Here is a 56,182-nt window from a genome sequence, read left to right on the forward strand (position 1 = left end):
TGCGTCCGAGGCGGTGGCCAATGGCTGGTCGGTGCGCGAGGTCGAGCATCGCGCGCAGCAGTTCGCCGAGGGCCGCATTCCCTCGCGCAAGGCCAAGCCGGGCACGAAGGCGCGGCCGCAGCAGGCGGACATCGTGGCGCTGGAGAACGAGCTGTCGGCCACCCTGGGCGCGAAGGTCGCCATCGCCCACGGCCGCGGCAACAAGGGCCGGCTGGTGATCCACTACACCGACCTCGACACGCTCGACGGGCTGCTGGAGCGGCTGCGACGGTAGGACACACCAGCCGCGATAGGGACTGGCTGGACTGCTCGTGCACGCAAGAGTTGCTCTAACTCCGCGCCGCCCGTGGCGCGCACCGGGCTCCGACGTCCGCAGGTTCGGCACGAAAAGCACGAAGAGCATGGGCGGTCCCCGCCGAGCGCCTGCAACGCCCACGCCCGTGCGTTGGGCACTTCGGTATGGGGATCGATAGCAGTTGCAGCCGATCAAGCCCTGCCCGCCCGGCGCTATTCGCGGTTGATCTTCGTCCCGACACGACGACAGGTCGGAGCCCGCCGCGGACGCAGGGGATGTCCAGAGCCGGCCATGGATGGCCGGCGGCCGGATGTGGGAGCAGGACGCGGAGATATCCGGCTGGGCATCCCCCTGTGGCCGCGGTGGGCGGACTGGACTCCCGATAGGACTCCGGAGGAATCGGACGAAAACTCCGCAAGGGCGCCTGCCGGGCATTCCGCCGAGTCGGCGCCCGATATCGCCTTGGTCGGCGAAACACCCGGCAGGCGCCTGAGGAGAGTTCGCCGATCGGAGCGGAAAGGCCGACGCGCGCCGGCGAGACGGTCGCCGTTGCTCCCTTTCCAGCCATGCGCCGCCTCCAGCGCGGGTCTGGTGCCGTCGCAACCAGGGCAAATATCGGGCGCCGACTTGCGGCGGCACCGGATTCACGCCAAAGCCGACCGTCGAACCGTGGCACCGTCTTTCGCTGAGTCGCCACCGGATGCGAACCCGCTCCGTCCAGTAATCCGAACGCCCGACGCGTCGCAGGGACGGGGCAGACATCCCACCACGACTTCCGACCCCTGCGTGGCCTGCGCGCGGATGCCATGATCGGCGGTCGTCGCATTGCCGGATCACGCCATGAAGTCGTTGTTGCTGCCTGCCCTCATCGCCACCGCCCTCGCCGTCCCGGCCGCGTACGCGGCGCCGCCGCAGGCAACCGCGTCGGACGCGCCGGCCGCCGCCAGCACGCTCCGCAGCGAGGCGGATGCCCGTTTCGAGGCGATCTACACCGCGGAGTGGGCATGGCGGCAGGCGGAGTTCGGTCGTGGCGAGGAGGAGGCCGGCAGCGAAACACGGCGCGGGCTGCCCGATGTCGGCCCCGACGCGCAGGCGGCGCGGCTGGCGCGCTGGGAGCAGGTGCTGGCCGGGCTCGACGGCATCGACGCCGATGCGCTGTCGGCGGAGAACCGCATCAACCTGGCGATCTACCGGTCGCAGGTGGAGAACCTCGCCGACAACGTGCGCCTGCGCAGCTACGAGATGCCGTTCAATTCCGACAGCTCGTTCTGGGCCAGCCTGTCGTTCATGACCCGCCGGCCGTTCCGCACCGCCGCCGACTACGAGGCCTACATCGCGCGGCTGGCCGACGTGCCGCGCTACTTCGAGCAGCAGATCGGCAACATGCGCGCCGGGCTGGCACGCGGTTTCAGCGTGCCGCGCGCGGTTCTCGACGGCCGCGACGTGTCGATCGCGGCGGTGGCGGAACTCGACGATGCCGAAAACGCGACGTTCTGGTCGCCGTTCGAGCGCATGCCGGCCGGCATGCCGGCAGCCGAACAGGAACGCCTGCGCGCGCAGGGCCGCGCGGCGATCGAATCGGCGGTGATCCCCGCGTTCGCCAACCTGCTGACCTTCTTCCGCAGCGAGTACGTGCCACAGGCGCGCACCACCCTGGCCGCCGAGGCCATGCCCGGCGGCGAGGCGTTCTACCGCCAGCAGATCCGCGAATACACCACGCTCGAGCTGTCGCCGCAGGAGATCCACGACATCGGCCTCGCCGAGGTGGCGCGGATCCGCGCGCAGATGCAGGAGATCATCGACGGGCTGGATTTCGACGGCGATTTCGACGCGTTCCTGACCTTCCTGCGCACCGATCCACGGTTCTACGCGAAGACCCCGGAGGAGCTGCTGCACCGTGCGGCGTGGATCTCCAAGCGCGTGGACGGGGTGATCGGCCAGTACTTCGACCCGCTGCCGCGCGGGCGCTTCACCATCGTGCCGGTGCCCGACGACATCGCGCCGTTCTGGACCGCCGGCCGCGGTGGCATGGGCACCTACTGGCTCAACACCTACGACCTGCCGTCGCGGCCGATGTACAACCTGCCGGCGCTGACCCTGCATGAATCCGATCCCGGTCACGCCTTCCAGGCGGCACTGGCGCGCGAACAGGGCGAGCAGCCGGCGTTCCGCCGCGACAGCTACATCTCCGCCTACGGCGAAGGCTGGGGCCTGTACGTGGAGAAGCTGGGCGAGGAAATGGGCATCTACGAGACGCCCTACGAGCACTTCGGCCGGCTGACCTACGAGATGTGGCGCGCGGCGCGGCTGGTCATCGACACCGGCGTGCACCACAAGGGCTGGAGCCGCGACCAGGCGCTGGCGTTCCTGCGCGACAACACCGCGCTGTCCGAGCACGAGGTCACCACCGAGGTCGACCGCTACATTTCCTGGCCGGCGCAGGCGCTGTCCTACAAGCTGGGCGAGATCGCGATCGTGCGCCTGCGTGGCGAGGCGGAAGCCGAACTCGGAGAGCGCTTCGACATCCGCGCCTTCCACAACGCGGTGCTGCGCGAAGGCTCGGTGCCGTTGCCGGTGCTGGAATCGCAGATCCGGGCATTCATCCGTGAGGCGAAGGCGGCGCCGGCCGCCGCGACGCAGGCCGCCGCGGCGCCCTGAACCCAAGCACCAGCCACGCGCGCCCGGGCGGACCCCGTCGCGCGGCGGCTGCTGTGGATAACTTGCCTGCGGCGGGCCAGGCCGGCATAATGCCCGGCTCGCTGTGCCCGCCTGGCCGTTCCGGCAGACAGGGTGGACGTTTCCGGAAGCGCGATTCCGGCCCACCCGGCACCGCCGCCGCCTTCATGGTGGCCTGCCCGTATCGCGCGCCGCCCGCTTCACCGCGTGGTCGGCGGGGCCGTCGCCTCCCTGGCCAAGGGGGGCATCCATGCGGAATCTCCGCGACCCACCAGAGGTGCACCATGTCCCGAGTCTGCCAAGTCACCGGCAAGCGTACGACGACCGGCAACAACGTCTCGCACGCGATGAACAAGACCCGCCGCCGTTTCATGCCGAATCTCCACGAGCGCCGTTTCTGGGTCGCGTCGGAGAACCGCTGGATCAAGCTGCGCGTGTCCGCCAAGGCGCTGCGTACCATCGACAAGAACGGCATCGATTCCGTGATCGCCGAGCTGCGCAAGCGCGGCGAAAAGATCTGAGGAGGATCTGAACCATGGCTTCCAAGCGCGACAAGATCCGCCTGATTTCGTCGGCCGGTACCGGCCACTTCTACACCACCGACAAGAACAAGAAGAACACCCCCGGCAAGATGGAGATCAAGAAGTACGATCCCGTCGTGCGCAAGCACGTGCCGTACAAGGAAGGCAAGATCAAGTGATGTGACCGCCTGCGCTGCAGGCGTACGATCACGGCCCGCACCATGCGGGCTCACCGGAACCCGCCGCAAGGCGGGTTTCGTGTGTGTGGGCGTACACTCCGGGCGGACTCGAGGTCGGCCGGGGAGGGCTGATGCTTCCAGGCTGGATGCTGCTGCTGGTGTCGGTGGGCTACGCCGCGCTGCTGTTCGCGGTGGCGTGGTGGGGCGACCGCAACCCCACCCACGTGCAGCGCCCGGCATTGCGCCCGGTGGTCTACAGCCTGGCGCTGGCGGTGTACTGCTCGTCGTGGACCTTCTACGGCGCGGTCGGCAGCGCCGCGCGGCATGGCCTGGGTTACCTGCCGATCTACCTCGGCCCATTGCTGCTGCTGGTGTTCGGCTGGCGCATCCTGGAACGGATGGCGCTGGTGGCGCAGTCGCAGAGCACGGTGTCGATCGCCGACTTCATCGCCGCGCGCTACGGCCGCTCGCAGCGGCTGGCGGCGATGGTGGCGGTCATCGCGCTGGTGGCCGCGGTGCCGTACCTGGCCTTGCAGTACAAGGCGGTGGCGCTGTCGCTGCAGGTGCTGGGCGGGCCGGAGATGGCGCAGAGCAGCTTCGGCGATCCGGCGCTGTACGTGGCGCTGCTGATGGCGCTGTTCGCGATCCTGTTCGGCACCCGCCAGGTCGATGCCACCGAACACCGCCCCGGCATGATGCTGGCGATCGCGCTGGAATCGCTGGTCAAACTGGTCGCGCTGGTGGCGGTGGGCGTGTTCGCGCTGTTCTGGTTCGGCAGCGCCCCGCGCTTCGCCGAGGCCAGCACCGCGCTGTTCTCCAACGCCGCGCCCGATGGCTTCGTGGCGCAGACGCTGCTGGCGTTCGCGGCGATCTTCTGCCTGCCCCGCCAGTTCCACGTGGCGATCGTCGAATGCGGCGACGTCTCGGAGATCCGCCGGGCGCGCTGGCTGTTCGGTGGCTACCTGGTGATCGTGAGCCTGATGGTGGTGCCCATCGCCGCCGCCGGCATCGCCCTGTTCGACGATGGCGCCGCGATCGCCGACACCTACGTGCTCGCACTGCCGCTGGCCGAACAGCGCGAGGCGCTGGCGCTGTTCGCCTATGTCGGCGGCTTCTCCGCGGCCACCGGCATGGTCATCGTGGCGAGCGTGGCGCTGGCCATCATGGTCTCCAACGACCTGGTGATGCCGCTGCTGCTGCGCCGCCCCGGCTGGGCCCAGCGCCATGGCGGCGATCTCGCCGGCACCGTGCTGTGGGTGCGACGGGTGACGATCCTGTGCTTCGCCGGGCTGGCCTACGGCTATTACCGCGCCAGCGGCTCGGACACCACGCTGGCCTCCTACGGGTTGATGGCGTTCGCCGCGGTGGCGCAGTTCGCGCCGGCGCTGATCGGCGGCCTCTACTGGCGCGGCGCCAGCCGCGAGGGCGCCGAGGCCGGCCTGCTGATCGGCTTCGCGGTGTGGATCTACACGCTGCTGCTGCCCACGCTCACCGATGCCGGCTGGTTCGACGGCGCCTGGCTCGAGGACGGCCCGTTCGGCATCGGCTGGCTGCAGCCGCGCGGGCTGTTCGGCATGCAGGGCTGGGATCCGCTCACCCACGGCACGTTCTGGGCGCTGCTGTTCAATATCGGCACGCTGCTGCTGGTCTCGCAACGCTGGCGCCCGGGCCTGGAGGAGCATCTGGCGGCGGTGCCCTACCTCAATCCGTATGCCGAGCGGCGCACGCCCGGTACCAGCGAATGGCGCAGCGGGCTACAGGTGCGCGACCTGCTGACGCTTGCGCGCCGCATCGTCGGCGCACGCCATGCGCAGCGCGCCTTCATCGAGCAGGCGCAGTCGCTGGTCCAGCCGCTGCAGCCCGCGGCACCGGCCGACCGCATCTGGGTGCAGTTCACCGAACGCCTGCTGGCGTCGGCCATCGGCGCGGCCTCGGCGCGACTGGTGCTGACCAGCTCGCTGCGCGGCACCGGCATGGACCTGGGCGAAGTGGTCGCGGTGCTCGACGAGGCCGGTCAGGAACTGCGCTTCAACCGCGAGATCCTGTCCACCACGCTGGAAAACATCGACCAGGGCGTGAGCGTGGTCGATCGCGAGATGCGCCTGGTGGCATGGAACCGCCGTTACCAGCAGCTGTTCGACTATCCCGACGGCATGCTCTACGTCGGCCGCCCGGTCGCCGACCTGATCCGCTACAACGCCGAGCGCGGCGAACTCGGCGAGCTCAACGACGCGGCCGTGGACACCGAGACCGCCAAGCGCATCGCCTATATGCGCGGCGGTTCGCCGCATGTCTCCGAACGCGTGCTCGGCAGCGGGCTGGTGATCGAGGTGCGCGGCCAGCCGCTGCCGGGTGGTGGCTACGTCACCAGCTACAGCGACGTCACCGAATACAAGCGCGTGGAACGCGCGCTGCGCGAGGTCAACGAGACGCTCGAGCAGCGCGTCACCGTGCGCACCCGCGAAGCGGAGGCCGCGCAGCAGTCGCGCACGCGTTTCCTCGCCGCGCTCAGCCATGACGTGCTGCAACCGCTCAATGCCGCGCGGCTGTTCACCTCGGCGCTGCGCGAAAGCGACGAGGCCGACGAGCAGCGCCGCCTCGCCGAGCGCGTGGACACCTCGCTGCGCGCGGCCGAGGAACTGCTCGACGGCCTGCTCGACGTCTCGCGGCTGGATGCCGGTGCGTTGCGCCCGGAATGGTCGGACTTCGACGCCGCCGAACTGATGCGCGAACTTGCCGCGCAGTACGCACCGATGGCGGCGGCGCGCGGCATCGAGGTGCGCCTGAGCGTGCGCGCGCTGCCTGTGCACAGCGACCGCCGCCTGCTGCGCCGCGTGCTGCAGAACTTCCTCGCCAACGCGCTGCGCTATACCCGCGAGGGCCGCATCGTGCTGGCGGCGCGCCCGCGCGGCGACAGCGTCGCGCTGCAGGTGTGGGACACCGGCCCGGGCATTCCCGAGCACCACATGCGGCAGATCTACGACGAGTTCCATCGCTACCAGCAGCCGTTCGACTGGGATGAGCGCGGGCTGGGCCTGGGGCTGTCGATCTGCCAGCGCATCTCCCGGCTGCTGGGCCACCGCCTCGACGCACGTTCGCGCGTGGGATACGGCAGCGTGTTCTCGATCATGGTCCCGCGCGCCGAACACGCCGTGCCGGTGCCTGCACGGGCGGCGATGGAACTCGGCGAGTCGCTGGCCGGCATGCGCGTGCTGTGCGTGGACAACGATCCCGACATCCTCGCCGGCATGCAGGCACTGCTGCAGCGCTGGCAGGTGCTGGTGCTGACCGCGACCACCGTGGATGCCGCGCTGGCCCGCATGGACGATGCGCCCGATGTGCTGGTGGTCGACTACCACCTGCATGACCGCCTCGACGGCCTCGACACACTCGATGCATTGCGGGCAATCGCGCCCGGAACGCCCGGCGTGCTGCTGACCGCCGACGGCAGCGATGCGCTCAAGCAGGCCGCACGCAGGCGTGGCTACCGGGTGCTGACCAAGCCGCTCAAGCCGGCGTCGCTGCGTGCCTTCCTGGCCGCGCAGCGGCGGCCGCCACGCGTCCACGACCGCTAGCAGCCGGCACGGCGGGCCGCGCGCACGTGCTTGCTACACTGCCCCGCCCTGCAAGGCCCTGCCGTCGGATGATCGACTCCCGTACCCGCCGCGACGCACTGGGCGACCGCCTCGAACAGATCATTGCCGACCTCGACGGCGAGCACCTCAGCCTGGGCAGCATCGTCGAGCGGATCGGCAGCGAAGGGCTGTTGCTGCTGTCGATGCTGCTGACGGTGGTGTTCCTGATCCCGGTCTCGATCCCCGGCGTGAGCACGGTATTCGGCGCGGCGCTGCTGCTGATCGGCGTCAGCCGGCTGACCGGGCGCCCGCTGTGGCTGCCCACGCGCCTGCGCGAGCGCCGGCTGCCGGCGGAGAAGCTGCGCAACGGCCTGCGCCGCGGGCTGTCCTGGGTGCGGCGGCTCGAGCGCGTCAGCCGGCCGGGCCGCCTGGCCGCGCTGGCCGAAGGCCGCGCCATCGACATCTTCAACAGCCTCGCCTTCATCTTCGCCGCGCTGCTGCTGATGGCGCCGTTCGGCTTCGTGCCCTTCAGCAACACCTTCCCGGCGGTCGCGCTGCTGTTCTATGCGATCGGCATGATCCAGCGCGATGGCGGCGCGATTCTGCTCGGCCATCTCGCCACCATCGGCACCGTCATCTATTTCGCGGTGCTGATCGGCGGCGGCGGCTATGCGCTGCATGCGCTGTGGCGGATGGTCGGCGGCAACTGATCCGTGGGAGCGCGCTCGCGCACGAGTCCCGCTCCCGTCGTGGATAAAGTCCTTCGCGACGCGTGCGGCTTCGCGCTCGCGCCATCAACCGTCAGTCGATCTCGTCGGGCGGTGCGGTAACCGCCGCCGGGTCCACCGCCAGGCGGCCGGCGATCAGCACTGCCTGGGTGCGGTTGCTGGCGCCGAGCTTGCGCAGGATCGCGCTCATGTGCGCCTTGACCGTGGCTTCGGACACGCCCAGCTCGTAGCCGATCTGCTTGTTGAGCATGCCCTCGCCCAGCATCTGCAGCACGCGGAACTGCTGCGGGGTGAGGTCGCTGATGCGCGCGGCGACATCGTGCTCGTCGGCGCTTGCCGCCGGCGCGGCGCCGGCTGCGGCCGGCACCCAGCGATCGCCATCGAGCACCCGCTGCAGCGCCTCGCCCAGTACCTGGGTATCGGCCGACTTGGGGATGAAGCCCATCGCGCCATGGTCGAGCGCGCGTCGCATCACCGTGGGTTCCTCGCGCGCGGACACGATCACGATCGGCAGCTGCGGATGCTGCGCGCGCAGGTGCACCAGCGCGCTGAAGCCCTGCGCGCCCGGCATGTTGAGGTCGAGCAGCAGCAGGTCGGCATCGGGTTCCGCATCCACCAGCCCGTAGAGGCTGTGGGTGTCGCTGGCCTCGCACAGGCGTGCATCGGGCAGCGTACGCGCGACCGCCCCGCGCAACGCTTCGCGAAACAGCGGATGGTCGTCGGCGACGAGGATGGTCCGGGACATGCTGCGGGGCCTTCGGGGTGCGGCGGCCGTCAGCCGCCGGCACCACGGCGTTGGCGCACCAGCGACTCCACCACCGACGGGTCGGCCAGGGTGGTGGTGTCACCGAGCTGGTCGGGTGCGTTCTCGGCGATCTTGCGCAGGATGCGGCGCATGATCTTGCCCGAACGCGTCTTCGGCAGGCCCGGTGCCCACTGCAGGTGGTCGGGCGTGGCGATCGGTCCGATCTCGCCGCGCACATGGGCCACCAGTTCCTTCATCAGCGCATCGGTGCCTTCCTCGCCGGCCACCAGGGTGATGTAGGCGTAGATCCCCTGGCCCTTGATGTCGTGCGGGAAACCGACTACCGCGGCCTCCGCCACCTTCGGGTGCGAGACCAGTGCGCTTTCGACCTCGGCGGTGCCGATGCGATGACCGGACACGTTGATGACGTCGTCGACGCGACCGGTGATCCAGTAGTACCCGTCGGCATCGCGCCGGCAGCCGTCACCGGTGAAGTAGCTGCCGGGATAGGCGCTGAAATAGGTGTCGATGAAACGCTGGTGGTCGCCGTACACCGTACGCATCTGCCCCGGCCACGAATCGAGGATCACCAGGTTGCCCTCGGCCTCGCCATCGAGCACGGCGCCCTGGGCATCGACGATCGCCGGCTGGACGCCGAAGAACGGCCTTGTCGCGGAACCGGGCTTGGCGTCGATGGCACCCGGCAGCGGGGCGATCAGGATGCCGCCGGTCTCGGTCTGCCACCAGGTGTCGACCACCGGGCAGCGGCCGTCGCCGACCACCTCGTGGTACCAGCGCCAGGCTTCGGGATTGATCGGCTCGCCGACGGTGCCGAGGATGCGCAGCGATGCGCGCGAGGTCGCCTTCACCGGTGCCTCGCCCTCGCGCATCAGCGCGCGGATCGCGGTGGGCGCGGTGTAGAAGATGGTGACCCTGTGGCGGTCGACCACGTTCCAGAAACGCGACACGTCCGGATAGTTCGGTACGCCCTCGAACATCAGCGAGGTCGCGCCGTTGGCGAGCGGGCCATAGACGATGTAGCTGTGACCGGTGACCCAGCCGACGTCCGCGGTGCACCAGTAGATGTCGTCCTCGCGCAGGTCAAACACCACCTCGTGGGTGTAGCTGGCGAACACCAGGTAGCCGCCGGTGGTGTGCAGCACGCCCTTGGGCTTTCCGGTGGAGCCGGAGGTGTAGAGGATGAACAGCGGATCCTCGGCGTTCATGCGCTCGGGTTCGCAGGTGTCGGGCTGCTCGTCGACCACCGCGTCGTACCAGCGGTCGCGCGGCATCTGCATGCCGACCGCGCCACCGGTGTGGCGCACCACCAGCACCGTTTCCACGCTGTTGGTACCCGGCAGCTTCAGCGCCGCATCGACGTTCGCCTTGAGCGGGATGCGGCGGCCACCCCGCAGGCCTTCGTCGGCGGTGATGATGAGCCTGGAACCGCAGTCGGCCACGCGATCGGCGATCGATGCCGGCGAGAAGCCGCCGAACACCACGGTGTGCACCGCGCCGATGCGCGCGCAGGCCAGCATGGCGACCGCCGCTTCCACGATCATCGGCAGGTAGATGGTGACGCGGTCGCCCTTGCGCACGCCGAGGCTGCGCATGGCATTGGCCAGCCTGCACACGCGCGCATGCAGCTCGCGGTAGCTCACATGCCGCGGCGGCGTCGCCGGGTCGTCGCCTTCCCACAGGATCGCGGTCTTGTCGCCGCGCGTGTCCAGATGTCGGTCGAGGCAGTTGACGCTCGCATTGAGTTCGCCGTCGTCATACCAGCGGATCCGGAAGTCATCCAGCGCGAAGTTGACGTCGCGGATCCGCGTCGGCGGCGTCATCCACTTCAGGCGCTCGGCGGCACGCGCCCAGAACGCATCGGGGTCGCGCACCGATTCGGCGTAGAGGCGTTCGTAATCCTCGCGGCCGATCGCGGCCTCGGCAGCCAGTGCCTCGGGCACGGGATAGACGGAAGGAGTCGTGGACATGGCGCGCTCCGCAAATGACCTGACCCCAGAGTGTGCCGCATCCAACCGCGCACCGGCTTAGACGTTGGTCTAGGTCCGGACCACTACGACCAATGGTGTATTGGCGCGCCGGGGGGTGGCATGCAGGCTCGCTGCGACCGGTCCGCGTGCAGGTCCGGATCCGCATCGGGGAGGGGACATGCAACCAGTCCACCGCAAGTTGCGACCGCGCCTGCTGGCCGTCGCCATGGTCGCCGCGCTTGCCGCACCCGGCATGGCATCGGCGCAGACGGCCAAGGAACGCGAGCTGGAGGCACGTATCGCCCAGCTCGAATCGCAGGTACAGGCGCTGCTGTCGCAGCAGCAGCAGACTGCAACCCAGGTGCAGGAAGTGCGCACCGCGCAGGCGGCGCAACCGGCACGCCCGGCCACGCCGGCGGGTACGCCGCCGATCCAGGCCACCACCATCACACCGCAGGCCAACCCGGGCACCACGTTCACCGTGGGCGGGATGATCCGCATGGACGCGATGGCCACGAAGACGACCGACGGCGACATCGCCAAGGGCACCGCGGGCCGCGACTTCTACGTACCCGGCGCGATCCCGGTGGGCGGCGACGGCCCGGAGACGTACTCCGACGCGCACATGAAGTTCTCGCGCCTGTGGCTGGATGCCAGCACCACGCTCGACACCGGCGACAGGCTGGGCGCGCGGCTGGAACTCGATTTCTTCGGCGGCTCGCTCGGCAACACCGCGGCCACCAACACCTACGGCGCCACCCTGCGCCACGCCTACGTGACCTGGAACAACTGGCTGGCCGGCCAGACCTGGTCGAACTTCATGGATACCGCGGCGCTCATCGATGCGGTCGACTTCGTCGGCCCCACCGATGCTGTGGTGTTCGTGCGCCAGCCGCAGCTGCGCTACACCAGTGGCCCGTGGACGGTGTCTCTGGAAAGTCCGGAAACGACGGTGCAACCGTTCGGCGGCGGCGCGCGCGCAATCGGCGGCGACAACAGCGCGATGCCCGACGTCATCGCCCGTTACACCCACAAGGCCGACTGGGGCCACTTCAGCGTGGCCGGCATGGCCCGCCAGCTGAAGTACGAACCCGTCGCCGGCGCCGACAGCACCGATACCGGCTACGGCGCCACGTTGAGCGGCCTGGTGAAGATGGGCGACACCACCGACCTGCGCTACCAGCTCACCGGCGGCGACGGCATCGGCCGCTACATCGGCCTGGCCACGATCCAGCAGGACGCGATGCTCGATGCCGATGGCGATATCGACGCGCTCGGTGGCTGGGCGGGGTATGTGGGCCTGCGCCACGTGTTCAACGGACGCGTGCGCGGCAACCTCTACCACGCTCGTTCGCAATGGGACAACGAGACCGCGTGGACCGGCCTGGGCGTCACCCGCAAGGTGCAGTCCTGGCACGCCAACCTGATCTGGACGCCGTATCCGAAGCTCGACCTCGGCGTCGAGGCGATCTGGGGCGAGCGCACGCTGGAATCCGGCGTCGATGGCGAACTGATCCGCCTGCACACGATGGCGCGCTACACGTTCTGATCCGCATGCGCGTGCCCCGGCACGCGCCGCCCTTCCAGGTCACGGAGAACCAGAGGATGCAATCAACCTGCACCCCGCCACCGCACCGGTGGCGGCATCCACAGCCCGGCCGGCACCGGCCACACCTGCAACAGGGGGACGCCACATGACACTCGACAAGACCGCCGCCAGTTACTGGAAGGCCAATCTGAAGATCATCTGGATCTGCATGTCGATCTGGGCGCTGGTGTCCTACGGCTTCGGCATCATCCTGCGCCCGCTGCTGTCGGGCATCCGCATCGGCGGCACCGATCTCGGCTTCTGGTTCGCGCAGCAGGGTTCGATCCTGACCTTCATCGCGCTGATCTTTTTCTACACCTGGTACATGAACCGGCTCGATCGCGAGTACGACGTGGACGAGCAATAAGGGGCCGCCATGGATCAGTTCACTCTCAACCTCATCTTCGTCGGCGGCTCGTTCCTGGTCTATATCGCGATTGCGATCTGGGCACGCGCGGCCTCGACGTCGGAGTTCTACGCCGCCGGGCGCAGCGTCAACCCGGTGATGAACGGCATGGCGACCGCCGCGGACTGGATGTCGGCGGCATCGTTCATCTCGATGGCCGGCCTGATCGCCTTCGTCGGCTACGGCAACTCGGCGTATCTCATGGGCTGGACCGGCGGCTACGTGCTGCTGGCGATGCTGCTGGCGCCGTACCTGCGCAAGTTCGGCCGCTTCACCGTGCCCGACTTCATCGGTGACCGCTACTACAGCCGCACCGCGCGCCTGGTGGCGGTGGCGTCGCTGTTGATGATCTCGATCACCTACGTGATCGGGCAGATGACCGGCGCAGGCGTCGCGTTCTCGCGCTTCCTCGAGGTCGACACCAACACCGGCCTGCTGATCGCGTCCGCCGTGGTGTTCGTGTACGCGGTGCTCGGCGGCATGAAGGGCATCACCTACACCCAGGTCGCGCAGTACGTCGTGCTGATCATCGCCTACACCATCCCGGCGGTGTTCATCTCGCTGCAGCTCACCGGCAACCCGGTCCCGCAGCTGGGCCTGTTCTCCACCCACACCGAATCGGGCATGCCGCTGCTGGCGCGCCTCGACCAGATCCTGGTGGACCTGGGCTTCAACGACTACACCGGGCTGCACGATTCCACGTTGAACATGACGCTGTTCACGCTGTCGCTGATGGTCGGTACCGCGGGCCTGCCGCACGTGATCATCCGCTTCTTCACCGTGCCCAAGGTGTCCGATGCCCGCAGGTCGGCCGGCTGGGCGCTGGTGTTCATCGCCCTGCTGTACACGGTGGCACCGGCGGTGGGTGCGATGGCGCGGCTGAACATCCTGACCACGATCTATCCGGAAGGCACCCGCGCGGCGGAATCGCTGAGCTACGAGGCGCGCCCGGACTGGATGCGGACCTGGGAACAGACCGGCCTGCTGGCGTTCGAGGACAAGAACGGCGACGGCATGATCCAGTCCTACAACGAGGCCAGCCCGGAGTTCGCCACGGTGGCCGCCGAGCGTGGCTGGCAGGGCAACGAGATGGTCACCTTCAACCAGGACATCCTGGTGCTGGCCAATCCGGAGATCGCGGGACTGCCCGGCTGGGTGATCGCGCTGATCGCGGCAGGCGGCCTGGCGGCGGCGCTGTCCACTGCCGCAGGCCTGTTGCTGGCGATCTCGTCGGCGGTCAGCCACGACCTGATCAAACGCACGTTCAAACCCGATATCAGCGACAAGGGGGAACTGCTGGCCGCGCGCGTGTCGATGGCGGCGGCGATCGTGGTGGCCACCTGGCTGGGCATGAATCCACCGGGGTTCGCCGCGCAGACGGTGGCGTTCGCATTCGGGCTGGCGGCAAGCTCGCTGTTCCCGGCGATCATGATGGGCATCTTCTCCACCCGCATGAACTCCGCCGGCGCGGTGGTGGGCATGCTCGCGGGCCTGATCTCCACCAGCGTGTACCTGTTCACCTACAAGGGCTGGTTCTTCATCCCGGGCACCAACATGCTCGCCGATACCCCGGAGAACTGGCTGTTCGGCATCTCGCCGCTGGGCTTCGGCGCGGTGGGCGCGGTGATCAACTTCCTCGCCGCCTACATCACGATGAAGCTGACCGCACCGGTGCCGGAGCACATCCAGCATCTGGTCGAGGACATCCGCGTGCCGCGTGGCGCGGGCGCGGCGACCGGGCACCACTGATCCACGCGGTACCCGGCACGCTGTGCTGACATCGCGGCCCGCTTCCGGCGACGGAGGCGGGCCGCTCTTCTTCCGCGGCTGCTCGTCTTCCATGCCCGGTTGCGTGCGCCGGCCGCTGACTACAATCGGGCTTCATTCCAACCGCCAACGCACGGGGAGCGTCCATGCTGCTGGAGTTCATCGCCATCATCGCCGCCGGCTTCGGCCTGGCCGGCATCGCGCTCACGCTCAACATCGCGCTGCGCAGGCGGCTTCCACCGTGGATCGTGCCGGCCGCGGCCGGCGCCGGCATGCTGCTGATGGCGATCTGGCTGGAGTACTCGTGGTTCGAGCGCACCGCCTCGACGTTCCCGGACGGTGTGGAGATCGCCTCCACCCACCAGGCGCGTTCCTGGTACCGCCCGTGGACCTATGTGGTGCCGCTGACCAACCGCCTGATCGCCGTCGATCGCCGCTTCGATCGCCGCCATGCCGACGCGCCGGGCCAGGTGCTGACGCGCGTACTCCTCGCCGGGCGCTGGGAGCCGACGCGGCAGTTCGGCGTGGTCTACGACTGCAATGCACACCGGCGCGCCGACCTGCTCGATGGCGTGGAGTTCGCCGCGGACGGCACCCTGCCCAATGCGCGCTGGATCCAGCTGGAGGCCGATGACCGCGTGTTGCGTACGGCATGCGCGCGATGAGCAGCGGCCACGGCGCCGCCTGCGTCTGTGCATGCCCGGGACCGCGCGGATAGCCCGATGGATCCGGTGCCCGGCCTCGACCTCGACCAGCCACCGTTCGACCTGCTCGACGACGCCGGGCGCGCGCGGCTGCAGGCAGGCGTCGACCTCGGTTTCCATGGCGACGGCACCACCCTGATCGAGGCCGGCCGCGCCTCGCCGCATGCCTATGTGCTGCTGAAGGGACGCGTGCACGCCTACCAGCCGCAGGCCGGCGGTGGTGAAACGCACTTCGCCGATTACGGCCCCGGCGATGTCTTCGGTGCCTGGGCGGTGATGGCCGGGCGTGCGCGGCTGACCTATCGCACCGATGGCGAATGCCTGGCCTTCCTGATTCCCGCCGAGGTGTTCCGCCGGCTGGTCGACGACAACCCGCGTTTCGCCGCCTGGTTCCATGAGGGCCTGGCGACCAAGGGCCAGCTGGCGTTCTCGGCCGGGCGGCGCTGGACGCCCGAACTGGCCACCCGCGTGGGCGATGCCGACCTGGCGCCCGCCGAGCGCGTGGCCTCGACGCTGTCGGTGGCCGCGGCCACCCGGCGCCTGCGCGAGCGCGGCGTCGACTGCCTGCTGGTGGACGACCCGGCGCATGACGGCCCGGGCATCGTCACCCGCACCGACCTGCTCGAGGCGCTGGCGCTCGACCGCCTGCCGCTGGAGGCACCGGTCGGGCCGCTGGCCAACCGTCCGCTGCTGTGCGTGGATCCCGGCGACGCGCTGTTCCAGGCGATGGCGGCGATGACCGAGCACCGGGTCGAGCGCGTGGTGGTGCGGCGTGGCGAGGGCATCGGCGGCACGCTGGGAATCGCCGAGGTGCTGTCGCACTTCGCCAGCCACTCGCATCTCATCGGCCTGCGCCTGGCGCGGGCGCGCACGCTCGACGAGATCACCCGCGCCGCCGGCGGCATGACCGCGCTGATCCGCGGGCTGTCGCGCCAGGGCGTGCGGATGCCCGACCTGATGCAGCTGGTCAGCGCGCTCAACGGCCGCGTCATGGCGCAGATCTTCGAGCTCGTCACCCCGCCGGAAGTGCGCGAGCGCGTGTGCCTGCTGGTGATGGGCAGCGAAGGGCGGCGCGAGCAGCTGCTCAAGACCGACCAGGACAACGCGCTGGTGGTGGCCGACGATCTCGACTGGCCGGAACTGGCCGCGGCGATGTCGCGCTTCAGCCAGGCGCTCGCACAGGCCGGCTACCCGCCCTGCCCGGGCCGGGTGATGGTGGACAACCCGCACTGGCGGCTGACCGCGTCGCAGTGGCGCACGCGCATCGCCCACTGGCGCCACGACCATGGCGGCGGGACCGCACTCGACCTGTCGATCGCGCTCGATGCGAGGCCTGTGGCCGGCAATGCCACGCTGTTCGCCCCGGTGAAGGATGCGCTGATGGCGCTCGGCAGCGACGGGATCCTGATGCACCACCTCGCCGGCGCGACGCTGCGCTTCGACACGCCGCTGACCTTCTTCGGCCGCGTGCGCGGCGACGCACAGGGCATCGACCTCAAGAAGGGCGGCATCTTCCCGGTCGTGCACGGGCTGCGCTGCCTGGCGCTGCGCCATGGCATCCGCGCCACCGGCAGCATCGAGCGCTGCGAAGCGCTGGTCGCCGCGGGCCACCTGCCGCACGGTCTCGGACGCGACCTGCCGCAGGTGCTCAACGTGTTCCAGCGCATGCGGCTGGAGGCGCAGCTGGCCACCCTCGACCATGGCCGGATACCCGACAACCACGTCGACACCGGCGGCCTGCGCAGGCTCGACCGCGAACTGCTGCGTGACGCCCTGCATGTGGTCAAGGAGTTCCGCGACCACGTGCGCCGCGCGTTCCACCTGCAGGACTAGCGGCGATGGATCCGCTGCATCGCTGGTGGCTGCGGCGTCGGCATGGCGACGGACCGTGGGCGGGGCTGCTGCAGCGCCCGCCCGACGACGAATGGGTCAGCCTCGACCTCGAGACCACCGGGCTCGACCCCGCACGGGACCATATCCTCAGCCTCGCCGCGGTGCCGGTGCGCGACGGGCGGGTGTGGCTGTCGGAACGGTTCGAACGCCGCATCCGCCCCGATCGCGACTTCGACATCGAATCGATCCGCCACCACCGGATCACCCCGGGCGAGGCCGGTACCGGGATGTCGGTGACCCCCGCGGTGCGCGAACTCCTGCAGTGGCTGGGCAGCCGCAGGCTGCTGGGCTATCACCTGCGCTTCGACCTCGCGATGCTCGCCCCCCACGTGCGCGCGCTCACCGGTTTCCCGCTGCCCAATCCACGGGTGGAGCTGGCCGATGCCTTCGCCACCCGCGCGCTGCGGGCACACCCCGGGGCGCCCGCGGATCTTGCCTTCCGGACCATCGCCGATGCACTCGGCGTGCCGGTGCTTGCCCGCCACAGCGCGCTGGGTGATGCCACCACCGTCGCGCTGTGCTGGCTGGCGTTGCGCGGGGGCCGGGCGCCATCGCTGCACGGGAGCCGTCCGCCGCCGCGCTGAGCGACGCATCCGGAGCCGGCGTCGCGCCCACCGCAACCACCGGGGCTTGCGCGGTGGTCGGACAGCGCCATGCGTGCCGACACGCAATGGGCATCGGCTACCCTGTGCGCGGGGAATACCATTGGAACAACGATGAGCAACGGACACTGCGCCGTACGACCTTACCTGCCCGCGCTGCTCGCCGGCGCGCTGTGCGCGGCGCTGGCCGCGTGCGACGGTGCCGCACCGGCCGGACACCCGGATGACATCGCCGCGGCATCGACCACGGCGGCCACGGAGTCGCCGCTGCCGGCTTCGGCCGCCATCGCCGCTGCAGCCGGTGCCGCGTGTTCCTACGATGGCGCGCCGGTGCAGGTCGGAAGCGATGTGCTCGGCAGCCGCGCGCCGCAGGACTGCGCGCAGATGGTCGACCACATCATGCGCTTCACCGGCCTGCCGCCGAACTTCGTGGTCGGCGAGGCGCAGGTGCCGAACGCGGTGGCGACGATCCTGCTCGACGACCGCAAGGTTCCGCAGCGGGTGATCGCCTTCAATCCGCGCTTCATCGACGCCGTCGGCCGCGCCACCAACAGCACCACGTGGGCGCCGATGAGCATCATGGCGCACGAGATCGGCCACCACCTGTCCGGCCACACCATCACCGGCACCGGAAGCCAGCCGCCGATCGAACTGGAAGCCGACAAGTTCTCCGGCTTCATCCTCTACCGCATGGGTGCACCGCTGCTGGAAGCGTCCCGCGCGATCGAGACCCTGGTCGGTCCGGACGACAGCGCCACCCACCCGGGCCGCGACCGCCGCATGGCGGCGATCCGCGAAGGCTGGATGGATGCCTGCCGTCAGCAGGGGCGCGCCGACTGCGAGACGCTGGCCACCGCGACCACCCTCCCGGCCACGCAACCCGCCGGCGCCGCGGCACCCGCGTCCACCGCCACGCCGACGGTGGCGCGCGCAGGCGTGCCGGAACGGCTGCCCAGCGCCGATCCCGGCAACCTGCCGGCCAAGCAGGGCCGCTTCGTCGTCGACGAAAGCGGGCTGCTCGGTGCCGACGAACGCGTGCGCCTGGAACAGCAGCTGTTCGAGCACGCACGCGACCATGGCGTGGAGATCGCGCTGCTGCTGGTGCGCGACCTGCAGGGCCTGTCGGCGGAGGATTTCGCCTGGGCGATGCTGCGGCAGATGCGCATCGGCAAGCTGGATGTCGGCAATGGCGCGGTGCTGGTGGTCGCTCCGGAGCAGAACGACGCCGGCGTGGCGATGGGCCCCGGCGTGGCCCTGGCGATGGAAGGCTTCGAGGGTGCGAGCCGGCTGCAGGGCTGGATCGAGCAGGCCTGGCCGATCTGCCAGCAGCCGGGCGGGTGCCGCGGCTGGACGCAGAACCTGTTCATGATGCCGGAACTGATGATGCGGCAGACCGCCGGACTCGACTGGAACATCCGCCACCGCGGACTGGCCGGGTTCCGCGCCGCGTCCGAGGGCTATTCCCGGCAACGGCTGGAACAGGGCGGGGAGTACCGGGCGTCGGACGACCCGATCTTCCGCCAGCTGGTGCGCTTCGAGGGCACTGTGCAGACCCTCGACACCCCGGTGGGCGTGGTTGGCGTGGCGGAGGAGATCCTCGCCAATGGCGCCATCGTGCGGCAGGGCAAGCGCGCGGTGCACGTGACGTCGGATGACGGCTACGACGCCATCGTCTACCTTGAACCGCGCACCGCGCCACTGATGCCCGCCGGGCTGCCGGCCGTGGGCGAGCGCTACACCTTTGTCGGTCGCGTGCAGCGGCCCGCCGCCCTGCGTGGGCATGCCGACCATCTGTTCCTGCTGAGCTGGGAACGCATGTAGGGATGCGTGCCGCCGGCTACTGCGGCGGCGCGGCCAGTTCGCGTGCGTCGAGGTAGCCGTCGCGGTTGGCGTCCTGGCGGTTGAAGCGCCCGGCCAACCGCGCGAGGTAGGCTTCGCGGGTCAGCAGCGGCGCGCGGCCGCCGGGCTGTTCCGATGGCTCGAGCCGGCCATCGCCGTTGGCATCCATGCGCTCGAAGGCGTACAGCATCCACGCCTGGTATTCGGCCAGTGACACCCGGCCGTCGCCATCGCCGTCCATCCGCGACAGATAGTCACCGGTGGCGGTGACCTGCCCGTTCGCCATGCCTGCTGTCAGCAGGCACGCTGCCAGGCACAGGCCCGCGCGCGGCCCGGGTCGACGTCGCACCCGCACCCGCACCTCAGCCGCGCGCCGGCTGCAGGGCATAGCCCTTCAGGCGCGCGGAATAGTCCTGCAGCGCGCGGATGCCGGAGGCTTCGGCCTCCTGGCACCAGGCCTGCAGCTGGCGCAACCGCTCACCCGCATCGTGGCTGCGCGCCTCGAGCACGTCGGCAAGCTTCGCCCGGTATTCGACCAGGGTGCGGATGCGCGGTCGCTGCTCGACCCACTGCTGCAGCTGTTCGCGTGCGTCCGGCTGCAGCCAGCGGCCATCGTCGGCCAGTGCCCTGCGCAGGCGGCGCGGCAGCAGCGCACGCATCCGCGCACCGGCCGCGCGGGCCTCTTCGCGCAGGGCCGGCCTGATCACGTTGCGGTGGTAGTCGGTCATCGCCTGGAAGCGGTGCGCCAGCAGCGCGCGGACGGTATCGGCATCGGGCACGTCGATGTTCGGCCGCACGTCGAGTGCAGGCGCCACGCGCAGCACCTTCGCCAGGCCTACCGACTGCAGCGCGCGGATCACCACCCAGCCGATGTCGAGTTCAAAGCGGCGCAGCGCGAACTTCGCCGAGCTCGGGAACGCGTGGTGGTTGTTGTGCAGTTCCTCGCCGCCGATCCACACGCCCCACGGGCTCAGGTTGGTGGCGGTGTCGGTGGTCTCGAAGTTGCGGTAGCCCCACCAGTGGCCCAGGCCATTGACCACGCCGGCCGCCCAGAACGGGATCCACGCCATCTGCAGCGCCCACATCGCCACGCCGGCAAAACCGAACAGCACGAACAGCACCAGCAGCAGCACCGTCGGACCCAGTGCCGAGTGCGGGGCATAGACGCGGCGCTCGATCCAGTCGTCGGGGCAGCCACGGCCGTACTGCTCGATGTCACCGCGCAGCGCGCTCGCCTCGCGGTACAGCTCCACGCCGCGCCAGAACACCGTGCCGATGCCCTTGTGCATCGGGCTGTGCGGATCCTCCTCGGTCTCGCACTTCGCATGGTGCTTGCGATGGATGGCCACCCATTCGCGGGTCACCATCCCGGTCGACAGCCAGGTCCAGGCGCGGAACACGTGCGCCACCGCCGGGTGGAAGTCCACGCCCCGATGTGCCTGGCTGCGGTGCAGGTACAGGGTGACCGAGAAGATGGTGAGCTGGGTGGTGACCAGGAACACCGCCAGCAGCGGCCAGAAGCCGGCCTGGACGAGGCCACCGGCGAGGAAGTCGAGCACGGGCATGCACCGGATCGGAGGGACCGGGCCATCTTGGGCCGGGTCCGGGGCCGATGCCATCCCTGCGCGCGCGTACGTTGCGGCCGGTACACCGTCGTGCAGGCCTTGACGCAGGCGACCGGCGCTCCCATCTGTGGGTGAACCTGCCGGCCCTGCCCATGCCCGAACTGCCCGAAGTCGAAACCACGCGTCGCGGCCTGCTGCCGCACGTGGCCGGCCGCACCATCACCGCGGTCACCCTGCGCCGCGCCGACCTGCGCTGGCCGATCCCGCCCGAGCTGTCGCAGTGGCTCGCCGGCCAGCGCGTGGAGGACGTGCGCCGCCGTGCCAAATACCTGCTGCTCGACACCGCGCCCGGCAGCGCGCTGCTGCACCTGGGCATGTCCGGCAGCCTGCGCGTGCTGCCGGCCGACACGCCGCTGCGTGCCCACGACCATGTCGACATCGGGCTCGACGACGGCCGCGTGCTGCGCTTCAACGACCCGCGCCGCTTCGGCTGCCTGCTGTGGCAGCCGGCCGGCGAGGTGCATCCGCTGCTGACCGGGCTGGGCCCGGAGCCGTTGTCCGACGCATTCGACGGCGCCTGGCTGCACCGGCTCTCGCGCGGCCGCAGGGCGCCGGTCAAGACCTTCCTGATGGACCAGGCGGTGGTGGTGGGCGTGGGCAACATCTATGCCGCCGAGGCGCTGTTCATGGCCGGGGTGTCGCCGCTGCGCGCGGCCGGCAAGGTGTCGCGCGATCGCTACGTTCTGCTGGCCGAGGCGGTGAAGGCGGTGCTCGGCCATGCCATCGAGCGTGGCGGCACCACCCTGCGCGACTTCATCAGTCCCGATGGTGCCCCGGGCTATTTCGAGCAGGAGCTCGCTGTCTACGGCCGCGGGGGCCTGCCCTGCCGACGCTGCGGGCGCCTGTTGCGGCAGGCGCTGATCGGCCAGCGCACCAGCGCGTGGTGTCCCGGCTGCCAGCGCTGAAGCCCCACGCGGCGCACCGCTGCGCGCTATAGTCGGCGCGGGCGGCATTCGGGGATGGCAATGTCGGGCACGGCGGAAATCACCCTCTGGCTGGATGCCGCGCGCGGCGGTGATCGTGCCGCGATGGACCAGGTGCTGGCGACGCTCTACCAGGAGCTGCACGCGATGGCGCGGCGCCAGCTTGCCGGGCAGCACGGCCAGACCCTCGATGCCACCGCGCTGGTGCACGAGGCCTATCTGAAACTCATCGGCGGACAGGCCGCACGCTTCGACGATCGCGCGCATTTCTTCGCCTATGCGGCTTCGGCGATGCGCAGCGTGGTGGTCGATTACGCGCGCCAGCGGCTGGCCCGCAAGCGCGGCGGCGACCTGCACCGCGTCACCGACCTGCCCGAGGACCTCGCCGGCGGCGTGCGCCTGGACGAGGACACGCTGGCACTGGATGCCGCGCTGACCGCATTGGGCCGGGTCGACGAACGACTCGCACGGGTGGTCGAACTGCGCTATTTCGCGGGCCTGTCGGAACTCGAGATCGCAGCGCTGCTGGAGCGCTCCGAGCGCAGCGTGCGCCGCGACTGGCAGAAGGCGCGGATGTACCTGCTGGCGTCGCTGCAGGATGGAACGGCGAGCTGATCGCAGCGGGGCCACGGCCCCCACCTCCGGCCCTCTTCCGCAGGCAGGAGAGGAACAGATGACTGTCGCGCTGCGCGGTTGCCCCGGCCGCCCTCACCCCGTGCCCGCTCCCACGGGCGGGACACGGGAAATGATCGTCGCGCTGCGCGCGACTGCGTAACGTCCATGGACGCCGCGCGCTGGCAGCAGGTTTCCACGCAGCTGGATGCGCTGCTCGATCTGGAGATCCCGGCGCGCAGCACGGTGCTGGCGCGCATCCGTGCGGACGACCCGCCACTGGCCGCCGAGCTCGAGCGGCTGCTCGCCCTCGAGCACACCGAAAGCCCGCTCGACACGCCGCTGGTCGCGCCGCTGCCCGGTGCGCGACCCGGCCTCGCTGTCGGACCCTATCGCCTCGAGCACCTGCTGGGCGAGGGCGGCATGGGCCAGGTGTGGCTGGCGCGCCGCGACGATGGGCTCTACCAGCGCCGGGTCGCCCTGAAGCTGCTGCGCCCGGGGCTCGCCGACCCCGGCCTGCGCCTGCGCTTCACCCGTGAGCGGCAGATCCTCGCGCGGCTCGAGCACGCGCATATCGCGCGCCTGCTCGACGCCGGCATCAGCGCCGACCAGCAACCGTACCTGGCGCTGGATTACGTCGACGGCGAACCGATCACCGACTGGTGCACGCGCCGTGAGGCCGGCATCGAGGCATGCCTGCACCTGTTCCTGCAGGTCTGCGATGCGGTCAGCCACGCGCACGCCAACCTGGTCGTGCACCGCGACCTCAAGCCGTCGAACATCCTGGTCACCCCGCTCGACGAGGTGCGGCTGCTGGACTTCGGCATCGCCAAGCTGCTCGATGCACCGGAGCCGGCGCTGGAGCGCACGCGCACCGGGCTGCGCGCCTTCACCCTGCACTACGCTGCGCCCGAGCAGATCCGCGGCGAGCCGGTCACCACGATGACCGACGTGTATTCGCTGGGCATGGTGCTCTACGAGCTGATCGCCGGCGCCAAGCCATATGCGCTCAAGCGCCCCAGCGATGCGCAATGGGAGGAAGCGATCCTCGGGGTGGACCCGCCGCGCCCTTCCGTGGTGCTGCAGCGGCGCGCGGATGAAGCTTCGTCGGCGGATGCCCCGACTTTGCGACGGCGCGCGCGGCGCAGTGCCGGCGACCTCGACAACATCGTGCTCAAGGCGCTGGCCAAGCGCCCGGAGCAGCGCTATCCATCGGTGGAGGCGTTCGCGCTCGACCTGCAGCGCTATCTCGACGGCCGGCCGGTGCTGGCCCGCCCACAAGGCCTGCTGTACCGGGCGCGCAAATACGTGCGCAGGCACCGTTGGCCGCTCGCCACCACTGCGGCCATCACCATGGTGCTGGCACTGGCACTGGCGATCCTCGGCTGGCAGCGCGCGCAGGGGCAGCGCGAAGCCGACCGCGCGCGGGCCATGCAGGCCCTGGTGGTGGGGCTGTTCGAACATGCCGGCAGCGCGCGTGCCTCGCGTCCGCTGGACGTACGCGAGCTGCTCGACGCCGGCCAGTCCCGCGGCGCGGTGGAGCTTGCCGGCCAACCGGGGCTGCATGCCGAACTGCTAGGGGTGCTGGCACGCCTGCGATTGGGCCTGGGCGATTACGCGCGCGCACTCGATCTGCTCGACCGGCAGGCGTCGCTGATCGACGGCGCCGGCGACGTGCCGGCCAGCCTGCGCCTGGAAGCGAGCGCCGACCGTGGCCGTGCATTGCGCCTGCTCGGCCGGCCCGCGGACTGTGTGGCGCGGATGGATCCGGCACGCAATGTCGCGCATGCCGCGGAAGGGCGGCTGCCGGCGCAGGCAGCCGAGTACTACGCCCAGCTCGGCCGCTGCCGCCGCCAGACCGGCGAGATGGCCGCGGCGGAAACCCTGTTCCGCCACGCGCTGGCATTGCGCCGCGCACGGGTCGCCAACGGGCCCGGCGTTTCCGAGAACCTCGCCGACCTCGCATCGCTGCATGCCGCACGCGGGCAGACCGCGGCGGCACGACGCGGCTACCAGGCGGCGCTGGAGGAACTGCGCCGCGGTGTCGGCGGACGCCACCCGCTCGCCGTCGACATGCTGCGCGCGCTGTGCGCCGTGGAACGCGACGGCGGCCACGTGACCCAGGCCGAACGCCACTGCCGCGAAGCGCTCGCGCTCGCCCAGGCGCTGCATGGCAGCCACCATCCCGACACCATCGACGCACGCCGCCTGCTGGCCGCGCTGCATGTCGACCAGGGCCGGCTGACCGAGGCCGAGACCGAGTTCCGCGAAGCGCATGCCTGGCTGCTCGCACGCCTGGGGCCGGACCACGCCGACGTCGCGCGCAACCTCAACAGCCTCGCCATCGTGGCCTGGGAACGTGGCGACACCGATGCGGCATTGCGCGACCTGCGTGCCGCCACCGCGATGCTGGCCGCGCGCGGCCCCGGCCATGCGCTGGCCGACGCGCTGTTCAACCTCGCACTGGTGCGCGCCGACGTCGGCGATGCGCAGGCCGCGCTGCCGCCGCTGGACGAGGCGCTGGCGCTGCGTGTGCAGCTGCTGGGCCGCGAGCATCCCCAGGTGGGCGTGGCCCGGCGGTTGCGCGGTGAGCTGCTGCTGCGCCTTGGTCGCGGCGACGCGGCGCTCGCCGCGCTGCGCGACGCCGCCCGCCTGACCGGCACCGGCTACGGCACCGACCACCCGCAGGCCCGGCGTGCCCGGCACGCGCTTGCACTGGCCGAATCCGCAGGCGACCCCACGCGGCTCCTGCGCCGCCTGGATCCGCTGGCCACCGCGGCATCGGCGGACCTCGAAGCCCGCAAGGCCGCCTGGCTGGCGGCTGCCGATGCCGCCGCGCTGCGCTGCGCCGGCAACGACAGCGGCCGCGGCCGGCTCGACGCCACCCGGATCACGGGCGAACTGCGCGCCGCCTTTCCCGAAGGCGGCAGCGTGCGCCGCCAGGCCACCGCACTGCTGGCCGCATGCGACCGACCGATCGAAGACGTCACGCACGTCGGAGTGCGCACGGCCGGCCGCTGACGTCCCGCAATCGTGCCGGCGTGAGCGGCCACGGGGCGTCGTTGAAGCCAGCGACGGAAAGGTGGCCGGCGCTCGCCTCACGGTCCGCCGGTCCGGGCAATCGCCTACTGCAACGGCAGCGACGCCTGCGCCGGCTCCACGCCACCCTCGCCGCGGGCGATGCGCTTGAACTCGGCGCGGCTCACCGACAGGTAGCGCTCGTTGCCGCCGATCTCCACCTGTGGCCCCGCCTGCACGGCATGCCCGCTGTCGTCCACGCGCACGGTCATCGTGGCCTTGGAGCCGCTATGGCAGATGGTCTTGATCTCGTGCATCTCGTCCGCCCAGGCCAGCAGGTACTGGCTGCCCTCGAACAGCTCGCCACGGAAGTCGGTGCGCAGCCCGTAGCACAGCACCGGGATGCGCAGCCGGTCGACCACTTCGGTGAGCTGCCACACCTGCGGCTTGCGCAGGAACTGCGCCTCGTCCACCAGCACGCAGTGCAGCCGCCCGTTGTGGTCGGCCACGTCGCGTTCCACCCGGGCCAGCAGGTCGTCCTCGGTGGTGAACGCCTCGGCAGGCGACTCCAGTCCGATCCGCGAGGCGACCCGGCCGCGCCCGGCGCGATCGTCCAGCGCCGGCGTCAGGATCAGCACGCGCATCCCGCGTTCGCGATAGTTGTGCGCGGACTGCAGCAGGGTCGTGGTCTTCCCGGCATTCATCGCCGAGTAGTAGAAATACAGCTTGGCCATGCCGTGGATTCTACGGCGTCGGCTCCTTCGGCTTGTCCACCTTTTCCGCTTCGCCGACGTCGACCCGGCCACGCACCGGGGCCGTCCACACCCGGTCCTGCACCTCCCGATAGGCCGTCGGGTCGAAGTTCTCCTTGGCGTAGAACCTGCGGCCATCGATCGCGATGGGGCGGGTACCGTCGTAGGCGGTGATCGTCGCCCCCTGGCCGGACGCATCGAGCATGCTGCCGGTGCCACGTCGGCGCTCGCGACGCAGCACGGTGGCCAGCCGTGGCCCGGTGGCTGCATCGCCGTATTCCGCGCGCAGCGCCGGGCCGCGTTCGGCCACGCGCGCGCGTTCCGCGGCGTCGAGCTGCTCCCAGTAGAGCTGCGCCCAGACCTGGAACTGGTGATAGCCGCGCTCGGCGGCGAGGAACATCCACAGATAGCCGTCCACGCGGTCCGCGGGGGCGCCCCTGCCCGACCAGTGCAGTTCGCCGAGCATGGCCTGAGACGGCTTGTCGCCGTAGTACGCGCCACGGCGGAAGTGCCGCAACGCGTCCTCCGCGCGGCCATCCAGCAGCGCGTCCATGCCCCGCTGCCGGCCGGCAAGGTCGGGGTGGGCTTCCAGCATCCCCGAGGTGATCACCGCGGGATCGAGCTCGGGGATGAAGCGCCCCGGCCCGGTATCGACGGTCATCGTCGCCGCAACGCCCTGGGGGGCCTCCTGGGCGCTGCACTCCGCGCCGGCAACGGTGAACGCCGCGAACGCGGCGATGATGAGGGCAACGTCCTGTCGCATGCCTGTGTTTCCTGTCTGGAGCCGTCACTGCGCAGCACGAGCCGCGCTGTTCATGCCGCGGTCCGTCCGCGCTGTGGGGTCAACGACGCGGCGCGTCGACCTGGCTCAAGTCCGCGCCGAACAGGCGTGCGGCCTCGAGGTCGCGCTGGCGCCAGTACTCGGCAGGACTCAGTTTCGCGTCCGCGTAATGCACGGCCGAGTCGGCCCCGGACCCGCACATCCCGAGCCCGGTGATCGCACCCTTGCCGCGCGGCATGGTCTGTTCGGTGCACACGCGCGCCGCGCCCGGTGAGCCAAGGCGGCTGCCGGCGGCCACCATGGTCCAGCGTCGGCGCTCGCGTTCCAGGCGTGGCTGGGCGACATCGTCCGCGTACTGGTCATAGACCGCCTTGCCTTCCTCGATCGCGCGCTCGCGCGACGCCGCGTCCAGCTCCGCCCAGTAGACCTCGCGCTGCGCCGCCAGCCGCGGATCGCCACGCTCGGCGGCGAGATCCATCCACGCATAGGCCAGCGCGCGGTCCCTGGGCACGCCGCGGCCTTCCCAGAGCAACTGCGCCATCAGCGCCTGTGACGCCTTGTCGGCATGGCGCGCGGCGCGCTCGAAGTGCCCGCGTGCTTCCTCCGCGCGCCCTTCCTGCAACGCGGCAATCCCGAGCATCCGGTGCTTCTGGTCGGGATGCGCGTTCCAGTAATCGGGAGTCCGGTCGGTCCAGGAGGGCGAATCCGCTGCGCGTGCCGGCAGGACCGGGGTTCCGCCCGCCATCGCCAGCCCGATCGCACCCGCCAGCAGTCCATACGACAGCCTGTTCATCGCCCGCCCTCCCTGTGGATTGCTTTCCTTACACCACGTCACCGGCAGCTGCAACGTGCAGCGCACCAGGCCGCTTCGGCGACAATGGCCGGCCCGCCGTTGCCGATTGCCGATGCAAGGTCTCAATCCCCCCCAGCGTGCCGCGGTGCTCCACTGCGAAGGGCCGCTGCTGGTGCTCGCCGGCGCCGGCAGCGGCAAGACCCGCGTGATCGTCGAGAAGATCGCCCACCTGATCGCCGCCGGGCATTACCCCGCGCGTCGCATCGCCGCGATCACCTTCACCAACAAGTCGGCCAAGGAGATGCGCGAACGCGTCGCCAAGCGCATCCGCGGCGACGCGGCCGAAGGCCTGACCATCTCCACCTTCCACGCGCTGGGCCTGAAGCTGCTGCAGATCGAACACGAACGCGCCGGCCTGCGCCGCGGCTTCTCGGTGTTCGATGCCGACGACTGCGCGGCGCAATTCAAGGACCTGTGCAGCGGCATGAAACCCGACGCGATCCAGGCGCTGCAGGGTCTGGTGTCGCGGGCCAAGAACGCCGGCCTGTCGCCGGAGGAAGCCGCTGCGCTCGCACGCAGCACCCGCGAGCTCGAGGCGGCCGAGCTCTACAGCCGCTACCAGGCGCGACTGACGAGCTTCAACGCGGTCGACTTCGACGATCTGATCCGCCTGCCGGTGCAGTTGCTGGAAGCCCACGAGGACCTGCGGCTGGGCTGGCGCGAACGTATCGGCTACCTGCTGGTCGACGAATGCCAGGACACCAACGATGCCCAGTACCGCCTGCTCAAGGCGATCGCCGGGCCCAAGGGCAACTTCACCTGCGTGGGCGACGACGACCAGTCGATCTACGCCTGGCGCGGTGCGAACCCCGAGAACCTGACCTCGCTGGGCACCGATTATCCGGACCTCGAGATCATCAAGCTCGAGCAGAACTACCGCTGTTCCAACCGCGTGCTGCGCGCGGCCAACGCGCTGATCGCCAACAACCCGCACGAACACCTGAAGACGCTGTGGAGCGCGCAGGCCGATGGCGAGCGCATCCGCATCTGGGAATGCCGCGACCACGCCCACGAGGCCGAGCGCGTGGCCGCCGAGCTGCAGTTCCTGCATGCCTCGGGCGGCATGCAGTGGAACGAGTGCTGCATCCTGTTCCGCAGCAATTTCCAGTCGCGCGCGCTGGAAAAGGCGCTGCAACTGATGCGCGTGCCGTATCACCTGTCCGGCGGCACCGCGTTCCTGGAGCGCGCCGAGGTCAAGGACGCGCTGTCGTGGCTGCGGCTGGTCGCCAACCCGGAGGACGACAGCGCATTCCTGCGTGCGGTGCAGTCGCCCAAGCGCGAAGTGGGCGCGACCACGCTGGCGCGGCTGTCGGAACTCGCGCAGCAGGCGCAGATGCCGATGTCGCGGGCGATCGAATCGATCGGGCTGCTGAAGCAGTTGCCGCCACGCGCGGCGAACGCCCTCGGCACCTTCGCCGACATCCTGCGCGGCCTGCGCCAGGACGCGAACCGCCTGCCGCCGGCGGAACTCGTGCGCAACCTGGTCGAGCGTTCGGGGATGCTTGCCGCGGTGCGCGCGCAGTGCAGGACCGAACAGCAGTTCGCGATGCGCCGAGGCAACCTCGAGGAGCTTGCCGGCTGGTTCGAGGGCGGCGCGCGTGGGGCAGGCCCCGGTGACCTCGCCGCGCAGCTGGCGCTGCTCACCCATGCCGATCGCGACGACCCCGGCAACCAGGTGCGCATGATGAGCATGCACGCGGCCAAGGGACTGGAGTTCCGCTACGTATTCATCGTCGGCGTCGAGGACGGCGTGCTGCCGCACGAGGCCAGCATCGACGAGGGGCGCATCGACGAGGAGCGGCGCCTGCTGTACGTCGGCATCACCCGCGCCAAGGAGCGCTTGTGGCTGTCGCATGCCCGCGAGGCGACCAAGTGGGGCAGCCGGATGAAGCTCAAGCCCAGCCGCTTCCTCGACGAGCTTCCCCCCGAGGAGCTGCAGCGCGACGGCGCCGACCCGGTGGCCGATGCCGAGCACAAGCGAGAACGCGCGGGGGCGGGATTCGCCGCGATCAGGGCGCTGCTCGACGCCTGAGCCGGCGCCGCCGTTGCCGGGGCTGCGGCGATGTGCCGCCTCACCGCAGGCGCGAGCGCGCGCGGCGGGCTGTCATGCGCCTCGGCTAAACTCGCACGCCCTGCAAGATCCGCGGAGATCGCGATGCGTCCCCTGCTGCTGACCCTGTCCCTGCTCGCGGTGGGCCTGACGGCCTGCCGGCCGGCACCCGAGACCACCACTGCGCAGGTGCCGCAGGCCACTCCCACCCAGCAGGCCACGCGTCCGGCCGCGACCGACGCCGACGACAACCTCAACGCGGTGCTGTGGGTGCAGCGCTCCGTCGAATACCGGGCCACGGCGCTGTCGCTGTTCCGCGCCGCGGCCGACCACCTCGACGCGGCGATCGCCGAGAAGAACTGGGACGCGCTGGTGCCGGACGAGCGCGACAACCCCGACGCGTGGGCGGAGCTGCCGCCGGCGGTGATCATGGACATCGACGAGACCGTGCTCGACAACTCGCCCTACCAGGCACGCCTGGTGCGCGACGGCGCCGAGTACGACGAGGCGACGTGGGCCGCCTGGGTGGCGGAGAAGAAGGCGGAGCCGGTGCCCGGGGTCGTCGATTTCGCACGCGCCGCCAGCGACAAGGGCGTGACCATCCTCTACCTGTCCAATCGCGCCCAGCATCTCAACGAGGCCACGCTCGCCAACCTGCGCGCGGTGGGCCTTCCGGTGAAGGACGACAGCGTGTTCCTCGGCCTCGGCACCCATGTCGACGGCTGCGAACAGCACGGCAGCGAAAAGCTCTGCCGGCGCCGACTGGCCGGCCGCGATTACCGGGTGATCATGCAGTTCGGCGACCAGCTCGGCGATTTCGTGCAGGTCATCGCCAATACCGACGAAGCGCGGAATGGCCTGCTCGAGGAATACGGCGACTGGTTCGGCGAGCGCTGGTGGATGCTGCCCAATCCCACCTACGGTGGCTGGGAGCCGGCGCTGTTCAACAACGCCTGGGAGCAGCCGCGCGAACAGCGCCGCGTGCTGAAGCGCGAGGCGCTGCGGCTGGCGCAGTAGCACGACGACGCACGGGCGTCGTATCCGCGTACCACGTGCGCGCACCCTCGGGTTCTCCCGGGGGTGCGCAGCCGACGCGTGCAGGCTAGCGTGCAGGCAACCGGCGTTGGGGGAGCCGGCACCCGGCAACCGCGCAAAGGCCCATGGTCGGTCCCCTTTCCAATCTCGCTCCCCCCTCGCCTTTCGCCGGTCCCGGCGGCGGGCGTTCGTTGATCGGCGTACTGCACAGCCTGACCAGCCCGCTGGCCCGCAGCATGGGGCTGGGGGAGGGGCGCGCGGATGCATGGACACAGGGCGCCCGCTCGCATGTGGCGGAGACGGTGCGTGGAAACGGCCTGCAACCTTCGCTGCCGGCATCGGCGCCGCCGGCGCCGCCGGGCCTTGCCCAGGCTGCGTTCGCGCGTGGGCAGGGGGTGGGAAACCCGGCAGCGGGAATGCCAGCGACCGCGGCGGGGGTGTCCACCACCACGACCACAGCGGCAGCCATGCCATCGATGATGGCGACTGCCGGCGGTGCCGGCCCCACGACACCCCTCGCTGCGGTGGTCACCGCCATCACGGCCGCGGCGAGTGCCGCAGTTGCGCGCCCGCTCGGGGATACGTCCGTCACCACCGCGCTGCCGCGTCAAGCGGCACCCGGGGGCATGCCGCCCGGGGTGATGGCGTCAACCAGTGCCGCGCCGACCATGGCCGGGATGGCCGCCGCTAACGCGACAGGCGGTCAGGCCGTGCCGGCGGCGCTGCAAGGCGCGCCCGGAATACTGGCAGCGGCCGCAACCATGGTTTCCCGCGGCGTCCCCGTAACGGCCGCCGCGCCACCTGGGGTGACGCCGACGGCGCCGATGGCCCAGCCGGGAACGCCGGCCGGGAGCGCTGCGGCCGCCATCGCGTCGAACGCATCGAACGCGTCGCCGACCACCCTGGCCGCGCAGGCGCAGGCGGCGCACCTTGCGGGCGCAAACCAGGCCCACGTCGCGGTCCGTGGTGAACTCGCGCTTCCCGGCGTGTTGCGCGCGGATGCAGCACTGGTCGCGGAACGCGCAGGGGCGATGCCGTCGAGCGCCATGCTCGCGCAGGCGCCCGGCGGTACCGCAGCGGCTGCCGGTGCCACCGTCGCCCTGGCCACGGCGCCACCGGTCCCCGCGATGCCGACGATGCCCGCCGTGGTACCACCGTCGCAGTCACCCGCCGACGTGCGTGGCAATCCACTGCTCGCAGGCGCCGAACGCGGCGTCACCCAGCCAACGGGCGCCACGGTGGCCCATGGCCATACCGTGGCATCATCCGGCGACGGGCGCCGCGACCGGCGCGACCGCCTCGGCACCCTGCTGGCCGCGGTCGGAGCGGGCTCCGAGGCCGCACGTCGCGAACTCGCCGAAATCCAGAAGGCGGAACTCGCCTATCAGTGGCTGTACTGGGTACTCACCATCGTCGCGTTCTCCAGCCTCGGCATCCTGCTGGTCGCGCTGCTGCCGTGGGGCGAAGGCATTGCCCTGGTCAGCCGGGGCGTGCGTGAGCCGGCGTCCATCGGCGTACTCGTCGCACTCGGTCTGGGGTCCGCAGTGGGTGCATGGGTGATGGCCCGCACAGTGGCGTCGGGAAAGACCCCCACCGACGCCGGCCGCTGACGTCGCCGGTGCGACGCAGTCCGTGGTCGCCCTGGCGATGTCCGAAGGGCGCGAACCGGTGTCCGCCATACGTTTCCTGACGACTCCGCCCCGTTGGTAAGGACAGGCACGTCGCCAATCACGTTTCTGCTGTTGCTAACAACTGGCCGTGTCCCAGTTGCCTGATGCAGAGCGGCCGACGCCGACAACTCGACCATGGGAGCTTGGCTCGTTGTCAGGCAGAGGCGGCAAGTCGGCGGGCACTTCAGCCTTTGCGTCCGCCTGCCTGGGTCGATCCGCAGTCCCGAGTCCCGGTGGCACGATGAAACGGCACCAACGAAAAAGCCCCCCGCAAGCGAGGGGCTCTTCGTTTCCGTGCCGCGTTGGCTTACTGCTTGCGGGCCATCGCGACGTTGCCTTCACCGATCGACTTCAGCACGGTGCTCAGCGCGTTCATGTACATGGAGAAGAGCTGGCTGTCCGCGGTCAGCTGCGCCGAGGCTGCGGTGGCTTCCTTCTCGTTCTTGCTGCCGACCTTGTCGGCATTCTTGACCATGCTCTCGGCAAGCTCGCCGACCTTCTCGCCAAGCGCCTTGGCAATGGCGTGCAGCCAGCTGGTCTCGCCGTTGGACGCGCCGTCGCCGCCCATGGTGATCTTGGAGAGGCTGGCAATGAGTTCGCTGCTACCGATGTTGTTGCTCATGGGAATACTCCGGAGATGTTGGGATGTGTCGTATCTGGAAGTGGATCCTGCGGGCCGTTCCGTGGCCGGGCTCAGCGAAGCGGCGGACCGCGCAGCCGCCGTGAGCGGGAACGCGTGATCGACTCCCGCATCGGATGACTGTCCACGGCGGCCTCGTTCGAGCGCACCTGCGCAAGGGCCTCGCCGGCTTCCTGGTCGGACTGTGTTTCCAGCCATTCGCGTGCCTGGGCCTGCCCGTCACGCTGGATGCGTTCGGCCAGCTCAAGAGCGCGTTGCACATCGGGGGATTCCAGAGGGGCGACCGCGGCATCGATCTGCCGTACCAGCGCATCGCCGCTGGCCTGGTCGAGCGCCCCCTGCTGGATCAGCGCATCGATGGAGGCGATCCACTCGTTGCGTTGCGGCACGCCAAGTTCAGGCTGCAGCGACACGTTGTCGAGCGCATCGCGGCAACCCTGCAGCACCAGCTCGAGGCCCTCTTCGGTCATGCCCGGCTGCGCCTGCAGCATCGCCTCGAATTCGGCGAGCTTCTGCTCGAGGTCACTGGACGCGGTGCGTTCCTGGACGGGCGCACTGGTCCCGACGATCGCCCCCATGTCCACACCCACATGCGGCAGCGCCTGGTCGGGCTTGCGGCGGGGCGGCGGGCGGCGAGTCAGGGCCATGCTGTGTGTGTCCTGCGGTTCCGGGCGTGCGTCAGCGTCGGTATCGAGTCTAGGCAGGCGGCCAACAGCCACAAGCTGGGGCGCGCCCTAGGCTCACGCATGCCAGTGAGGGTCGATTTCCAGGGTGCCGAGCGCGCGGTCGGCGAACCGCCGCGCCAGTTCCGGCCCGGCCTCGCGGATCGCGTCGTAGCTGCCGCGCGAGCGGGTGTCGGCGCGCAACAGCCAGCCGGTCTCGGTACGGCTGAGCAGCAGGTCGGTGCCCGGCAAGGATGCATCCGACATCCGCAGTAGCACCTGGCCATCGCCGGCGTTGGCGGCGGTACCGCCACCCACCGCGAGCTGGCGCACGTGGCGTTCGAGCAGGTCGGCGAATGTGCCTGCGCTCGATGCCGGCGCCGCGGCTGGCGGCGGTGCGGCGCCTTCGCGCAACGCCGACTGTGCCTGCATCATCGCCATGATCTCGGATGCCTCCAGCGTCTGCCGGCCGCTGTCGCCGGCCTCGTCGCTGCGCGCCTGCACGGCCTCCACGCGCGCGGTGTCCTGGCCGGCTTCGCGGGCAGCGGCCTGGGCTTCGGCCTTGAGGGTGGCGCGTTGTTCGCGGGGCAATTCCGACGCGCCTTCCTGCCGCGCCTGGGCGAATTCCCGGCGTGCATCCTGGCCGGCGTGACCCGCCTGTCGCAGCACCTCGCGGAAGCGGTCGACATTCTCGCGCGGCGGTGGCGCGCGCTCGGCATCCTGCGACTTCAGGCTGTCCTGCAGCCGCGCGTTGGCGGCGTTCTCGGCGGACTGGCTGCGTTCCACGCTCATGGCGACCTCACGATGTTCCCGGGGTGACGTAGCGCGCCATGAACAGATCGGCGGCGGCGTCCTCCTCCTGGCGGGCCTCCAGCGCGAACTGCTCGTCGCGCCACAGGTGCTTGCGTTTCTCCAGGGCGTCCTCGCGTGCACGGGCACGGAAGTAGGCCTGCTTCGCTTCCTCCAGCGCGCGCTCGGCATCGCGCAGGCGGCCCTGCGCGGCCTGCAGGCGCTGCTGCGCGGCAACGATGTGCTGGGCGAGCAGCTCGACGTGCGCCTCGCGCGCCTCCAGCACCACCGGCCAGGCCATGCCCGGCGTCGGTGGATCAAGCAGGCGTGCGCGCTGGGCGCGGCGATCGTCCTCGAGCGAGGTGATCTCGTCGCCGATGCGACGGCATTCCTCGCGGCAGGCGGCCACTGCGCGCTGCCGATCGAGCACCACCATGCGCGCGGCCTCGGTGCGGTGCGCGCGCAGCCTGAGCAGCGTCTGCAGCGGATAGCGCTTCATCCGAACAGCTTCCTGAGCGCCTGCGCGGACTGCTCGAACGGCACCAGCTCCGCCGACGACTGCTGCAGCAGGTTGCGGATCGGGGCGATCTTCTCGATCGCGATATCGGCTTCCGGATCACTGCCGCGCTTGTACTCGCCCAGTTGCAGCAGCAGCTCGATGTCCTGGTACTTGGCGAGGTACTTGCGCAACTGGCCGGCGGCGCGCAGGTGCGGCTGGTCGACCACCCGCGGCATGGTGCGGCTGAGGCTGGTCAGCACGTCGATGGCCGGGTAGTGGTACGCGGCGGCCAGCTTGCGCGACAGCACGATGTGGCCGTCGAGGATCGAACGCACTTCCTCGACGATGGGATCGCCACCGTCCTCGTCCTCGGCCAGCACGGTGTAGAACGCGGTGATCGAGCCCCGGTCGTTGTTGCCGGCGCGCTCGAACAACCGCGGCAGCGCACTGAACACCGAAGGCGGGAAGCCACGGCGTGCCGGCGGCTCGCCGATCGCGAGGCCGACATCGCGCAACGCGCGCGCGAAACGGGTGACGGAGTCGACCAGCAGCAGCACGCGCTTGCCCTGGTCGCGGAAGTGTTCGGCAATCGCGGTGCCCGCCCACGCCGCACGGCTGCGCTCGAGCGCCGGGCGGTCGGAGGTGGCGACCACGATCACCGAGCGGCGCATGCCCGCCTCGCCTAGGTTGTCGTGGATGAACTCGCTGACCTCGCGGCCGCGCTCGCCGACCAGCACGATCACGTTGACGTCGGCATCGCCACCGCGCGCGAGCATGCCCAGCAGCGTGCTCTTGCCGCCGCCGGCCACCGCGAAGATGCCGATGCGCTGGCCTTCGCCGGCGGTCATCACGGTGTCGATCGCACGCACGCCGGTGGAGAACGGGCGCTCGATCAGGTTGCGGGTGAGCGGGTTGGGTGAGGCGGCGTAGATCGGCGCCTCGACCGTCGGGCCGGCGACCGGGCCTTTACCGTCGATCGGTTCGCCATGCGCATCGAGCACGCGCCCCAGCAGGCCCGGGCCAGCGCGCAACGCCGCCTGCCGCCCGCTCGCGTAGACCTCGGTGGTGGCGGCGATGCCGTCCAGCGCGCCCAACGGCGTCAGCAGGGTGTGCTGGCGCGACACTCCGACGACTTCCGCGGCAAGCGAGAAGGAAGGATCTCCTTCGCCCGGCGGGTTGCGCAGGTGACACAGTTCGCCGATCGCGGCCTTGAGGCCGGTGGCGCGGATCAGGGTGCCGTAGGCGTCGGCCACCTTGCCCACGCGCTGCACGTTCTTGACCGACGACAGCGCGCTCAGCAGCGGGTCGTTGCCGGCCGCGGCCAGCGCGGCTGCGAGCGGATCGACCCGGCTCATGTCCCGGCGTCCCGCGTGGTCGCGCCGGCCAGCGCGGTACGGATCGCCTCGATCTGCTGGGCGACACCGGCGCGCACTTCGCCGGCTTCCGAGACCACCACGCAGCTCAGCGGGTCCAGGCTCTCGTCGTCGACCAGCTCGATCACGCCCACCGCCGGATGCGCCTGGCGCACCGCGCCCAGGCCCGCGGCCACGCTCTCGCGCACGCTGGGATGCACGCGGATCAGCAGGAACTGTTCGGCCTGCGCGGCCTCGACCGCCTGCATCACCAGCGGCGGCACCACGCGGGCGGCATCGAAGCCGGGGGCGATGCGCGCCACGATCGCGCAGGCCAGTTCGCTGATGCGCGCAGCCGCGTCGCCGAGCACGCGCGCGCGCTGCTCGTTGAGGCTGGCAAGCTTCTCGGTCATCTGCTGCTGGGCGCGCGCCAGGCCCTCGGCGAAGCCCGCGGCCTGGCCCTGTTCGCGCGCGCGTTCGATATCGGCGGTGGCCTCCGCGTACAGCGCGTTGACCTGGTCGAGCAGCCGGTCGATCTCCTCCAGCCGTGCCCAGGCCTGCGCCGGCACCACCCGGGCCCCCACGGCGCGCGCGAACACACGCTGGTCGTGGACGGCGATGGCGGGCTGGGGCGTGGGGGTAGTCATCGTGGCAACGGTCTCAGGCCCTCGCGGCGCGGGTCTCGTGATGGGTACACAGCAGCAGAACCGGCCGCTCGGGCAGATACGTGGGCGTGGCGGGCTCGCGCGGGTGCAGCAGGGCCACCCATTCGCCCAGCGCGGGGTCGCGATGCGCGGCCCAGGCACGCAGTTCCTGGCGGCCCTGGCAGGCGAACAGGTCCAGCACCGGGGTGTCGTCGTCGCCCTGGCCGCCCGCCAGCGCCTGCTCCATGCCGGTGGCGAGCTCCCGCACCGCGGCCGCCGGCAACCGCGCATCCCAGACCGACGGGTCGAGCGCCAGCAGGTAGCTGTTGCCGAGTGCACGCTTGAGCCGGCGCACCGGCTCGCGACGCACCTCGCCACGGATTGCCGGCGCATGCGCCAGGACTCCCAGATCGCGCGTCAGGCGCGCGATGCGCGCCTTCGGCCAGCGCATGGCGAGGGTGGCGGGGTCATGGCCGGGGCGTGGCGCCAGCAGTGCGTCGACCAGGCCATCGGTGATCAGCCCGCGCGCCAGCAGCCGGCGCCCGAGCCGGCTGCCACGGGCGCGACGCAGCAGGTCGGCAGGCAGCGGTTCGCCTCCATCGCGGAACCAGTCCGGTTCCACTTCCGCCAGTAGCGCCTGCAGCGTCACCGCGGTCGCCTCAGCCGTTCCAGACCCGCGGCGGCGGCTCGGCCTTGCGGGCCAGGCGCTGGCGCAGGCGGCTGCCGAAGGCGAACAGCCCACCCAGCAACGCCACCACCAGCACCGCGATGGCGATCGCCACCGGGTTCAGCGAGGACATCGCGATCGGATTCTGGCTGGGCGCCGGGGTGCCGAGCGGGCCGGCAAAGGTCTGGAACTTCACTGTGACCTTGTTGATGTCGCTCATGCCCGGCACGCCGTCCTTGATGACCATCTTCATCTCGGTCTCGTAGTCGCGCACGTTGGCACCGGGCTGGCCGAAGATCACCACCGAGGCGGACGCATCGGTGGCGGTGCCGCCGAGCGGATCGCGCTCGGGCAGGTTGATGTGCACGTGCGCCTCGGCCACGCCCGGATAGCGCGACAGCGTGCGCGAGAGCTCCTGCTGCAGGCCGTGCTGCAGCATCGAGCGCTCGGTCTGCGCGGAGGTCGAGAACCCGTCCTTGCGGAAGATGTCGCCCAGCGCCTGGTAGCGCTGGCCGGGCAGCCCGCGCGCGTGCAGCACCTGCATGGCCTGGGGGAAGTCGGACTGGTCGACGCGGATCTCCCAGCCGGTCTTGCTGGCGGAGGTACGCTTTTCGGCACCGATGCCGGTGGACAGCAGCGCGGCCAGCACCTCGTTGGCCTGGCGCTCGTCGAGGTCGGCGTACAGCGTGGTGCGCGTGCATGCCGCGAGCAGCACGCACATCAGCAGCACCAGCAGGGGTTTCCATCGCTTCATGACTGCCTCCCGCCGATCAGGACTGCTGGCGGAACAGTTGCTGCACGCCATCCGAAGTGCGGTTGGCCACGTTGGAGGTGAGCTGCGACTGGAACAGGAACTCATGGCACTTCATCGTCATCTCGAGCATCTGCCCGGGGGTGAGGTCCTGGGTGCTTCCGCTCATCGCCTGCGACAGTGCCTCGATGTTCTTGGCGCCGCTGTTGAGGTTGTCGAAGGCGGAAATCATCATCCGCGTGCCTTCGGACGGGGCGGCCTCGGCGGCGTTCTGCACCGCCTGTGGCTCGGCGGTTGCAGGTGCCGAACCGGTGCTGCCGGTGCGCTGCAGGGCCTGCGCGAATTCGCCGACATTGATGGCGCCCGCCTGCTGCGGGGCCATCGCGGCTCCGCCGCCGGCGGCGTGTGTGGCGACGTCCATCGCCGCGACCTGGATGGCTTCGATCATTGGTGACTCCCGGACCCGTGGTCCTTCAGCCGTGCATCTGCTTGCGGGTGTCCCGGTGCATCGTGGCGCGGCCGCCGCGGTGGCGGCGGCGCCCGATGCCCCGGCGACCGCGGTTACTGGCGCTTGCCCAGCGTCTCGAGCGCCTGGCCCACGCTGTTCTGCGAGGTGGCGGCGTTGTTGGACATGAACTGCATCTTCAGGCTGGCGGCGGTCAGCTGCACCATGTTCGACGGCTGGTCACCGCCGGCGGAGATCTGGTCCGACATCTGGGTGATGCGCGAGGCCTGGCCGTCGAGGGTGTTGCCCCACGCGCGCGACATCGCCTCGTACCAGCTCGAGCTGCTGCCGGCGGAGGCGCCGCCGCGGGTCGGCCCGTTCTGCATGGCGGCGGTGCCGATGAAGTTGTTCAACTGCGAAGTGTCGATCATGGTCATGTCGTGCTCCTTCCTGTGGGTGCCGAAGACGGCGACTGCTGCGGTTGGACTGCGGGACTCTACTGGAGTCGATGGCGATGAATGCGTGACCTCGGGTACGCCCGAGGGGTCGCGGGAAACCTCCTGACCGGCGTGCTGCTCACTGGCGCGCTCCGGCGGCACGAACCCGCGGGTCGGCAGCCAGCGGCCGGGCGGCGGGGGTGGCCGGCATGGCCGAGGCGACTTCGGCCGCATCGCCCTCGGCGGGCGTCTCCACCGCTGCCGGGGGCGGACGCGGGGTCAGCCGTTGCAGGTTGCCGTTGCTGTCGACCACCTGCGCGTGTTCGCCGACCGCGACCAGCTGCCCCCAGCCCGGCAGCTGCGCGCCGACTTCGTAGCGGGTCCCGTCCAGCGCGATGACGTGGGCGTTCTCGCCGCGCACGATCGACACGATGTGGATCGGATCCTGCTCGTCTGCCGGAATGCCGGTACTGGACGGCGGCGGAGTGGCCAGGTTGATCGGCACCACCCGGTTCACCCCGGTCTCGACCACCGCGCGCGATTGCGCGAACTGGCGGAAGGCGTCCTCGTCGGTGAAATAGCCGCTGACCTCGACGTCGTCGTTGCCCAGGTAACGCACGCGCTCGATGCGGAAACCGCCGCCGCGCAGGATCTCCGACACCGAATACGCGAGGTCCTCGCCGCTGCGCAGGTCGACCCGCGCCGGCAGGCCTTCGGTTTCCACCTGCTGGCGCAGCGCATCGCGGGTGGTGCGGTCGCCGATGGTGCCGCTGAGCACCCAGCTGTCGCCGTGGCCACGTTCGATGCGCGCATTGGCGACATGGTGTTCGGCAGCCAGCGCACGCAGCCGGGTCTCGATGTCGACCGGCTGTTCCTTGGCGGGCACGACGGCCACGAAGATCGCCAGCAGCGCCAGCGACAGCACCGACACCGCGGCAATCATCGGCAACCGGCGGGTGATCGCCTGGCCCGGCCGCGGCGACGGCGAGTCGAACTCGACGCCCTCCGGCGCCAGCGCAATCCACGCCGGGTCGTCGATATCGCCGAAGGCCAGTGCTGCCTCGCCGAGGCCGACACGCTGCACCGACGGCAGTTCCTCCGGATCACCCGGATGCAGCAGGCGGCCTTCGAGCTTCAGTGGCGCGTCGAGCGCGCGCAGCTGCACGGCGCCGTCGATCACGCTGATCAGCGCGTGGCGGATCGCCACGCCGCGGTCGGCGAGCACGATGTCGCAGTCGTCGCCGCTGCCGACGAGGATCATCTCGCGCTCGGCGAGCTCGCGGCTGGCCCCGGCGTGCAGGCCGGCCACGATCCGCAGCACCTTGCCCGTGGCGGTGGGCGCCTGGTCGGTCGTGGTGGCATCGGTCATGGTGGGTGCACTCCGTATCGCGTGAGGCGTCAGGCGTTGATCTGCCCGGCCTGGACGATGCGCAGGTCGGGCGCGAGCTCCTGGTAGGACAGCACCGGGAGTTCGAAGAAGTCGATTTCCATCAGCTTGCGCAGGTGGCGGCGCACATCCAGCGAGCACAGCAGCACCGGCTGCACGCCCGGCGCCTGCCGCGCCAGATGCGCACGCACCTCGTTGCCCAGCCGCGCGGCGAGCTCGGGCGAGATCGCCAGCTGGCTGGCGCCGCCGGCCACGCGCACCGACTGCCGCAGCTTGTCCTCGAGTTCGGGATGGATCAGCAGGACATGCAGGGTGCGGTCGGCATCGGCGTAACGGTCGGCGATCTCGCGCTTGAGCGCCACGCGCACGTATTCGGTCAGCAGCACCACGTCCTTCTCGCGGCCACCGACATCGGTGATCGCCTCGAACGCATCGCGCAGGTTGCGGATCGGCACGCCCTCCTCGGCCAGCCGGCGCAGCACCTCGGCCACGCGCTGCGGCGCGACCACGCGCAGCATTTCCTTGACCAGGTCCGGATAGTCCCGCTGCATGCGCCCGAACAGGTTGGACGTTTCCTGGATCCCGAGGAAGCCACCGAGGCGGCGCTGCAGCGCGGCGCGGGCGTGCTCGGCGATGACGTCGAGCGGGTCGCGCGCATCCTCGCCGGGGTCGCTGGTCCAGGTGCCCGACAGCGCCGGGAAGAACCCCGCCAGCCGTGCCGATGCATCGGCACCGGGCGCCGCGGGCCTGAGCCGGGCATCGAGCTGCACGCGCCCCGACGCCAGCCGCGCGCCGTAGGCGGACAGGCGGTACTCGCCTTCGCCCAGCGCATGGTTGATGCGGAGTTTCGGCGACGGCACCGGCACGCCGTATTCGTCGCGCTGCTGCTGGGCGATGTCGGCGATGCGGCTGCGCAGCGCCTCCTGGCCGTAGCGCTCGGCCAGCGACGGCGCGATCTCCAGCGCCAGCTGCGGCGGCGGTGCCAGCTCCTCGCTCTGCTCCTCGCGCGCCTGGCTGGCCACGACTTCCTCGTCGGTCACGCGGAACAGCCGGCGGAGGTGCTCGAAGTCATGCCGGTAGCGCCACGCGCTGATCCCCAGCAGGATCGCCCCCAGCACCAGGAACACCGGCCACGGGAAGCCCGGCACCAGCATCATCAGCAGCGCCAGGCAGCCGGTGATCAGCAGCACGCGCGGCTGCCCGTTGATCTGGCGGGTGATGGCGTCGCCGAGGTGGCGGTCCTCCACCTCGCCGGTGGTGCGTGTGACCACGAGGCCCGCGGCGATGGTGCCGAGGATCGCCGGGATCTGCGAGACCAGGCCGTCGCCGATGGTGAGGATCGAGTACACCCGCGTCGCTTCGCCCAGCGGCATGCCACGCTGCAGGACGCCGATGGCCAGACCGCCGAGCAGGTTGATCAGGATGATGACGATGCCGGCGATGGCGTCGCCCTTGACGAACTTCATCGCACCGTCGAGCGAACCATGCAGCTGGCTCTCGGTTTCCAGCAGGCGGCGCTTGCGACGCGCCTCGTCCTTGTCGATGAGGCCTGCGCGCAGGTCGGAATCGATCGACAGCTGCTTGCCGGGCATCGCATCCAGGGTGAAGCGCGCCGCGACTTCGGCGACGCGCTCGGCGCCCTTGGCGATGACGATGAACTGCACCACCGTGATGATGAGGAACACCACCAGCCCGACCACGAGGTTGCCGCCGGCCACCAGGTTGCCGAAGGTCTCGACGATGTGGCCGCCCTCGGCATTGAGCAGGATCGAACGGGTGATCGCGATCGAGATCGCCAGCCGGAACAGCGTGGTCAGCAGCAGCACGCTGGGGAAACTGGAGAACGCCACCGGGGTGGGGATGTAGATGCCCAGCAGCAGCAGCCCGAAGCCGATCGAGATGTTCACCGCGACCAGGCTGTCGATCAGCCACAACGGCAGCGGCAGGATCATCACGGTGATGATCGTGACCGCGGCGAAGGCCAGCAGGATGTCGCTGTAGCTGAAGGCGCGGCGCGAGACGTTGCCGGCCGGCGGTGCCAGCAGGTTGGCGATCAGCGCGCGCATGCGCACACCCGGGCACGATCCACGGATCCGGCGCTCATGTCGCTGGCATGCCGCCCGGAATCCGACTCATGTCCCGCCCCTGTCCGCTTGCCGACTTCCGGCTGCTGCACGACCCCTGCCCTCATGCGTCACTTTGTGCCCCGAACGATATCCGGGACACGTGACCGTAAGGTAAAAATCCTGTTGCAGGGCGACAGGCGGCGGAAGTCCGTCACGTTACGTGACCGCGTTCACGTTATCGGGCGGTAGGCCCTTGCGGCCGACGCATGAGGTCGAGGAAGGTCCGCTTGCCGGGGGCGGTCTCGACCACCGGCGCGTCCTCCACCGGGGCGATGTCTGCGGCATCGAGTTCGGTGATCAGGTTCACCGAATGCCCGCTCACCCCCACCGCCAGCACCCGCCCGGCACGCGAGCGCACCAGGACGACGCGCTCACGCGGCCCCACCGGCAGGATCTGCACCACCGACAGCGGCGCGTCCTGGCCGGTCAGGCCGAATTTCCGGCGGATATGCCGTAACGCCACCAGAAGGGCAACGATGATAAAAGCGAGCGGCAGCAGGATCGCGAGCAGCTCGCCCCAGAAGGTCGGCGCCGCGGTCAGCTCCGCAGGGGTCGCCGCCGCAGCACCGGTCACGGCAACGAGGCTGGCAGCGGCGAGACGGGCGGGGGAACGGAACGAAGTGCGCATGGGAGGTCGGGCTTGAAGCGGAGCGGGGGGGAGGCGGCAATCGCGCAGCGCAGGGTAACCCAGGCCGGTGGTGGCACCCGCCATCGCAGGGCGCGCGCGCAATGACGCCGGCACGGCGGGTCGCGGCGGCGGCCGACATGGCTCACGGGACGCGGCTGGACGACGTGCTGGCCGCGGTGCCGTTCGCCTGTGCCGCCTATGCACGCGACGACGGCCGCCTGCTCGCGGCCAACGTCGCATTCCGCGAGGAGTTCGGGCGCCTCGACGGCCACGACCGCCGTGACGGGTTGCTGGCCGCGCTGCATGGCAGTGGCGTCGATGTCGATCCCGGCAGCGAGGTCCGCGCGCCCCACAACGACCGCTGGTACGCGCTGTACTGGCGCGAGGCGGCCACGCAGCCACCGGCGCTGCTGCTGACCGCGGTCGACATCTCCGAGCGCATCGAGATCCTCGATTCGCACAAGAGCCGCCAGGACAAGCTGCTGTTCACCTCGCGACTGATGTCGGTGGGCGAGATGGCCGCCACGCTGGCCCACGAGCTCAACCAGCCGCTGGCGGCGATCGTGAACTACCTCAACGGCAGCCTGCGCCTGGTCGGCCAGGCCGGCGGACCGGTGCAGGTGGAACGTGCGCTGCTGGCCGCGCGCACCCAGGCCGAACATGCCAGCGCGGTGATCGCCCGGGTGCGCGAGTTCGTGCGTGCCCGCGAGCCGCGCCGCGATGCCCAGGACGTGGCGCTGATCGTGCAGACGGTCGTGGAACTGCTGCGCCTGGAGGCCGAACGTCAGCAGCTGCGCATCGACATCGCCCTGCAGCCGGGCATGCCGGCGGCGTATGCCGACCGGGTGATGGTCGAGCAGGTGCTGCTGAACCTGGTCAAGAACGCGATCGAGGCGATGCGCGAGGTACCGGCCGCGCGCCGCGACCTGCGCGTCGAGGGCCGGGTCGACCTCGACGGCGCGGTGGAGCTGCGCGTGCTCGACCGTGGCAAGGGCCTGTCGCCGGCGGAAAGCGAGCAGCTGTTCTCGCCGTTCTTCACCACCAAGAGCGACGGCCTCGGCATCGGCCTGGCGATCTGCCGCTCGATCATCGAGTACCACGAAGGGCGGCTGTTCTTCGAACCGCGCCAGGATGGCGGCAGCGTGTTCGGCTTCACCCTGCCGCCTGCCGACGGGAGACCCTGATGGCGACTGACGTGCGCGTCCACCTGGTGGACGACAACACCCCGTTCCGGGATTCCACCGCCTGGCTGCTGGAGACGGCGGGCTTCGAGGTGCATGCCTATCCATCGGGCCCCGCATTCCTGGCCGAATGGCCGTCGCGGCGCCGCGGCGATGGCGCCGAGTGCGTGGTGTCCGACATCCGCATGCCGGAAATGAGCGGCCTCCAGCTGCAGGACACGCTGCGCCGACAGGGCTGCAACGTGCCGCTGGTCTTCGTCACCGCGCACGGCGACGTGCCGCTGGCGGTAGAGGCGATGCGCAAGGGCGCGTCGAACTTCCTCGAGAAGCCCTTCAGCGACGATGCCCTGCTCGACTCCATCCGCAATGCGGTGGCCAGCGCGCGTGCGCGCGGCGACGGCGCGGTCGACAGCGAGGTGCTGGCGAAGCTCAGCCCGCGCGAGCGCCAGGTGCTCGATCTCGTGGTGGCCAGCAAGCCGAACAAGGTGATTGCCGACATCCTCGGCATCAGCATCAAGACCGTCGAACTGCATCGCGCCAACATGATGGCGAAGCTGGGCGTGCGGTCGCTCCCCGAACTGATGAAGGTGGCCCTTGGACATGGCTGACGGCAACCGTACCGCGGCAGGTCCCCTGCGCGGGCGCATCCCGGCGATCGAGGCGGCGCAGTTGCAGCCGCTGCGCGAGTTTTTCCAGCGCCACCAGCACTGGCTGCTGCCCGACAACGGCACGCTGCGCTTCGCGCCCGGGCACCCGGTGGCCGCCGACGAGGTGTTCGAGCTCGACGCCGACGGCAGCCGGCTGGGCCTGCGGCTGCAGGCGCCGCCGCCCGCTGGCGACATGCCGCACTGGAGCGACTACCGCGGCCGCGCACGCGTGCTGGCCTGGAGCCTTGCCCACGAACGCTGGCTGATGCGGCTGAGCGAGGCCTTCGGGGTGGCGCTCACCCCGCTGCTCGACGGCCCGCTCCCGGATGCCCCGCCGGAGGTATGGCTGGACTTCCTGGTCGAGGACGACGACCCCGAGGCGAAGACCCCCGGCGCGGCCCTGCTGCAGGGCAGCCTGCGGGCGCCGGCGCAGTGGCTGCCGCGCCTGCTCGCACAGGCGGCGCCACCCTACGCCGACGAGCCGCCCACCCCGCTCGGCCGCTGGCGCGAACTGCCGGTGCGGCTGCGCCTGCTGCTGGACGTGCCGCCGCTGCCCGCCGACGACTGGTCCGCGCTGCGCCCCGGCGACGTGCTGGTGATCGGCCCGCGCGCCGCCCCCCTGCAACTGCAGGCGCGCGGCGCCGGCCGTGCCTGGCCGCTGGCCGCCACCGCCCAGGGCTGGCGCGTCGAGGGCGCCGCCCAACCCCTGCCATCACCCCTTTCCCGCGTCGAGGAGACCGGACCCATGAGCGAACACGAGACTGCCGCCACCGCCCCCGAGGATCCCGATGCAGGCATGCGCCCGCTGCCGGTGCGGCTGAGCTTCGAGGTCGGCGCCCTCGACCTGCGGGTCGGCGAGCTGGCCGAACTCCAGCCGGGCTACGTGTTCGCGCTGCCGGCGCATCTGGAAGGCGCGAACGTGGTGCTGCGTGCCAACGGCGAGGCGGTCGGCCAGGGCGAACTGGTCGCCGTCGGCGACACCCTCGGTGTCCGCCTGATCGCCTGGACCTGAGCCCGCGCCGCGATGGATTTCAACAACTACTCCCCCGCGCTGGTCCTGCTGATCGTGGTGTCGCTGGCGCTGGCGCCGTTCGTCGCGGTGATGGTGACTTCGTTCACCAAGATCGTGGTGGTGCTGAGCCTGCTGCGCAACGCACTCGGGCTGCAGCAGGTGCCGCCGAACGTGGTCATCAACGGGCTGGCGATCGTGCTGTCGATCTACGTGATGTACCCGGTGATCCTCGACACCAACGCGGCGATCAGCGCGCGCCTGGCCGGGCAACCGATGCCGGCGGCGGTGCAGGCGGACATCGACGCGCGCGCCGAGGCCGAACGCGCACGCCGTGCCGCACGCCAGCCCGGCGCCGCGACCGCGCAGCCGGGAGCGCAGCCTGCGCCCACGACCGGCGAACCGATGGCCGCAAGCCCCGCTGCCGCAGACGCCCTGCAGGCGGAAACCGATGCCCGCAGCGCAGGCGCAGCTCCGCAGGCCGCACCGACGCCCGAGCGCGGCGCGCTGTTCGGCAGCGTGACCGGCGACATCATCGGCGCGCCCGACCCGAACATGGCCGGCGTGCCCACCGACGGCGCATGGGTCAGCGCCACGCCGCCGCCCGCGCCCGCACCGCTGGTGCCGGAAGGCAGCGACCTGTCACGCATTCTTGGCATGGTCGAGGCGGGCAAGGAACCGCTGCGTACCTTCCTGATCCGCCATTCCAACGACGCCGAGCGCGCGTTCTTCCTGCGCAGTGCACAGCGCCTGCTGCCGCCCGAGCGGCGCGGCGACGTCAGCGTCGACCACTTCCTGGTGGTGATCCCGGCATTCACCGTGAGCGAGCTCACCGCCGCGTTCCAGATCGGCTTCCTGATCTTCCTGCCGTTCCTGGTGATCGACCTGGTGGTGGCCAACATCCTGCTGGCGCTGGGCATGATGATGATGTCGCCCACCACGGTGTCGCTGCCGTTCAAGCTGCTGCTGTTCGTGCTGGTCGACGGCTGGGCCAAGCTGGTGCACGGCCTGGTCCTGACCTACGCCGGATGAGGACGCAGCCATGAACGAGGCGCTGGAACTCACCCGCCAGGCCCTGGTGCTGGTGCTGGTGCTGTCGGGGCCGCCGATCGCCGCGGCGGCGATCGTCGGCCTGGTGGTGGCGTTCCTGCAGGCGGCCACCCAGCTGCAGGAGCAGACCTTCGCCTACGCGCTGAAGTTCGTCGCCATCGTGCTGGCGCTGTTCGTCACCGGCGCGCTGATCGGCGGCTCGCTGTTCGCCTACGCCGACTACATCTTCTCCGCATTCCCGGGCCTGTCGAGGCGCGGATGATGCCGTTCGCAACCCTCGGCGATGCGATGCTCGCGCTGGGGCTGACCCTGCCGCGCATCATCGGGGCGTTCGTGATGCTGCCACTGATCACGCAATCGAACATGCCGCCGATGGTGCGCAACAGCTTCCTGGTGAGCCTTGCGATCGTGGCGCTGCCGGTGGCGATGACGGCATCTCCGGGCGCGGTCGCGGCCACGCTGCAGTGGCCGATGATGGTGTTGAAGGAACTGTTCGTCGGCGTTGCGATCGGCTTCTGCTTCGGCATCGTGTTCTGGGCGATCTCGGCCGCAGGCAGCGTGATCGACAGCCAGGTGGGCATGTCGATGGCGCAGATCTTCGATCCGATCCAGGGCCACCAGACCACCCTGCACGGCGAGTTCCTGTCGGAGTTCGCAGCGTGGGTATTCATGGCCAGCGGCGCGTTCCTGATCTTCCTCGACCTGCTGATGTCGAGCTACGCGATCTGGCCGCCGACTTCGTTCTTCCCGAATCTTGCGGCGACCGGCGTCAACCTGTTCGTCGGCCACTTCAGCTTCTTCATGACCACGGTGCTGGTCCTGGCGGCGCCGGCGATCGTGATCCTGCTGGTGATCGACATGTCGTTCGGCCTGGTCAACCGCTACGCGCCGCAGTTGAACGTGTTCGCGCTCACGCTGCCGATCAAGGCATGGCTGGCCACCGGCATCATCCTGATGATGCTCGGGGTGTTCATCGAGGTGCTGGTTGGCCGGCTGGGCGACAGCCGGGCGCTGGTGGAACTGCTCAACCGGATCTTTGCCTAGGCCGGGCGCCCCGCGACGTCACGATCCAACTGAAACACGCAACAGTTGATTGGTCGGTTTGGCGCGAATCCGGTGCCGCCGCAAGTCGGCGCCCGGTACCGCCTTGGCGCGACGGCACCGGGCCCGCGCTGGACGCAACGCGGAAGACGAACGCAAAGCCAGCGCAGGCGGCCGCCAACGGGCGCGTGCCTACCCGCTTTCCGTTCCGATCGCGACGTCGTCTGCAGGCGCCTGCCGGGTGTTTCGCCGACCAGGGCGATATCGGGCGCGGACTCGGCGGAATAGCCGGCAGGCGCCCCAGGCGGCTTTTGCTTTGGCTTCAGCCCCGCGACCGACGGCTCAGCCGTGCCCGTCGCGGCGCACGGTCTCGGCCCAGTGCAGCACTTCGGCCACCGCCTCGAAGAACTCGTTGCCGATGTAATCGTCGAGCTCCGCCTTCTCGTGCAGGCCACGCGCCAGCGGCACGTTCTGCAGGATCGGCACGCCGGCCTCCTCGGCCACGCGCTTGATCTCCTCCGCGAACGCGCCCTCGCCCTTGGCGACGACGACCGGCAGGTCGGTCACGCCGTGTTCGTACTGCAGGGCGACGGCGATGTGGGTGGGGTTGGTCACGACGACATTCGCACTGCGCACGGCCCCCAGCATGTTCTGCTGCGCCCACTCCTGGTGCAACTGCCGGCGCCGCTGCTTGACGTAGGGATCGCCCTCGTTCTCCTTGACCTCCTGCTTGATGTCGCGCCGGCTCATCCTGAGCTTCTTGATGTAGGAGAACTTCTGGTACCAGACATCGAGCGCGGAGACGAAGAAGAACACCGCGATCGTCCAGATCAGGATCCATTTGATCGCATGCCAGATCGCCGCGCCGATCGCCTGCGGCGGGCTGTAGGGCAGGCGCAGCAGGTCCGGCAGCATGCGCGTCAGCACCAGGTAGCCGATGCCCAGCAGCGCCGCGCTCTTGAGCACCGATTTGACCAGCTCGACCAGGTTGTCCATCGAGAACATCTTCTTGATGCCCTCGACCGGGTTCATCTTGTCCATCTTGGGAACAAGCTTCTTCATCGAGGCCACCGGCCCGGCCTGCAGGAACTCGATCAGCAACCCCAGCACGAACGCCATGCCGAACAGCGGCAGCAGGATCCACAGCAGCGTGTCGACCGCCAGCATCGCCATCCGCGGCAGGTTGTCGGCGAACGGCTGGCCCACCGCCTGCAGGCTCTGGTCGAACAGCAGCACGACGCGACCGCCGATGAAATCCAGCAGCATCCAGGCCGCGCACAGCCAGCCCATCACCAGCACGGTGGAGGTGAGCTCCTTGCTCTTGGCGACGTTGCCTTCCTTGCGGGCGTCGCGCAGCTTCTTCGGAGTCGGCTGTTCGGTCTTGTCGGCGCCCTGGTCCTTGTCGGCCATTGCGTGCTCCTGCCCGGTCGCCGCGCAGGCTAGCATGCGTCCGCGCACGCGCATCGCATGCCGCCGGGCTGAACCGCGCCCCCGCCGCGGCCGTCGACCTAGGGTCGACCCGGGGTGACAGTGCGAAGACCGTCTCGTTACATTCTGGCCGTCGCCATGCGTCCCGCACCGGCGACCATCCCCACACCGCAGAGGTCATCCGTCGCACCATGAGCAGCATCGGTTCCGATCCGCACCTGGGCCTTGCCGGCCTCGACCGGCTTGCCGGGCAGGTCGCGTTCGACGATCTGCGCCAGCAGCCCGGCCACGCCGCGCCGCTGGACCATGTAGCGGGCCTGGAGCCGGCAACCGCGCCCGGCCCGCAGGTCGATGATGGCGAACGCATGCTTGCCGCACCGGCTTGGGCGGGTATCGACCAGGGCGCACGCATGCTCGCCGGTGACGGCGCGTTCGAGCACGCACTGTCCGCGAGCCCGCTCTCCGAGGCCGCCGACCAGGCCACCGGCGCGATCCTCGCCGCACTGGGCTGACCGATCCCGGACAGGCGCGTGTAGCCTGTCGCCGAACTTCCCGGTCGAATCCCGATGTCCGATGCACTGCCCGTTCCGCCGCCGGCGGCGCTGCGCGCTGCCGCCGACCGCCTGGTGTCGGCGCTGGCCGCACATGCCGATCCCGAGTACCGCCTGACGGTGCTCAAGCGCCTGGCCCGGCGCCTGGGCGAGGACCAGTACCCCGTGTTCCTGCGCCTTCTGGGCGTGGTCGCGGAAAGTGATGACGTGCGTGCCAAGCGCCTGCTGGCCGACACCCTGGCCACCGCCCTGCGGCGGATGGACCTGCCCGGTGGTGCGCTGAGTTCCTGGGGCGCCACCCGCCTGCCGGACACCGTGACCCCGTTCGCCGCCAGCGCGCTGACCGGGCAGTTCTTCGGCGCCACCCCGCGGCGGCTGCTGGGGCCGGTGGAATACCTCACCGTCTGGCACCTGCAGCGCACCCAGCGCACGCCGCTGGGGGCGCAGGTGTTCCGTGACGCGCTGGCCGGATTGATCGACCTGCTCAACCACAGCGACGATGCGCGCACGCTGTATCCGCAGAAGCTCGCCGCGGATGCCGAAAACGAGCTGGAAGGCGCCTACACCCGCGCCACCCGTGAACGGCTCGCCGCCGTCGCCGCGGCCTGGAAGGCGGGTGAGCCGCCGGAAGCTGTCGCCCAGGCCGCGCTCGACGCGGTACCCGAGCAGGCCCCGGGCAGCTGGGTCGTGCGCGACCTCTGACCCGGGTCCGCCGCATCCCGGCTCACCGGCCGATCCGCACCGGACCCACGTCGCATCTCCGCCACCGCGCCGTCGGAACCCGGCCACGCCCGGCGCCGAAAGGCTTGCCGGGCCCCTGCCGCGCGGCCACCATGGCCGCCGCGCCCGCATGCGGGCCGGGCACGGAGGGGGAACCGATGCGCATCCAGACACTGCTGCTGGCCGCGATCTGTGGCATCGCCGGACTGACCGGATGCCGTGGCGACCGCGATGGCGGCGACACCGCGACGGCCGGTGCCCAGCGCCCGGTCGACGCGGTGCTGCTGCCGGCCCGGCACCTGCGCGACGACGACCTCGTCGCCTTCGTGCGCGACAGCGTGCCGGCACCGCTGCACGCGCAGCTGCAGCAGGCGTGGAGCGAAGGCCGCAGCCGCTGGCCGCTCGAGGAGCTGCCGCTGCACGGGCAGCTGCCGCGCATGATCGCCGCCCTGTCGGCGCCCGACGCCGAAGCCACGCTGCTGGCCGCGTTCGACAGGCAGTTCACCGGCGCCGACGGCGAGCTGCGCAAGGCGATCGAAACACTGGCGGCGTTCGGCGTGCAATACGTGACCAACAACCCCGATCTGGACGACATCCAGCGTGATCGCGAAATCCAGCGGCTGGTCGCGCTGTCGCGCTGGGCGGTGCAGGCACCGCTGACCGATCGCGAGCGCGCACGGGCGGCTTTGGCAACGCTGTGCGCGGCCGCGCGCGCCACCGGCCTGGATTCCGATGCGGCCATGGGAGAGGCCGGCATGGACGAGAGCCTGCGCCGGCTGTCGGGCTTCCTGGCTGCCGTGCGCACGGTGCTGGCCGACTACGGGCTGGACCTCGACGCCAGCCTGGCAGCGCTGGACGTGACGCTGGAACGGCAGACAGGCGACCACGCGCAGCTGCGGGTGCGCTACCCGCTGGCTGGCGAGGCCATCGACGTGCGGGTGGAGATCGAGCGCCACGGCCGGCAGTGGTATCGCAGCGATCGGCTGCGCCGCGCCACGGCCGCTACAGGCCGCGATGGCGCGTCCGCCGTCCCGCGCTGAGGCGCAGCACCCGGCTGGGCGATAATCTGCGCACATGTCACGCCATTCCCCCGACCAGAACCCGCTGCCGTTCCCCGACACCGGGAGCCATGCGGAGCCCCGCGCCGACGACCATGCCGCCAACCCGGCCGCCGGCCTGCACGCGGATCCCGACGCGGCGCTGGCCGCACCGCGCCTGCCGCGTCGCGACCCGCGGCGGCCACTGTGGGCGCGGCTGCTCGGCCGTACCCTGGCGCCGTGGATCGCGCTGAAGATCGAACCGCAGGCGCCCGCCGGCCTGGTCGACGACCGCCCGGTCTGCTACGTGCTCGAGGACTACGGGCTCTCCAACGCGCTGATCCTCGATCGCGCCTGCCGCGAAGCCGGGATGCCGTCGCCACTGCAGCCGCTGCCGGGTGACCCGGTCGGCCGCAAGCGTGCGTACGTGGCGCTGTCGCGGCGCAATGCCGCCGGCACGCTGAACGCACTGGCCAAGGGCAAGCGCCCGCCGAAGCCGAGCACCCACTCCGAGACCCTGGCACGGCTGCTGGAAGCCCATCGCGCCGACCCGTCGCTCGACGTGCAGTTGCTGCCGGTGTCGATCTTCGTCGGCCGCAGCCCGGACAAGGCCAGCGGCTGGTTCTCGGTGCTGTTCTCGGAGAACTGGGCGCTGGTCGGCCGCTTCCGGCGCCTGCTGGCGATCCTGCTCAACGGCCGCGACACCCTGGTGCGCTTTGCAAGCCCGGTGGAAGTGCGCGGCATCATCGCCGAGGACCTCAGCCCCGAGCGCACCGTGCGCAAGGTCTCGCGCGTGCTGCGGGTGCACTTCAACCGCATCCGCGAAGCCGTCGTCGGCCCCGACCTCTCGACCCGCCGGCTGCTGGTGGACAAGGTGCTGTCCGCCGCGACCGTGCAGGAAGCCATCGCCGACCAGGCGCGGCGCGACAACTCCAGCAACGAGGACGCGTGGAAGAAGGCGTACATGTATGCCTACGAGATCGCCGCGGACTATTCGCACCCGGTGGTGCGCTCGGCGAGCTTCCTGCTGACCTCGGTGTGGAACCGCATCTACCGTGGCGTGCTGGTGCATCACCTCGATGCGCTGAAGGCGGCGGCACCCGGGCACGAGATCGTCTACGTGCCCAGCCACCGCAGCCACATGGACTACCTGCTGCTGAGCTACCTGCTCTACAACAAGGGCATCGTGCCGCCGCACATCGTCGCCGGCATCAACCTCAACCTGCCGGTGGTGGGCACCATCCTGCGCAAGGGCGGCGCGTTCTACATCCGCCGCTCGATCCGCGGCAATGCGCTGTATTCCGCGGTGCTGTCGGAGTACGTGGCGCAGCTGGTCGCCGGCGGCTATTCGATCGAGTACTTCATCGAGGGCGGGCGCTCGCGCACCGGGCGGCTGCTGCAGCCGAAGGGCGGGATGCTGTCGATGACGATACGCGCCTACCTGCGCCAGCCGACGCGTCCGGTGCTGTTCCAGCCGGTCTACATCGGCTACGAGAAGCTGATGGAGGGCACCAGCTACCTCGACGAGCTGACCGGCAAGCCCAAGCAGAAGGAATCGATCTGGCAGCTGCTGTGGGGCATCCCGAAGGTGCTGCGGCAGAACTACGGCCAGGTGGTGGTGAACTTCGGCGAGGCGATCCCGCTGCAGCGGCTGCTGGCCGAGCACGCCAGCGACTGGGACGGCCGCCCGCTGTCCGACGACGAACGCCCGGAATGGCTGTCGCGGATGGTCGATGCCACCGCCGAGCGCATCCAGGTGCACATCAACCGCGCCGCCGACGTCAACCCGATCAACTTCCTCGCGCTGGCGCTGTTGTCCACGCCCAAGCATGCGATGAGCGAATCCGACCTGCTGGCACAGATCGCGCTGTCGAAGACCACGCTCACCGACGTGCCCTACAGCGACCTGGTCACGGTGACGCCGCACACGCCGGCGGAGATCGTCGCGCATGGCGAGGAGATCGGCGTGCTGCAGCGCATCTCGCACCCGCTGGGCGACGTACTGCGGGTCGACGACGAGACCGCGGTGCTGCTGTCGTACTTCCGCAACAACGTGGTGCACCTGTTCACCGCATCCGGCTGGATCGCCTCGTGCTTCCACAACAACCGGCGCATGAGCGGCAACACGCTGCTGCGGCTGGGCCGTTCGCTGTATCCGTTCCTGCAGGCCGAGCTGTTCCTGCCCTGGGACGCCGACGGTTTCGTGGAGCGCCTCGAGCTCACCATCCAGGTGTTCGTGCGCGAGGGGCTGCTCGAACGCGTCGGCGAGGACGAGGGCGGCATCTACCAGCGCAACTCCGGGCAGACCGACGAGGTGTTCCGCCTGCGCGCGCTCGGCCACCCGCTGCAGCAGGCGTTCGAGCGCTACTACATCGCGATCTCGGTGCTGGCCAAGAACGGCCCCGGCACCCTGGGCGCGGCGGAACTGGAGAACCTCTGCCAGCAGGCCGCGCAGCGGCTGAGCCTGCTGTACGCACCGGCGGCGCCGGAGTTCTTCGACCGCTCACTGTTCCGCGGCTTCATCCAGAAGCTGCGCGAGCTGGACCTGGTGAAGCTCGACCAGAACAGCAAGCTGGTGTTCGACCAGCGCCTGGACGTGTGGGCGCGCGACGCCAAGGTCATCCTCGGCCGCGAACTGCGGCATACGATCGAGAAGATCAGCCCGGAAGCGGTGCGGCCCGCCATCGAACCGCCCGCTGCCTGAGGGCCCACCACCCGCCGGCACGCCGTCGGCAGGTGGTGCGCGGCGGTCAGTCCGCCTCGGTGATGGTGACGGTGTACTCGCCCTGGGTGCCCAGGTGGCCGATGTAGATGCCGTACTCGCCGGGACGGAAGGTGTCGCGGACGCGGGCGTCGAGCATGCCGCCGCCATCGTCATCACACAGCACCTTGCCCGGGCCGGTGATCACCAGCGAGGAATCGGTGGTGCTGTCGACGCGGATGTCGAGCGACACCGTCGAGGTGACCGTCAGGGTGTGGTCCGGCGTGGTGTCGATGACGCCGCTGCAGTGCGCGCCGTAGCGCGTGGCCTGCACGCTGCCACCGGTCTGGCCGCTGGCGGTCTGCGGATCGGGCATGAAGCCGGCGCCGAGGACGAAGTCGCCGTAACGGCCCTTGTCGGCACCACGACCGGCACCGCCGACGAGTTCGGAAAGCTCCAGCCGGTAGCGGCCCTGGCGCTCGTAGTGGCCGACGAACACCTGGTAATCGCCCGGGTCGAGACGCGCATCGACGCGCGCGTCGAGCAGGTCGCCGCCATCGTCATCGCAGAACACGCCTGACGGACCGATCACCGCCAGCGTGGAATCGGTGTCGCTGGTCACGGTGAGGCGCAGGTTGACCGGACTGGTGACGCGGATGCGGTGGTCGGGCCTGGCGCCGATGCTGCCGGTGCAGCCATTGCCGAAGCGCGCGGCGTTGCCGTCGCCCCCGGTCACGCCCGAGCCGACCTGCGGGTCGGGGGTGAAACCGGCCCCGAGCGTGAAGTCCTGCGCCAGCGCGGGCGTGGCGGCGAACGCCAAGGCGAGCGCGAGGCCCGCGCGCACGCCGCGCGGCCCGATCATTGGATATGACATGCGGATCCCCCATGGCACCTGCCGGCGGACGATCCGGGGCATGCATGCCGGCGCGGATCATAGGTCCGCGCGCCACTTGCGGTAAACGCGT

At 70.5% G+C, this 56,182-nt stretch carries 52 protein-coding genes and 1 pseudogene (2 of these 53 cut by a window edge); 30 read left to right on the plus strand and 23 right to left on the minus strand.

Annotated elements, in window-relative coordinates; all coding sequences use genetic code 11:
* The 6 genes from ERL55_RS14080 to ERL55_RS14105 all read left to right on the plus strand — a co-directional run.
* Positions 1-274: the 3' end of a ParB/RepB/Spo0J family partition protein gene (locus ERL55_RS14080; RefSeq protein ID WP_129136986.1), read on the plus strand. The gene continues 635 nt to the left of window position 1, outside the view; the window shows 274 of its 909 coding nt (coding positions 636-909); the start codon falls outside the window, past its left edge; the stop codon is at positions 272-274.
* An 861-nt stretch (positions 275-1,135) separates the two neighbouring features.
* On the plus strand, positions 1,136-2,953 hold the full coding sequence (locus tag ERL55_RS14085) for a DUF885 family protein (RefSeq protein WP_129136987.1): 1,818 nt from the start codon (positions 1,136-1,138) through the stop codon (positions 2,951-2,953).
* Positions 2,954-3,255: 302 nt separating this feature from the next.
* On the plus strand, positions 3,256-3,492 hold the full coding sequence (gene rpmB / locus ERL55_RS14090; protein WP_129136988.1) for a 50S ribosomal protein L28: 237 nt from the start codon (positions 3,256-3,258) through the stop codon (positions 3,490-3,492).
* A gap of 14 nt (positions 3,493-3,506) precedes the next feature.
* Positions 3,507-3,671 carry a 50S ribosomal protein L33 gene (gene rpmG, locus ERL55_RS14095; protein ID WP_036137644.1) on the plus strand — a complete coding sequence of 55 codons (165 nt, stop codon included), beginning with the start codon at positions 3,507-3,509 and terminating at the stop codon, positions 3,669-3,671.
* Positions 3,672-3,802: 131 nt separating this feature from the next.
* Positions 3,803-7,246, plus strand: coding sequence for a PAS domain-containing hybrid sensor histidine kinase/response regulator (locus ERL55_RS14100; protein WP_129136989.1), 3,444 nt, complete (start codon positions 3,803-3,805; stop codon positions 7,244-7,246).
* A 68-nt stretch (positions 7,247-7,314) separates the two neighbouring features.
* Positions 7,315-7,956 (plus strand): exopolysaccharide biosynthesis protein, encoded by a 642-nt coding sequence (locus ERL55_RS14105; RefSeq protein WP_129136990.1) that lies wholly within the window; start codon positions 7,315-7,317, stop codon positions 7,954-7,956.
* A gap of 91 nt (positions 7,957-8,047) precedes the next feature.
* Here ERL55_RS14105 and ERL55_RS14110 read toward each other — a convergent pair whose 3' ends face one another.
* A complete protein-coding gene (locus ERL55_RS14110; protein ID WP_129136991.1) occupies positions 8,048-8,719 on the minus strand; it encodes a response regulator transcription factor in 672 nt (223 codons plus the stop codon).
* A 29-nt stretch (positions 8,720-8,748) separates the two neighbouring features.
* Entirely contained in the window at positions 8,749-10,707 is a 1,959-nt protein-coding gene (gene acs, locus ERL55_RS14115; RefSeq protein WP_129136992.1) for an acetate--CoA ligase, read from the minus strand.
* 178 nt (positions 10,708-10,885) lie between these two features.
* On the opposite strand from acs, the gene ERL55_RS14120 reads away from it, so the two are divergent.
* The 7 genes from ERL55_RS14120 to ERL55_RS14150 all read left to right on the plus strand — a co-directional run bounded on the left by ERL55_RS14120 (position 10,886) and on the right by ERL55_RS14150 (position 19,488).
* Positions 10,886-12,256, plus strand: a complete 1,371-nt coding sequence (locus ERL55_RS14120; protein WP_129136993.1) for a DcaP family trimeric outer membrane transporter — start codon at positions 10,886-10,888, stop codon at positions 12,254-12,256.
* A gap of 145 nt (positions 12,257-12,401) precedes the next feature.
* Positions 12,402-12,662: a DUF4212 domain-containing protein gene (locus ERL55_RS14125; protein ID WP_129136994.1), complete on the plus strand. Its 261-nt coding sequence runs from the start codon at positions 12,402-12,404 to the stop codon at positions 12,660-12,662.
* 9 nt (positions 12,663-12,671) lie between these two features.
* Entirely contained in the window at positions 12,672-14,450 is a 1,779-nt protein-coding gene (locus ERL55_RS14130; RefSeq protein ID WP_129136995.1) for a sodium:solute symporter family protein, read from the plus strand.
* Between the two features lie 164 nt (positions 14,451-14,614).
* Positions 14,615-15,133 (plus strand): hypothetical protein, encoded by a 519-nt coding sequence (locus ERL55_RS14135; protein ID WP_129136996.1) that lies wholly within the window; start codon positions 14,615-14,617, stop codon positions 15,131-15,133.
* A gap of 57 nt (positions 15,134-15,190) precedes the next feature.
* Positions 15,191-17,005: a DUF294 nucleotidyltransferase-like domain-containing protein gene (locus ERL55_RS14140; RefSeq protein ID WP_129136997.1), complete on the plus strand. Its 1,815-nt coding sequence runs from the start codon at positions 15,191-15,193 to the stop codon at positions 17,003-17,005.
* A gap of 5 nt (positions 17,006-17,010) precedes the next feature.
* A complete protein-coding gene (locus ERL55_RS14145; RefSeq protein ID WP_129136998.1) occupies positions 17,011-17,649 on the plus strand; it encodes a 3'-5' exonuclease in 639 nt (212 codons plus the stop codon).
* A 132-nt stretch (positions 17,650-17,781) separates the two neighbouring features.
* On the plus strand, positions 17,782-19,488 hold the full coding sequence (locus ERL55_RS14150; protein ID WP_164972214.1) for a TPM domain-containing protein: 1,707 nt from the start codon (positions 17,782-17,784) through the stop codon (positions 19,486-19,488).
* Positions 19,489-19,504: 16 nt separating this feature from the next.
* On the opposite strand, the gene ERL55_RS14155 is transcribed toward ERL55_RS14150, so the two are convergent.
* Both ERL55_RS14155 and ERL55_RS14160 read right to left on the minus strand, forming a co-directional pair.
* Positions 19,505-19,792, minus strand: a complete 288-nt coding sequence (locus ERL55_RS14155; protein WP_206733329.1) for a hypothetical protein — start codon at positions 19,790-19,792, stop codon at positions 19,505-19,507.
* A 76-nt stretch (positions 19,793-19,868) separates the two neighbouring features.
* Positions 19,869-21,071, minus strand: a complete 1,203-nt coding sequence (locus ERL55_RS14160) for a fatty acid desaturase (protein WP_129137001.1) — start codon at positions 21,069-21,071, stop codon at positions 19,869-19,871.
* Positions 21,072-21,223: 152 nt separating this feature from the next.
* Between ERL55_RS14160 and mutM the strand changes: the two genes are divergently transcribed.
* From mutM to ERL55_RS14175, 3 genes are all read left to right on the plus strand, one after another.
* A complete protein-coding gene (gene mutM, locus ERL55_RS14165; protein ID WP_129137002.1) occupies positions 21,224-22,036 on the plus strand; it encodes a bifunctional DNA-formamidopyrimidine glycosylase/DNA-(apurinic or apyrimidinic site) lyase in 813 nt (270 codons plus the stop codon).
* A 60-nt stretch (positions 22,037-22,096) separates the two neighbouring features.
* Positions 22,097-22,669 (plus strand): ECF-type sigma factor, encoded by a 573-nt coding sequence (locus ERL55_RS14170; RefSeq protein WP_129137003.1) that lies wholly within the window; start codon positions 22,097-22,099, stop codon positions 22,667-22,669.
* 165 nt (positions 22,670-22,834) lie between these two features.
* Positions 22,835-25,687 carry a serine/threonine-protein kinase gene (locus ERL55_RS14175; RefSeq protein ID WP_129137004.1) on the plus strand — a complete coding sequence of 951 codons (2,853 nt, stop codon included), beginning with the start codon at positions 22,835-22,837 and terminating at the stop codon, positions 25,685-25,687.
* A gap of 104 nt (positions 25,688-25,791) precedes the next feature.
* Here ERL55_RS14175 and ERL55_RS14180 read toward each other — a convergent pair whose 3' ends face one another.
* The 3 genes from ERL55_RS14180 to ERL55_RS14190 all read right to left on the minus strand — a co-directional run bounded on the left by ERL55_RS14180 (position 25,792) and on the right by ERL55_RS14190 (position 28,010).
* Positions 25,792-26,418 (minus strand): thymidine kinase, encoded by a 627-nt coding sequence (locus ERL55_RS14180; protein ID WP_129137005.1) that lies wholly within the window; start codon positions 26,416-26,418, stop codon positions 25,792-25,794.
* Positions 26,419-26,428: 10 nt separating this feature from the next.
* Positions 26,429-27,199, minus strand: coding sequence for a sel1 repeat family protein (locus ERL55_RS14185; RefSeq protein WP_129137006.1), 771 nt, complete (start codon positions 27,197-27,199; stop codon positions 26,429-26,431).
* 79 nt (positions 27,200-27,278) lie between these two features.
* Positions 27,279-28,010 carry a sel1 repeat family protein gene (locus ERL55_RS14190; protein WP_129137007.1) on the minus strand — a complete coding sequence of 244 codons (732 nt, stop codon included), beginning with the start codon at positions 28,008-28,010 and terminating at the stop codon, positions 27,279-27,281.
* A gap of 112 nt (positions 28,011-28,122) precedes the next feature.
* Between ERL55_RS14190 and ERL55_RS14195 the strand changes: the two genes are divergently transcribed.
* From ERL55_RS14195 to ERL55_RS14205, 3 genes are all read left to right on the plus strand, one after another.
* The gene (locus ERL55_RS14195) at positions 28,123-30,102 is read left to right on the plus strand and encodes a UvrD-helicase domain-containing protein (protein ID WP_129137008.1); all 1,980 of its coding nucleotides are present in this window, start codon (positions 28,123-28,125) and stop codon (positions 30,100-30,102) included.
* Between the two features lie 123 nt (positions 30,103-30,225).
* Complete coding sequence (locus ERL55_RS14200) at positions 30,226-31,137, plus strand: 5'-nucleotidase, lipoprotein e(P4) family (protein WP_129137009.1); 912 nt, start codon at positions 30,226-30,228, stop codon at positions 31,135-31,137.
* A 143-nt stretch (positions 31,138-31,280) separates the two neighbouring features.
* Positions 31,281-32,765 carry a hypothetical protein gene (locus tag ERL55_RS14205; RefSeq protein ID WP_129137010.1) on the plus strand — a complete coding sequence of 495 codons (1,485 nt, stop codon included), beginning with the start codon at positions 31,281-31,283 and terminating at the stop codon, positions 32,763-32,765.
* Between the two features lie 367 nt (positions 32,766-33,132).
* On the opposite strand, the gene ERL55_RS14210 is transcribed toward ERL55_RS14205, so the two are convergent.
* The 13 genes from ERL55_RS14210 to ERL55_RS14270 form a co-directional block, all read right to left on the minus strand.
* On the minus strand, positions 33,133-33,447 hold the full coding sequence (locus ERL55_RS14210; protein ID WP_129137011.1) for a hypothetical protein: 315 nt from the start codon (positions 33,445-33,447) through the stop codon (positions 33,133-33,135).
* Between the two features lie 71 nt (positions 33,448-33,518).
* Positions 33,519-34,112: a hypothetical protein gene (locus ERL55_RS14215; protein WP_129137012.1), complete on the minus strand. Its 594-nt coding sequence runs from the start codon at positions 34,110-34,112 to the stop codon at positions 33,519-33,521.
* A 93-nt stretch (positions 34,113-34,205) separates the two neighbouring features.
* A complete protein-coding gene (locus ERL55_RS14220; RefSeq protein ID WP_129137013.1) occupies positions 34,206-34,919 on the minus strand; it encodes a hypothetical protein in 714 nt (237 codons plus the stop codon).
* Positions 34,920-34,926: 7 nt separating this feature from the next.
* Entirely contained in the window at positions 34,927-35,415 is a 489-nt protein-coding gene (locus ERL55_RS14225) for a hypothetical protein (RefSeq protein WP_129137014.1), read from the minus strand.
* Positions 35,412-36,770 (minus strand): FliI/YscN family ATPase, encoded by a 1,359-nt coding sequence (locus ERL55_RS14230; RefSeq protein ID WP_129137015.1) that lies wholly within the window; start codon positions 36,768-36,770, stop codon positions 35,412-35,414. The genes ERL55_RS14225 and ERL55_RS14230 overlap by 4 nt, the downstream gene beginning before the upstream one ends.
* Positions 36,767-37,414, minus strand: a complete 648-nt coding sequence (locus ERL55_RS14985) for a FliH/SctL family protein (RefSeq protein WP_164972215.1) — start codon at positions 37,412-37,414, stop codon at positions 36,767-36,769. Before ERL55_RS14985 ends, ERL55_RS14230 begins: the two co-directional genes overlap by 4 nt.
* Positions 37,415-37,427: 13 nt before the next feature.
* Complete coding sequence (locus ERL55_RS14990; RefSeq protein WP_164972216.1) at positions 37,428-38,060, minus strand: hypothetical protein; 633 nt, start codon at positions 38,058-38,060, stop codon at positions 37,428-37,430.
* A gap of 10 nt (positions 38,061-38,070) precedes the next feature.
* Entirely contained in the window at positions 38,071-38,832 is a 762-nt protein-coding gene (locus tag ERL55_RS14245; protein WP_164972217.1) for an EscJ/YscJ/HrcJ family type III secretion inner membrane ring protein, read from the minus strand.
* 16 nt (positions 38,833-38,848) lie between these two features.
* Positions 38,849-39,277 (minus strand): hypothetical protein, encoded by a 429-nt coding sequence (locus tag ERL55_RS14250; RefSeq protein ID WP_129137019.1) that lies wholly within the window; start codon positions 39,275-39,277, stop codon positions 38,849-38,851.
* A gap of 113 nt (positions 39,278-39,390) precedes the next feature.
* Entirely contained in the window at positions 39,391-39,711 is a 321-nt protein-coding gene (locus tag ERL55_RS14255) for a hypothetical protein (protein WP_206733330.1), read from the minus strand.
* 139 nt (positions 39,712-39,850) lie between these two features.
* Entirely contained in the window at positions 39,851-41,080 is a 1,230-nt protein-coding gene (locus tag ERL55_RS14260; RefSeq protein ID WP_129137020.1) for an FHA domain-containing protein, read from the minus strand.
* Between the two features lie 29 nt (positions 41,081-41,109).
* Positions 41,110-43,164, minus strand: a complete 2,055-nt coding sequence (sctV, locus tag ERL55_RS14265) for a type III secretion system export apparatus subunit SctV (protein WP_129137021.1) — start codon at positions 43,162-43,164, stop codon at positions 41,110-41,112.
* Between the two features lie 235 nt (positions 43,165-43,399).
* Complete coding sequence (locus ERL55_RS14270) at positions 43,400-43,798, minus strand: flagellar biosynthetic protein FliO (protein ID WP_206733331.1); 399 nt, start codon at positions 43,796-43,798, stop codon at positions 43,400-43,402.
* A gap of 191 nt (positions 43,799-43,989) precedes the next feature.
* Between ERL55_RS14270 and ERL55_RS14275 the strand changes: the two genes are divergently transcribed.
* From ERL55_RS14275 to sctT, 7 genes and pseudogenes are all read left to right on the plus strand, one after another.
* A complete protein-coding gene (locus ERL55_RS14275; RefSeq protein ID WP_164972219.1) occupies positions 43,990-45,036 on the plus strand; it encodes an ATP-binding protein in 1,047 nt (348 codons plus the stop codon).
* Positions 45,036-45,641, plus strand: a complete 606-nt coding sequence (locus ERL55_RS15225; RefSeq protein ID WP_129137024.1) for a response regulator — start codon at positions 45,036-45,038, stop codon at positions 45,639-45,641. Before ERL55_RS14275 ends, ERL55_RS15225 begins: the two co-directional genes overlap by 1 nt.
* Positions 45,634-46,692 carry a type III secretion system cytoplasmic ring protein SctQ gene (sctQ, locus tag ERL55_RS14285; RefSeq protein WP_129137025.1) on the plus strand — a complete coding sequence of 353 codons (1,059 nt, stop codon included), beginning with the start codon at positions 45,634-45,636 and terminating at the stop codon, positions 46,690-46,692. The genes ERL55_RS15225 and sctQ overlap by 8 nt, the downstream gene beginning before the upstream one ends.
* Positions 46,693-46,704: 12 nt before the next feature.
* Positions 46,705-46,944 (plus strand): annotated as a pseudogene (locus tag ERL55_RS15280) (flagellar biosynthetic protein FliP); the annotation flags it as partial.
* Between the two features lie 21 nt (positions 46,945-46,965).
* Positions 46,966-47,721 (plus strand): hypothetical protein, encoded by a 756-nt coding sequence (locus ERL55_RS15260; protein ID WP_343132724.1) that lies wholly within the window; start codon positions 46,966-46,968, stop codon positions 47,719-47,721.
* A gap of 10 nt (positions 47,722-47,731) precedes the next feature.
* Positions 47,732-48,001 (plus strand): type III secretion system export apparatus subunit SctS, encoded by a 270-nt coding sequence (gene sctS, locus ERL55_RS14300; protein WP_100324081.1) that lies wholly within the window; start codon positions 47,732-47,734, stop codon positions 47,999-48,001.
* The gene (sctT, locus tag ERL55_RS14305) at positions 47,998-48,783 is read left to right on the plus strand and encodes a type III secretion system export apparatus subunit SctT (RefSeq protein WP_129137026.1); all 786 of its coding nucleotides are present in this window, start codon (positions 47,998-48,000) and stop codon (positions 48,781-48,783) included. Before sctS ends, sctT begins: the two co-directional genes overlap by 4 nt.
* A 339-nt stretch (positions 48,784-49,122) precedes the next feature.
* Here the strand turns inward: sctT and sctU are convergent, their stop codons facing one another.
* Entirely contained in the window at positions 49,123-50,190 is a 1,068-nt protein-coding gene (sctU, locus tag ERL55_RS14310) for a type III secretion system export apparatus subunit SctU (protein WP_164972220.1), read from the minus strand.
* A 209-nt stretch (positions 50,191-50,399) separates the two neighbouring features.
* On the opposite strand from sctU, the gene ERL55_RS14315 reads away from it, so the two are divergent.
* From ERL55_RS14315 to plsB, 4 genes are all read left to right on the plus strand, one after another.
* Positions 50,400-50,720 (plus strand): hypothetical protein, encoded by a 321-nt coding sequence (locus ERL55_RS14315; RefSeq protein WP_129137028.1) that lies wholly within the window; start codon positions 50,400-50,402, stop codon positions 50,718-50,720.
* 54 nt (positions 50,721-50,774) lie between these two features.
* Complete coding sequence (locus ERL55_RS14320; protein WP_129137029.1) at positions 50,775-51,461, plus strand: hypothetical protein; 687 nt, start codon at positions 50,775-50,777, stop codon at positions 51,459-51,461.
* Positions 51,462-51,637: 176 nt separating this feature from the next.
* Entirely contained in the window at positions 51,638-52,519 is an 882-nt protein-coding gene (locus tag ERL55_RS14325; RefSeq protein ID WP_129137030.1) for a hypothetical protein, read from the plus strand.
* A gap of 34 nt (positions 52,520-52,553) precedes the next feature.
* A complete protein-coding gene (gene plsB, locus ERL55_RS14330) occupies positions 52,554-55,220 on the plus strand; it encodes a glycerol-3-phosphate 1-O-acyltransferase PlsB (protein ID WP_129137031.1) in 2,667 nt (888 codons plus the stop codon).
* Between the two features lie 46 nt (positions 55,221-55,266).
* On the opposite strand, the gene ERL55_RS14335 is transcribed toward plsB, so the two are convergent.
* Positions 55,267-56,091: a hypothetical protein gene (locus tag ERL55_RS14335; protein WP_129137032.1), complete on the minus strand. Its 825-nt coding sequence runs from the start codon at positions 56,089-56,091 to the stop codon at positions 55,267-55,269.
* 90 nt (positions 56,092-56,181) lie between these two features.
* Position 56,182, minus strand: partial view of a YdcH family protein gene (locus ERL55_RS14340; RefSeq protein ID WP_129137033.1) — a 1-nt sliver only. 203 nt of this gene lie beyond the right edge of the window; just 1 of its 204 coding nucleotides falls inside the window; its start codon lies beyond the right edge, outside the window; its stop codon straddles the right edge of the window (only 1 of its three bases is visible, at position 56,182).

The sequence above is a fragment of the Luteimonas sp. YGD11-2 genome, from assembly GCF_004118975.1.
GTDB lineage: Bacteria > Pseudomonadota > Gammaproteobacteria > Xanthomonadales > Xanthomonadaceae > Luteimonas > Luteimonas muca.

What these genes read in the sequence shown, in the direction of transcription:
- ERL55_RS14085 (WP_129136987.1), top strand. Translation starts at nt 1,136, where the DNA reads ATGAAGTCGTTGTTGCTGCCTGCCCTCATCGCCACCGCCCTCGCCGTC.
- rpmB (WP_129136988.1), top strand. Translation starts at nt 3,256, where the DNA reads ATGTCCCGAGTCTGCCAAGTCACCGGCAAGCGTACGACGACCGGCAAC.
- rpmG (WP_036137644.1), top strand. Translation starts at nt 3,507, where the DNA reads ATGGCTTCCAAGCGCGACAAGATCCGCCTGATTTCGTCGGCCGGTACC.
- ERL55_RS14100 (WP_129136989.1), top strand. Translation starts at nt 3,803, where the DNA reads ATGCTTCCAGGCTGGATGCTGCTGCTGGTGTCGGTGGGCTACGCCGCG.
- ERL55_RS14105 (WP_129136990.1), top strand. Translation starts at nt 7,315, where the DNA reads ATGATCGACTCCCGTACCCGCCGCGACGCACTGGGCGACCGCCTCGAA.
- ERL55_RS14110 (WP_129136991.1), bottom strand. Translation starts at nt 8,719, where the DNA reads ATGTCCCGGACCATCCTCGTCGCCGACGACCATCCGCTGTTTCGCGAA.
- acs (WP_129136992.1), bottom strand. Translation starts at nt 10,707, where the DNA reads ATGTCCACGACTCCTTCCGTCTATCCCGTGCCCGAGGCACTGGCTGCC.
- ERL55_RS14120 (WP_129136993.1), top strand. Translation starts at nt 10,886, where the DNA reads ATGCAACCAGTCCACCGCAAGTTGCGACCGCGCCTGCTGGCCGTCGCC.
- ERL55_RS14125 (WP_129136994.1), top strand. Translation starts at nt 12,402, where the DNA reads ATGACACTCGACAAGACCGCCGCCAGTTACTGGAAGGCCAATCTGAAG.
- ERL55_RS14130 (WP_129136995.1), top strand. Translation starts at nt 12,672, where the DNA reads ATGGATCAGTTCACTCTCAACCTCATCTTCGTCGGCGGCTCGTTCCTG.
- ERL55_RS14135 (WP_129136996.1), top strand. Translation starts at nt 14,615, where the DNA reads ATGCTGCTGGAGTTCATCGCCATCATCGCCGCCGGCTTCGGCCTGGCC.
- ERL55_RS14140 (WP_129136997.1), top strand. Translation starts at nt 15,191, where the DNA reads ATGGATCCGGTGCCCGGCCTCGACCTCGACCAGCCACCGTTCGACCTG.
- ERL55_RS14145 (WP_129136998.1), top strand. Translation starts at nt 17,011, where the DNA reads ATGGATCCGCTGCATCGCTGGTGGCTGCGGCGTCGGCATGGCGACGGA.
- ERL55_RS14150 (WP_164972214.1), top strand. Translation starts at nt 17,782, where the DNA reads ATGAGCAACGGACACTGCGCCGTACGACCTTACCTGCCCGCGCTGCTC.
- ERL55_RS14155 (WP_206733329.1), bottom strand. Translation starts at nt 19,792, where the DNA reads ATGGCGAACGGGCAGGTCACCGCCACCGGTGACTATCTGTCGCGGATG.
- ERL55_RS14160 (WP_129137001.1), bottom strand. Translation starts at nt 21,071, where the DNA reads ATGCCCGTGCTCGACTTCCTCGCCGGTGGCCTCGTCCAGGCCGGCTTC.
- mutM (WP_129137002.1), top strand. Translation starts at nt 21,224, where the DNA reads ATGCCCGAACTGCCCGAAGTCGAAACCACGCGTCGCGGCCTGCTGCCG.
- ERL55_RS14170 (WP_129137003.1), top strand. Translation starts at nt 22,097, where the DNA reads ATGTCGGGCACGGCGGAAATCACCCTCTGGCTGGATGCCGCGCGCGGC.
- ERL55_RS14175 (WP_129137004.1), top strand. Translation starts at nt 22,835, where the DNA reads ATGGACGCCGCGCGCTGGCAGCAGGTTTCCACGCAGCTGGATGCGCTG.
- ERL55_RS14180 (WP_129137005.1), bottom strand. Translation starts at nt 26,418, where the DNA reads ATGGCCAAGCTGTATTTCTACTACTCGGCGATGAATGCCGGGAAGACC.
- ERL55_RS14185 (WP_129137006.1), bottom strand. Translation starts at nt 27,199, where the DNA reads ATGCGACAGGACGTTGCCCTCATCATCGCCGCGTTCGCGGCGTTCACC.
- ERL55_RS14190 (WP_129137007.1), bottom strand. Translation starts at nt 28,010, where the DNA reads ATGAACAGGCTGTCGTATGGACTGCTGGCGGGTGCGATCGGGCTGGCG.
- ERL55_RS14195 (WP_129137008.1), top strand. Translation starts at nt 28,123, where the DNA reads ATGCAAGGTCTCAATCCCCCCCAGCGTGCCGCGGTGCTCCACTGCGAA.
- ERL55_RS14200 (WP_129137009.1), top strand. Translation starts at nt 30,226, where the DNA reads ATGCGTCCCCTGCTGCTGACCCTGTCCCTGCTCGCGGTGGGCCTGACG.
- ERL55_RS14205 (WP_129137010.1), top strand. Translation starts at nt 31,281, where the DNA reads ATGGTCGGTCCCCTTTCCAATCTCGCTCCCCCCTCGCCTTTCGCCGGT.
- ERL55_RS14210 (WP_129137011.1), bottom strand. Translation starts at nt 33,447, where the DNA reads ATGAGCAACAACATCGGTAGCAGCGAACTCATTGCCAGCCTCTCCAAG.
- ERL55_RS14215 (WP_129137012.1), bottom strand. Translation starts at nt 34,112, where the DNA reads ATGGCCCTGACTCGCCGCCCGCCGCCCCGCCGCAAGCCCGACCAGGCG.
- ERL55_RS14220 (WP_129137013.1), bottom strand. Translation starts at nt 34,919, where the DNA reads ATGAGCGTGGAACGCAGCCAGTCCGCCGAGAACGCCGCCAACGCGCGG.
- ERL55_RS14225 (WP_129137014.1), bottom strand. Translation starts at nt 35,415, where the DNA reads ATGAAGCGCTATCCGCTGCAGACGCTGCTCAGGCTGCGCGCGCACCGC.
- ERL55_RS14230 (WP_129137015.1), bottom strand. Translation starts at nt 36,770, where the DNA reads ATGAGCCGGGTCGATCCGCTCGCAGCCGCGCTGGCCGCGGCCGGCAAC.
- ERL55_RS14985 (WP_164972215.1), bottom strand. Translation starts at nt 37,414, where the DNA reads ATGACTACCCCCACGCCCCAGCCCGCCATCGCCGTCCACGACCAGCGT.
- ERL55_RS14245 (WP_164972217.1), bottom strand. Translation starts at nt 38,832, where the DNA reads ATGAAGCGATGGAAACCCCTGCTGGTGCTGCTGATGTGCGTGCTGCTC.
- ERL55_RS14250 (WP_129137019.1), bottom strand. Translation starts at nt 39,277, where the DNA reads ATGATCGAAGCCATCCAGGTCGCGGCGATGGACGTCGCCACACACGCC.
- ERL55_RS14255 (WP_206733330.1), bottom strand. Translation starts at nt 39,711, where the DNA reads ATGACCATGATCGACACTTCGCAGTTGAACAACTTCATCGGCACCGCC.
- ERL55_RS14260 (WP_129137020.1), bottom strand. Translation starts at nt 41,080, where the DNA reads ATGACCGATGCCACCACGACCGACCAGGCGCCCACCGCCACGGGCAAG.
- sctV (WP_129137021.1), bottom strand. Translation starts at nt 43,164, where the DNA reads ATGCGCGCGCTGATCGCCAACCTGCTGGCACCGCCGGCCGGCAACGTC.
- ERL55_RS14275 (WP_164972219.1), top strand. Translation starts at nt 43,990, where the DNA reads ATGGCTCACGGGACGCGGCTGGACGACGTGCTGGCCGCGGTGCCGTTC.
- ERL55_RS15225 (WP_129137024.1), top strand. Translation starts at nt 45,036, where the DNA reads ATGGCGACTGACGTGCGCGTCCACCTGGTGGACGACAACACCCCGTTC.
- sctQ (WP_129137025.1), top strand. Translation starts at nt 45,634, where the DNA reads ATGGCTGACGGCAACCGTACCGCGGCAGGTCCCCTGCGCGGGCGCATC.
- ERL55_RS15260 (WP_343132724.1), top strand. Translation starts at nt 46,966, where the DNA reads ATGCCGGCGGCGGTGCAGGCGGACATCGACGCGCGCGCCGAGGCCGAA.
- sctS (WP_100324081.1), top strand. Translation starts at nt 47,732, where the DNA reads ATGAACGAGGCGCTGGAACTCACCCGCCAGGCCCTGGTGCTGGTGCTG.
- sctT (WP_129137026.1), top strand. Translation starts at nt 47,998, where the DNA reads ATGATGCCGTTCGCAACCCTCGGCGATGCGATGCTCGCGCTGGGGCTG.
- sctU (WP_164972220.1), bottom strand. Translation starts at nt 50,190, where the DNA reads ATGGCCGACAAGGACCAGGGCGCCGACAAGACCGAACAGCCGACTCCG.
- ERL55_RS14315 (WP_129137028.1), top strand. Translation starts at nt 50,400, where the DNA reads ATGAGCAGCATCGGTTCCGATCCGCACCTGGGCCTTGCCGGCCTCGAC.
- ERL55_RS14320 (WP_129137029.1), top strand. Translation starts at nt 50,775, where the DNA reads ATGTCCGATGCACTGCCCGTTCCGCCGCCGGCGGCGCTGCGCGCTGCC.
- ERL55_RS14325 (WP_129137030.1), top strand. Translation starts at nt 51,638, where the DNA reads ATGCGCATCCAGACACTGCTGCTGGCCGCGATCTGTGGCATCGCCGGA.
- plsB (WP_129137031.1), top strand. Translation starts at nt 52,554, where the DNA reads ATGTCACGCCATTCCCCCGACCAGAACCCGCTGCCGTTCCCCGACACC.
- ERL55_RS14335 (WP_129137032.1), bottom strand. Translation starts at nt 56,091, where the DNA reads ATGTCATATCCAATGATCGGGCCGCGCGGCGTGCGCGCGGGCCTCGCG.